The 55766-nt window shown below is 70.9% G+C and carries 45 protein-coding genes (1 of these 45 only partly in view); 24 read left to right on the forward strand and 21 right to left on the reverse strand.

Annotated features, from left to right (window positions below; all coding sequences use genetic code 11):
* Positions 1-465, reverse strand: partial view of a cell division protein ZapE gene (zapE, locus tag ABZ532_RS20000; protein ID WP_361285025.1) — the start only. The gene continues 645 nt to the left of window position 1, outside the view; only the first 465 of its 1110 coding nucleotides appear in the window; the start codon lies at positions 463-465; its stop codon lies beyond the left edge, outside the window.
* On the opposite strand from zapE, the gene ABZ532_RS20005 reads away from it, so the two are divergent.
* From ABZ532_RS20005 to msrB, 4 genes are all read left to right on the forward strand, one after another.
* Positions 464-1252: a pyrimidine reductase family protein gene (locus ABZ532_RS20005; protein ID WP_361285028.1), complete on the forward strand. Its 789-nt coding sequence runs from the start codon at positions 464-466 to the stop codon at positions 1250-1252. The genes zapE and ABZ532_RS20005 overlap by 2 nt on opposite strands.
* A 131-nt stretch (positions 1253-1383) precedes the next feature.
* Entirely contained in the window at positions 1384-1854 is a 471-nt protein-coding gene (locus ABZ532_RS20010; protein ID WP_361285032.1) for an indole-3-glycerol phosphate synthase, read from the forward strand.
* A 52-nt stretch (positions 1855-1906) separates the two neighbouring features.
* On the forward strand, positions 1907-3328 hold the full coding sequence (murC, locus tag ABZ532_RS20015) for a UDP-N-acetylmuramate--L-alanine ligase (RefSeq protein ID WP_361285035.1): 1422 nt from the start codon (positions 1907-1909) through the stop codon (positions 3326-3328).
* A 34-nt stretch (positions 3329-3362) separates the two neighbouring features.
* Positions 3363-3770, forward strand: a complete 408-nt coding sequence (msrB, locus tag ABZ532_RS20020) for a peptide-methionine (R)-S-oxide reductase MsrB (RefSeq protein ID WP_361285038.1) — start codon at positions 3363-3365, stop codon at positions 3768-3770.
* Between the two features lie 100 nt (positions 3771-3870).
* Here msrB and ABZ532_RS20025 read toward each other — a convergent pair whose 3' ends face one another.
* The 3 genes from ABZ532_RS20025 to ABZ532_RS20035 form a co-directional block, all read right to left on the reverse strand.
* The gene (locus tag ABZ532_RS20025) at positions 3871-5634 is read right to left on the reverse strand and encodes an MFS transporter (protein ID WP_361285041.1); all 1764 of its coding nucleotides are present in this window, start codon (positions 5632-5634) and stop codon (positions 3871-3873) included.
* A gap of 92 nt (positions 5635-5726) precedes the next feature.
* Positions 5727-7379, reverse strand: a complete 1653-nt coding sequence (locus ABZ532_RS20030) for an alpha/beta fold hydrolase (protein WP_361285044.1) — start codon at positions 7377-7379, stop codon at positions 5727-5729.
* Between the two features lie 206 nt (positions 7380-7585).
* Positions 7586-7984 carry a VOC family protein gene (locus tag ABZ532_RS20035; RefSeq protein WP_361285047.1) on the reverse strand — a complete coding sequence of 133 codons (399 nt, stop codon included), beginning with the start codon at positions 7982-7984 and terminating at the stop codon, positions 7586-7588.
* Positions 7985-8074: 90 nt separating this feature from the next.
* Here ABZ532_RS20035 and ABZ532_RS20040 point away from each other — a divergent pair, with 90 nt between their 5' ends.
* The 4 genes from ABZ532_RS20040 (at position 8075) to ABZ532_RS20055 (ending at position 12745) form a co-directional block, all read left to right on the forward strand.
* Positions 8075-8698, forward strand: a complete 624-nt coding sequence (locus ABZ532_RS20040; RefSeq protein WP_361285050.1) for a nucleoside/nucleotide kinase family protein — start codon at positions 8075-8077, stop codon at positions 8696-8698.
* A gap of 122 nt (positions 8699-8820) precedes the next feature.
* Positions 8821-9780: a hypothetical protein gene (locus tag ABZ532_RS20045; RefSeq protein ID WP_361285053.1), complete on the forward strand. Its 960-nt coding sequence runs from the start codon at positions 8821-8823 to the stop codon at positions 9778-9780.
* Positions 9781-9992: 212 nt separating this feature from the next.
* Positions 9993-11405, forward strand: coding sequence for an MmgE/PrpD family protein (locus ABZ532_RS20050; protein WP_361285056.1), 1413 nt, complete (start codon positions 9993-9995; stop codon positions 11403-11405).
* A gap of 200 nt (positions 11406-11605) precedes the next feature.
* Positions 11606-12745, forward strand: a complete 1140-nt coding sequence (locus ABZ532_RS20055) for an aminopeptidase P family protein (protein WP_361285059.1) — start codon at positions 11606-11608, stop codon at positions 12743-12745.
* A 10-nt stretch (positions 12746-12755) separates the two neighbouring features.
* Here the strand turns inward: ABZ532_RS20055 and treZ are convergent, their stop codons facing one another.
* The gene (gene treZ, locus ABZ532_RS20060; RefSeq protein ID WP_361285062.1) at positions 12756-14507 is read right to left on the reverse strand and encodes a malto-oligosyltrehalose trehalohydrolase; all 1752 of its coding nucleotides are present in this window, start codon (positions 14505-14507) and stop codon (positions 12756-12758) included.
* Between the two features lie 138 nt (positions 14508-14645).
* Here treZ and ABZ532_RS20065 point away from each other — a divergent pair, with 138 nt between their 5' ends.
* The 9 genes from ABZ532_RS20065 (at position 14646) to ABZ532_RS20105 (ending at position 27418) form a co-directional block, all read left to right on the forward strand.
* On the forward strand, positions 14646-16037 hold the full coding sequence (locus ABZ532_RS20065; protein ID WP_361285065.1) for a GH1 family beta-glucosidase: 1392 nt from the start codon (positions 14646-14648) through the stop codon (positions 16035-16037).
* Between the two features lie 101 nt (positions 16038-16138).
* A complete protein-coding gene (locus tag ABZ532_RS20070) occupies positions 16139-16687 on the forward strand; it encodes a DUF1707 and FHA domain-containing protein (protein WP_361285068.1) in 549 nt (182 codons plus the stop codon).
* A gap of 176 nt (positions 16688-16863) precedes the next feature.
* Complete coding sequence (locus tag ABZ532_RS20075; RefSeq protein ID WP_361285071.1) at positions 16864-17709, forward strand: universal stress protein; 846 nt, start codon at positions 16864-16866, stop codon at positions 17707-17709.
* Positions 17710-17928: 219 nt separating this feature from the next.
* Positions 17929-20007 carry a transketolase gene (gene tkt / locus ABZ532_RS20080; protein WP_361285074.1) on the forward strand — a complete coding sequence of 693 codons (2079 nt, stop codon included), beginning with the start codon at positions 17929-17931 and terminating at the stop codon, positions 20005-20007.
* On the forward strand, positions 20004-21683 hold the full coding sequence (gene pgi / locus ABZ532_RS20085; RefSeq protein ID WP_361285077.1) for a glucose-6-phosphate isomerase: 1680 nt from the start codon (positions 20004-20006) through the stop codon (positions 21681-21683). The genes tkt and pgi overlap by 4 nt, the downstream gene beginning before the upstream one ends.
* Positions 21684-21690: 7 nt before the next feature.
* Positions 21691-22704 carry a phosphogluconate dehydrogenase (NAD(+)-dependent, decarboxylating) gene (gene gnd, locus ABZ532_RS20090; protein WP_361285173.1) on the forward strand — a complete coding sequence of 338 codons (1014 nt, stop codon included), beginning with the start codon at positions 21691-21693 and terminating at the stop codon, positions 22702-22704.
* Between the two features lie 3 nt (positions 22705-22707).
* Entirely contained in the window at positions 22708-24219 is a 1512-nt protein-coding gene (zwf, locus tag ABZ532_RS20095) for a glucose-6-phosphate dehydrogenase (protein ID WP_361285080.1), read from the forward strand.
* 56 nt (positions 24220-24275) lie between these two features.
* Positions 24276-25019 (forward strand): beta-phosphoglucomutase family hydrolase, encoded by a 744-nt coding sequence (locus ABZ532_RS20100; RefSeq protein ID WP_361285083.1) that lies wholly within the window; start codon positions 24276-24278, stop codon positions 25017-25019.
* Positions 25016-27418 carry a glycosyl hydrolase family 65 protein gene (locus ABZ532_RS20105; RefSeq protein ID WP_361285086.1) on the forward strand — a complete coding sequence of 801 codons (2403 nt, stop codon included), beginning with the start codon at positions 25016-25018 and terminating at the stop codon, positions 27416-27418. Before ABZ532_RS20100 ends, ABZ532_RS20105 begins: the two co-directional genes overlap by 4 nt.
* A 40-nt stretch (positions 27419-27458) precedes the next feature.
* Here ABZ532_RS20105 and treY read toward each other — a convergent pair whose 3' ends face one another.
* Complete coding sequence (gene treY / locus ABZ532_RS20110; RefSeq protein ID WP_361285089.1) at positions 27459-29792, reverse strand: malto-oligosyltrehalose synthase; 2334 nt, start codon at positions 29790-29792, stop codon at positions 27459-27461.
* A gap of 108 nt (positions 29793-29900) precedes the next feature.
* Complete coding sequence (glgX, locus tag ABZ532_RS20115; RefSeq protein ID WP_361285092.1) at positions 29901-32021, reverse strand: glycogen debranching protein GlgX; 2121 nt, start codon at positions 32019-32021, stop codon at positions 29901-29903.
* Positions 32022-32454: 433 nt separating this feature from the next.
* Between glgX and ABZ532_RS20120 the strand changes: the two genes are divergently transcribed.
* Together ABZ532_RS20120 and ABZ532_RS20125 are read left to right on the forward strand one after the other, a co-directional pair.
* Positions 32455-33699: an SAV2148 family HEPN domain-containing protein gene (locus ABZ532_RS20120; RefSeq protein ID WP_361285095.1), complete on the forward strand. Its 1245-nt coding sequence runs from the start codon at positions 32455-32457 to the stop codon at positions 33697-33699.
* Positions 33700-33753: 54 nt separating this feature from the next.
* Positions 33754-34488, forward strand: a complete 735-nt coding sequence (locus tag ABZ532_RS20125) for a 3'-5' exonuclease (protein WP_361285098.1) — start codon at positions 33754-33756, stop codon at positions 34486-34488.
* 103 nt (positions 34489-34591) lie between these two features.
* On the opposite strand, the gene ABZ532_RS20130 is transcribed toward ABZ532_RS20125, so the two are convergent.
* The 7 genes from ABZ532_RS20130 to ABZ532_RS20160 form a co-directional block, all read right to left on the reverse strand.
* Positions 34592-34882 (reverse strand): barstar family protein, encoded by a 291-nt coding sequence (locus tag ABZ532_RS20130; protein WP_361285101.1) that lies wholly within the window; start codon positions 34880-34882, stop codon positions 34592-34594.
* Between the two features lie 5 nt (positions 34883-34887).
* Positions 34888-39195: a polymorphic toxin-type HINT domain-containing protein gene (locus ABZ532_RS20135; RefSeq protein ID WP_361285104.1), complete on the reverse strand. Its 4308-nt coding sequence runs from the start codon at positions 39193-39195 to the stop codon at positions 34888-34890.
* 261 nt (positions 39196-39456) lie between these two features.
* A complete protein-coding gene (locus ABZ532_RS20140; protein WP_361285107.1) occupies positions 39457-40593 on the reverse strand; it encodes a hypothetical protein in 1137 nt (378 codons plus the stop codon).
* A gap of 119 nt (positions 40594-40712) precedes the next feature.
* Positions 40713-41390, reverse strand: a complete 678-nt coding sequence (locus tag ABZ532_RS20145; protein ID WP_361285110.1) for an RICIN domain-containing protein — start codon at positions 41388-41390, stop codon at positions 40713-40715.
* A 34-nt stretch (positions 41391-41424) separates the two neighbouring features.
* Positions 41425-42006: an RICIN domain-containing protein gene (locus ABZ532_RS20150; protein WP_361285113.1), complete on the reverse strand. Its 582-nt coding sequence runs from the start codon at positions 42004-42006 to the stop codon at positions 41425-41427.
* Positions 42007-42093: 87 nt separating this feature from the next.
* A complete protein-coding gene (locus ABZ532_RS20155) occupies positions 42094-43617 on the reverse strand; it encodes an AbfB domain-containing protein (RefSeq protein ID WP_361285116.1) in 1524 nt (507 codons plus the stop codon).
* A gap of 568 nt (positions 43618-44185) precedes the next feature.
* A complete protein-coding gene (locus ABZ532_RS20160) occupies positions 44186-45037 on the reverse strand; it encodes an aminoglycoside phosphotransferase family protein (RefSeq protein ID WP_361285119.1) in 852 nt (283 codons plus the stop codon).
* 594 nt (positions 45038-45631) lie between these two features.
* Between ABZ532_RS20160 and ABZ532_RS20165 the strand changes: the two genes are divergently transcribed.
* Both ABZ532_RS20165 and ABZ532_RS20170 read left to right on the forward strand, forming a co-directional pair.
* Entirely contained in the window at positions 45632-46858 is a 1227-nt protein-coding gene (locus ABZ532_RS20165; RefSeq protein ID WP_361285122.1) for a S8 family peptidase, read from the forward strand.
* An 89-nt stretch (positions 46859-46947) separates the two neighbouring features.
* Positions 46948-47511: a DUF1697 domain-containing protein gene (locus ABZ532_RS20170; RefSeq protein WP_361285125.1), complete on the forward strand. Its 564-nt coding sequence runs from the start codon at positions 46948-46950 to the stop codon at positions 47509-47511.
* Positions 47512-47518: 7 nt separating this feature from the next.
* Here ABZ532_RS20170 and ABZ532_RS20175 read toward each other — a convergent pair whose 3' ends face one another.
* On the reverse strand, positions 47519-48355 hold the full coding sequence (locus ABZ532_RS20175) for a hypothetical protein (RefSeq protein ID WP_361285128.1): 837 nt from the start codon (positions 48353-48355) through the stop codon (positions 47519-47521).
* 55 nt (positions 48356-48410) lie between these two features.
* The gene (locus tag ABZ532_RS20180) at positions 48411-48785 is read right to left on the reverse strand and encodes a DUF4236 domain-containing protein (RefSeq protein ID WP_361285131.1); all 375 of its coding nucleotides are present in this window, start codon (positions 48783-48785) and stop codon (positions 48411-48413) included.
* Here ABZ532_RS20180 and ABZ532_RS20185 point away from each other — a divergent pair.
* The 3 genes from ABZ532_RS20185 to ABZ532_RS20195 all read left to right on the forward strand — a co-directional run bounded on the left by ABZ532_RS20185 (position 48784) and on the right by ABZ532_RS20195 (position 50836).
* Positions 48784-49257, forward strand: coding sequence for a hypothetical protein (locus ABZ532_RS20185; protein ID WP_361285134.1), 474 nt, complete (start codon positions 48784-48786; stop codon positions 49255-49257). The two genes, ABZ532_RS20180 and ABZ532_RS20185, sit on opposite strands and share 2 nt — an antisense overlap.
* A gap of 269 nt (positions 49258-49526) precedes the next feature.
* Positions 49527-50144: a DsbA family protein gene (locus ABZ532_RS20190; protein WP_361285137.1), complete on the forward strand. Its 618-nt coding sequence runs from the start codon at positions 49527-49529 to the stop codon at positions 50142-50144.
* A 335-nt stretch (positions 50145-50479) separates the two neighbouring features.
* Positions 50480-50836 carry a hypothetical protein gene (locus tag ABZ532_RS20195; RefSeq protein ID WP_361285140.1) on the forward strand — a complete coding sequence of 119 codons (357 nt, stop codon included), beginning with the start codon at positions 50480-50482 and terminating at the stop codon, positions 50834-50836.
* Positions 50837-50854: 18 nt separating this feature from the next.
* Here ABZ532_RS20195 and ABZ532_RS20200 read toward each other — a convergent pair whose 3' ends face one another.
* From ABZ532_RS20200 to ABZ532_RS20220, 5 genes are all read right to left on the reverse strand, one after another.
* Complete coding sequence (locus ABZ532_RS20200) at positions 50855-51655, reverse strand: sirohydrochlorin chelatase (RefSeq protein WP_361285142.1); 801 nt, start codon at positions 51653-51655, stop codon at positions 50855-50857.
* 5 nt (positions 51656-51660) lie between these two features.
* A complete protein-coding gene (locus ABZ532_RS20205) occupies positions 51661-52587 on the reverse strand; it encodes an ABC transporter permease (protein ID WP_361285146.1) in 927 nt (308 codons plus the stop codon).
* Positions 52574-53371 (reverse strand): ABC transporter ATP-binding protein, encoded by a 798-nt coding sequence (locus ABZ532_RS20210; RefSeq protein ID WP_361285149.1) that lies wholly within the window; start codon positions 53369-53371, stop codon positions 52574-52576. The genes ABZ532_RS20205 and ABZ532_RS20210 overlap by 14 nt, the downstream gene beginning before the upstream one ends.
* Positions 53372-53432: 61 nt before the next feature.
* Positions 53433-54554 carry an aliphatic sulfonate ABC transporter substrate-binding protein gene (locus ABZ532_RS20215; RefSeq protein WP_361285152.1) on the reverse strand — a complete coding sequence of 374 codons (1122 nt, stop codon included), beginning with the start codon at positions 54552-54554 and terminating at the stop codon, positions 53433-53435.
* Positions 54555-54779: 225 nt separating this feature from the next.
* The coding region (locus ABZ532_RS20220; RefSeq protein ID WP_361285155.1) for a GTP-binding protein at positions 54780-55766 on the reverse strand (987 nt) is incomplete at its 5' end.

Consider the following 55766-nt stretch of genomic DNA (forward strand, 5'->3'; position numbering starts at 1 on the left):
CGTCTGCTGGAAGCCGAGCGCGCCGACCAGATTGGTCAGCTCGACGAAGGTGCCGAAGGCCTTGAACGCCGGTTCGGCGGGCGTCGCGTGCCACAGCGAGGCGAGCAGATGGGTCTTGCCGACCCCGTAGCCGCCGTCCAGATAGACCCCGCGCGGTGCGGCCGGGGCGGCGGGCTTCTTCGCGAACCAGCGCCGTTTGCCCGCTCCGGAGGCGTGCGCCCCGCCCAGACCTGCGGCGAACGTGCTCAGGACCGTGACCGCCTCGCTCTGGCTGGCTTGGCGGGGGTCGGGCACATAGGTGTCGAAGCGGACCGCGTCGAAGCGCGGCGGCGGCACCATCTCCGCGACCAGGCGGTCGGCGGGGACACGGGGCTCGCGGGCGCACAGGGAAACAGGGGCCGCTTCGGTTATGGGGCTGGTGGACACAGCTACCCACTCTACGGGCCGTGCCAGACTGCACGGCATGCGACGTCTGTTCCCTGTGACCGACCCGACAGCCGCGGCCGCCGACATGGCCGACCGTGAATGGAGCCTCGACGAGCTCGCCGACGCGTACGCGTACCCCGGTGAGTGTTCCCGCGGGGACGGTGTGTGGCTGCGGGGCAACATGGTCGCGTCCCTGGACGGCGCAGCCCAGCACGAGGGGCGCTCGCAGCCGCTGTCCTCGGCGATGGACATGCGGATCTTCGGCACCCTGAGGGCGCTGGCCGATGCGGTGGTCGTCGGCGCGGAAACGGTACGCCAGGAGGGTTACCGCCCCGCCCGGGCCCGGGATGCCTTCGCCGAGCGCAGGGCCGCCGCCGGGCAGGGGCCCGCCCCGGCGGTGGCCGTGGTCAGCGCCAGCCTCGATCTGGATTTCAGCCTGCCCCTCTACGCCTCGCCGCTGGTGCCGACCCTGGTGCTGACCGGGGCCGCGGCGTCGCCCGAGCGGATCGAGAGGGCCCGTGCGGCGGGCGCGGAGGTGGTGGTCGCGGGGGACGGCCCGGGTGTCGACCCCGCCCGTGCCGTACGGGCACTGGCGGACCGAGGGCTGCGGCGGCTGCTCACCGAGGGCGGCCCGCGGCTGCTGGGTCAGTTCATCGCGTCCGGTGCGCTGGACGAGCTGTGCCTGACCGTGTCCCCGATGCTGACGGCGGGGGACGCCCAGCGGATCGCGGGCGGGCCTTCGGTGCCGGTGCCGCGGCGCTTCGGTCTGGCGTCGCTGCTGGAGGAGGACGGGTTCCTGTTCAGCAGCTACCGCCGGATCGGATAGGCGGTCGGCGTTTTTCGTTCCGGTTTGCCCCGGGCGGGCACTATTACTCACGGACCCCGTGCGAGCACGGGGAAGGATGGTTTCCGCGGAAGGCCGAAGGCGGCAACACAGAACGCAGAAGGGCGCCCGACGTGTTCACAAGCGTATTGATGATCGAGAAGCCCCTCACGTCCACCGACGTGGATTTCGTCACCACTCTGCACGGGGACGAGGCCGTCTCGTTCATCGTGCTCATGCAGCCCCGCGGCGACCAGGCGGACTTTCTGCTGCGCGCCATCGACGACGTCGCGATGGGGGAGCTGAAGGAAGCCGTCAGAGAAGGGGACGAACCCGAGGGCAAGGAGGCGAGAAAGCCCGCCGAGCGCGCCCTCGAACACTCGCTCGCGGTGCTGCGGGCGGCAGGGAGCGAGGCCGTCGGCCAGATCGTCGAGGACCACCCGCTGGACAAGCTCAAGGCCGTCGTGGACGAGTCCGGGGCCGACGAGGTGATCGTGCTGACCGCGCCGCACTACGTGGAGGAGTTCTTCCACCGCGACTGGGCGTCCCGGGCCCGTCACAAGGTCGGTGTACCGGTGCTCAAGCTCTTCGCACACAGCGAATAGGCTGGGCTCTCGTACGACACCGCACTCTGACCGCACTCTGGGAGACACACAGATGGCACCCGGCATCCCCCACGCCATGGAACGGCCGCACTTCATCGGCATCGGCGGCGCCGGAATGTCCGGGATCGCCAAGATCCTCGCCCAGCGTGGTGCCAAGGTCGCGGGCAGTGACGCCAGGGAGTCGGCCACCGCCGAAGCCCTGCGCGCGCTCGGAGTGACCGTGCACATCGGGCACGCCGCCGAGCACCTCGCCGACGACGCCTCCTGTGTGGTGGTCTCCAGCGCCATCCGCGCCGACAACCCCGAGCTCGCCCGCGCCGCCGAGCTCGGCGTCCCCGTCGTGCACCGCTCCGACGCCCTCGCCTCCCTGATGCACGGCGCCGGCACCATCGCCGTGGCCGGTACCCACGGCAAGACCACCACGACCTCCATGCTGGCGGTGGCCCTCAGCGAGCTGGGCCTCGACCCCTCGTACGCGATCGGCGGCGACCTGGCGGGGCCCGGCACGAACGCCCGGCACGGTGCGGGCGAGATCTTCGTCGCCGAGGCCGACGAGAGCGACCGCAGCTTTCAGAAGTACGACCCCGATGTCGCGATCGTCCTCAACGTCGAGCTCGACCACCATGCCAACTACGCCTCCATGGACGAGATCTACGAGTCCTTCGAGGCGTTCGTCGCCAAGATCCCGCAGGGCGGCACCCTGGTCGTCGGGGAGCACTCCGGAGCCCGGGAGCTGGCCGCACGGGTCGCCGCGCGCGAGGACCTGGCCATCGTGCGGGTGGGTGAGGACGAGGCCGCCGATGTGCGGATCCTCGCGATCCGGCCGAACGGCATGACCAGTGAGGTCACCGTCTCCCTGGCGGAAGGCACCGCTACGGGCGGCGGAGCGGACGGCGGCGAGATCACCTTCACCGTCTCCGTCCCCGGCCGCCACTACGCCCACAACGCGGCGGCCGCCCTCGCCGCCGGCGCACGGATGGGGATCGCCCCCGCCGAACTGGCCGCCGCCCTCACCGCGTACACCGGTGTGGGCCGCCGCCTCCAGCTCAAGGGCGAGGCGGCGGGTGTCCAGGTCATCGATTCATACGCCCATCACCCCACCGAGATGACCGCCGACCTCGAGGCCATGCGCGCCGCCGCGGGCGAACGCAGGCTGCTCGTGGTCTTCCAGCCCCACCTCTTCTCCCGTACCCAGGAGCTCGGCAGCGAGATGGGCCAGGCGCTCGCCCTCGCCGACGCCTCCCTGGTCCTCGACATCTACCCGGCCCGCGAGGACCCGATCCCGGGCATCACCAGCGCGCTGATCACCGATGCCGCGACCGCGGCGGGCGCCCGGGTGACCTCCGTGTCCGACAAGAACGCCGTTCCCGGCCTGATCGCGGGAATGGCCGCACCCGGTGATCTCGTTCTCACCATGGGCGCCGGAGACGTCACGGACCTCGGTCCGCGGATCCTGGCCCACCTGTCTGACTGAGGCCGTCCACGGTCCCAAGCGAGGGAGAGCGAGCATGGCGTACGACGTCGAGAAGCCGGACGAGCAGTGGCGCGCGGAGCTGACCCCGGCGGAGTACGCGGTGCTCCGCGAGGGCGGGACCGAGCCCGCGTTCCGCGGGGAGTACACGGACACCAAGACCAACGGTGTCTACTCCTGCCGGGCGTGCGGTGCCGATCTCTTCACCTCCGGCACCAAGTTCGAGTCGCACTGCGGCTGGCCGTCCTTCTACGACCCGAAGGACTCGGACGCGGTGGAGCTGATTGAGGACCGCTCCCACGGCATGGTGCGCACCGAGGTGCGCTGCGGGCGCTGCGGCTCGCACCTCGGGCACGTTTTCGAGGGCGAGGGCTACGCCACCCCGACGGACCAGCGGTACTGCATCAACTCGATCTCGCTGCGGTTGGAGCCGGCTGGCGACTAAGCCCGAGTCTGTGGCTCTGGCCAGGGAACTTCCCTGGTCAGAGTCCTTGGCAGGCGAGGCGGCCGAGGCCGGGTCGTCCCGGCCGTCATCCGATCGGTCGTCACTGCGGGCAGCGCGTGCCACGTGCCACGCCGTAGGGCGCGGCGATCCGGTAGACGCCCGCCCGCGGAGCCGTCAGGCGGGTCCAGCCGTCCGCCTCGGCCAGGCAGCCCTCGTGCCGCGCGTCTCCCTCCAGACGCCTGCCGTCCGCGTCCACCAGCGACAGCCAGGGCGACCACGGAATCCGGACCAGCACCTGGCCGGGCGAGTCCACGGTCAGGGCCGTCCCGCTCTCGCCGGCGTGTACGACGGTCGCGGAGGGCCCGGCGAGAGGTGTGGGATCCGTCACCCGGAACAGCCGCCACCCCGCGTCCGACCACACCTCGGTCAGATAGGGCAGGCCTGCCGAGACCAGCTCCGTCTCCTGCTCGGCTCCGATGTCCGGTCGGCCACCCGTCGGGAGCACCACGTAGCGCACCGCCCACCGCTCCAGCCAGGCACGGTAGTTGGTGGCGTCGAGTGTGCCGTCGTAGAAGAGCGCGTTGCGCTGCATGTCCGCCTGGCGGTTCCAGCCGCGTGCCAGGTTCACATACGGGGTGAGCGCCGACGCCTCCCGGTGGCTGCGTTGCGGGACGACCTCGACCCGGCCGCGTACGGCGTCGACGCTCCGCAGCTGTTCGACCAGCGGCGTGAGCCCGCTCGCCCAGGCCGTGGCGGGAGTGGTGAGCCTGATGTCCGACACCGTCTTGTTGACCGTCCAGGTGAGCAGCCCGGCGAACGCCAGCCCCGCCACCAGGAGCCGTGGCAGACGCAGCGACCGCCGGACGGCAGTGCGCTCGCCGGCCGCGGCCAGCAGCGCCGTACCGGCGAAGAGCAGCGCCAGCCGTTCCACATTGCTGCCCACCTGCGAGGGAACCAGCCAGGTCAGGGTGATCCCGATGGCGTAGACCGCCGCCCCGGTCCGTACGGTGCGCCACCGCGGAGGCGCCGTCAGCAGCACGGCCAGCGTGTACAGGAGGGGCTGCACCACCGTGCCGAACGCCAGGGGCTGTATCCCCTCGAACGGGAACAGCAGGGCCGACGCACCGACCACGGCTATCGGCGGCAGTGCCGCCGCACAGCCCGCTGCCCGCCGCCCGCGCAGGAACAGCGCGGCACCGAGGACCCCCAGGAACAGCCCCGCCACCGGACTGGAGGCCGTCGCGAGCAGCGAGAACAGCACCACGGCGGCGCCCCGCAGGCGCCTTCGCCGCACGGGAGGGGCCGCCCGGCCGTCGTTTCCACCCCGGAACAGCACGCCCACCACGGCGAGCCCGAACAGGAGCCCCAGCCCGAACGTGGCCCGGCCGGACGCGGCATTGCAGACGAGCGCCACCGCACCCCACAGGGCCGGCGGCAGCGGACGGCGCACTCCGCCGCAGCGGGTGAGGACGAACGCCAGCAGCCCCGCGCACAGCGTCCCGGAGACCACGATCGTCGTCCGCACGCCGGCTGCCGCCATCAGATAGGACGAGACGACGCTGTACGACATCGGGTGCATCCCGCCGTACCAGGCGAAGTTGTACGCGGACCCGGGATGCCGTCCGACGAACCCGGCCCATGCGTCCTGGGCCGCTATGTCACCCCCGCTGTTGGCGACGAACCGGAACCACAGCAGATGCAGCAGACCCGCGGTGATCACGGTGATGGTCACCGGGTCGCGCAGCAGCCGCCAGGTGCCGACGAGTGCGTCCTTGGTGCGCGTGCTCCGGTGCCCGTACGCGACGGAGGGCAGGCTTGCCCGGGTACCGGCCGTCGTCGGGCTGTCCGGTTCCACGGTGGTCACGATGGCTCTCCCCCCAGGCCCGGCCGTGCTCCCCAGGTGCGGCCGGTCGTTGCCCGGGGACGCTAGCACGCACGGGAGGCGGGCTTGAGGGGCTACGAAGCCGGTGGTCTCGAGTCCGCTCCGGCGAGTCCGCCGCCGCCCGTGTCGATGCCGCCCTCGGGCTCGACGGGGGTGAAAGGGGGGAAGTCCTGTGCGCAGAGGGTGCCGGGCGGGGGCAGGACACCGTCGACGAGGTAGCGGCTCTCGTACTCGTCCGCGCAGATGCTGGGGTTCGCGAGCGCGGTGTGCCCGTAGCCCTTGATGGTGAGCAGACGGGCGTTGGCCAGTTCGCGTGTCATGGCCAGGGCCCCCTGGTGCGGGGTGACCGGGTCGAAGGTGGAGTTGACCACCAGGAGCGGTGGGGTGGGACGGTTCCACGGACCCGTGTACGGGTCGGCAGCCGTCGTGGGCCACACGGCGCAGGCCGAGGTCGACCAGGGGATGAGGCGTCCCAGGTCCCCGGCGCGGGCATGGCCGAAGTCCGCGAGGGACCGGTAGCGCAGCGGGTCCTTGGGATTGGGGCTCTCGGAGCACCGTATCGCCTCTATCTGTTCGAAGCCGGGGTACGGCAACGGGGCGGGCGCGGCCGGGGACTCCTCCGGGATGCGCCCCTGCCAGAGCTCCTCGAGGGTGTCCGCGAGCTCGGCCCACTGGGGGTGGACGGTGTAGAGGTGTTCGAACGTGGTGCCGACGGCGGCGGCATAGGTCCAGCCGTCCTGGGGCCGCCGTTCGAGACGCCGCAGCAGATGTTCGTACTTGACGCGGGTCGCGTCCGGGCCGCCAGCGGAGAAGGCGCAGCGCTCGGTGTCCGTACGCCCGCAGAGGTCGAGGAACTGCCGCAGGGTCGCGGCGGCGCCCAGATCGGATTCCGTGCGCTGGAAGGTGGTCAGCAGGGGGTCGCTCTTCGCGCCGTGGTTGAACCAGGCCTCGGGGTCGAGGTTGGCGTCCAGGACCATGGCGCGGACCCGGTCGGGGAACAGGTTGGCGTACGTGGCGCCCAGCAGCGTCCCGTAGGACACCCCGAGGAAGCTGAGCCGCACCTCGCCCACGGCCTCCCGCAGCCGGTCGAGGTCGCGGGCCGTGTCGGCGGTGGAGACATGCCGCAGCAGCTCGGGGTCCCGCTTCTCACAACGCCTGGCCAGCTCGGCGTACCCGTCGAACCAGACTTCGCGTTCCTTCGCGTCGACCGGGAAGCCGCCGGGGCTCCCGGCTGCCCACTCATAGGCTTCCTGAGGGGTGTCGAAGCACCGCACGGCGGTGCTCGATCCGACACCGCGCGGGTCCCAGCTCACGATGTCGAAGCGGCGGCGCACTTCCTCGGGGAAGGCCTCGTAGGACAGCGGCAGATCCTCCGTCCCCGGGCCACCGGGGCCTCCGGGGTTGTAGAAGAGCGTGCCGACACGCCGCCCGGGACCCGTCGCCTGCCGCTTGATGACGGCCAGTTCGATCGTGCGCCCGCCCGGAGCGCGGTGGTCGAGCGGCACACGGGCGGTGGCGCACTCGAAACCGGGGGCTTCGGCGCAGGGGGTCCATTCCAGAGCGGACGCGTCGGCAGCGGGAGGAGGGACCGGTCCTCCGGCCAGGGAGCGTGCCGGCGGGGTGCGCATCGGGGCGTGGGCCGGGGTGTGCATCGCCGTGCAGAGCACCGCCGCGAGGGTGACCACGGCACAACGCCCGCGGCCGGAAATCGCTCCGGGTATGTGCATGCACCCGATCCCATGTCAGGTCTGACACACCCGCAACCAGCCTGCCGCCGAATGGCCGCAGAGCGCGGCGGACGTGAGATCCGGAGCCTGGCGCGCCGGAGTTCGCGACGTGACGAGCGGTCGAACGTACGTCCGTGACCGGCAGGCGCTGAGACGTCTCGTCAGCTCGCCTCCCACGCCTCCCACACCTCACGCGCTCGGGCGGCTCACGCGGGCTGGAGCAGATCCCACCGGTTGCCGTAGAGGTCCTCGAACACGGCCACCGAGCCGTACGGCTCATGTCGGGGCTCCTCCAGGAAGCGCACCCCTGCGGCTGCCATCCGGGCGTGGTCGCGGGCGAAGTCGTCTGTGTACAGGAAGAAGCCGACCCGGCCACCGGTCTGGGCGCCGACGGCAGCGAGCTGTGCCTCGCCGGCGGCCTTTGCGAGCAGCAGATCGGTGCCGCCGCCGTCCCCGGGGCGGACGACCACCCAGCGCGAGCCGCCGCCCCGGTCCGTGTCCTCGACGAGGGCGAAACCGAGGGCGTCGCGGTAGAAGGCGATGGCCTCGTCGTAGTCGCGGACGACCAGTGCGGCCAGGGCGATACGGCGCTGCGGGGTGGGCATGAGCGGCACTCCTTGCCGGGGGAAGCCGGGGACGCCCGGGGCGGGCGCCGGGGGCGCCCAGTATCCCCGGACACCCGCACAATGCCTGCCATGGACCCCTCGATCGAGCAGCTCACCGCCCGGGCAGGCCGACTCGCAAGGCCGGGTGCGCGCCGGATCCTCGGGATCGCCGGGCCGCCTGGGGCCGGTAAGTCGACCCTCGCCGGGGAGCTCGTGGCGCGGCTGGACGGGCTCGCCGTGCTCGTACCCATGGACGGGTTCCATCTGGCGCAGGCGGAGCTGGAACGGCTGGGGCGGGCGGCCCGCAAGGGCGCGCCCGACACCTTCGACGCCGCCGGGTACACCGCGCTGCTGGCCCGGCTGCGGGGCGCCGAGGAGGGCAGCACGGTGTACGCGCCCGCATTCGCACGCGAGATCGAGGAGCCCGTGGCGGGCAGCATCCCGGTCGGCCCGGGCGTCCCGCTCGTCATCACGGAGGGCAACTACCTGCTCCACGACGAGGGTGCCTGGGCCCGGATCCGCAGTCTCCTGGACGAGGTCTGGTACCTGGAGCTCGACGAGCGGCTGCGGGTGCCCAGGCTTGTCGACCGCCATGTGCGTTTCGGCAAGGAACGCCCGTACGCCGAGCGCTGGGTGGCGGACTCCGACGAGGCCAACGCCCGGCTGGTCGCGCACGGCAGGCACCGGGCCCATCTGACCGTACGGATGGACTGAACGGGGCTGATCAGGGGCGGCGGGCGCGGGCACCCGGAGAGCGCTCCCGGCAGGGTGGTCGGTAGGCTCGAAACCAGAGCACACGCGGGAAACCGAGGACCACAGGATGAGCGGGGGCTGATGTGGGGCTGTTCCGGCGAGGACCGAAGCGGGACGGGGACGACGTGCCCCGCGACGAGGAGTTCACCTTCCTCTCGGTCGGAGAGGCCGCGCGCTTCCGCAGCCAGGTCCGGGAGGCGTTCGCCGAACAGGGCCTCGAGGTCACCGTCTACTCCGATGTGGTGACCGACAGCTCCGGACGCCAGTTCGGGCTCGGCAACCTCGCGGCCGTCTGCCACAACGACGAGCGCGGCCCTCGGGTGTGGCCCGAAGTGATCCGCGGGCATGTCGCCCTGGTGCTGCGCACCATGGACGCGCCGTCGGCCCTGGACACGCTGCCGCCGGAGCAGATCCGCGCCCAGCTCTACCCGAGGGTGATCGGCTCGGACGGCCTCGATCCCAAGACCTTCGGATATGCCCGCCACCTCGCCCCCGGGCTGTGCGAGGTGCTCGCCCTCGATCTCCCCGAGAGCGTCATGATGCTCACCGACGAGGCCCTGGCGCCGCTCGGGAAGGTCGAGGAGCTCAGGCAACGCGCGATGGAGAACCTCCGGGGCCTCCCGGTGGAGGGCCACGAACTCGTCGAGGACGCCGGTGGCCTGCGCTTCGACGTGGTGGTCGGCGACTCGTTCTACACCGCCAGCCGTGTCCTGGCGCTCGACACGCTCGTCCAACAGGTCACCGGACAGCACATCACCCCCGACGGCGCGCTGGTCGCGCTGCCCTTCCGGCACCAGGTCGCGTTCCACGTCATCCGTGACGCCGGCATCATCCCGTCGCTCAACGGCATGGCGGCCTTCGCCGCTTCCGGGTATGCCGACACGCCCGGTGCCATCACCCCGTACGTCTACTGGTGGCGCCACGGCACGCTCACCCAGCTCAGTGATCGCACCGAGGACGGCGAAGGGCTGCGGATCGTCGTGGACGGCGACTTCCAGGAGCTGCTGGAAAGGCTCGTCGGCCGGCGGCCGGGCGAGGACTGAGCGCCGCACGTCGTGCTGCGCCATGCGAGTGGCGTGGCACGACGGGCGGATCGGAAGCACCGTTCCCGGCGGGCGGTGACGCAAGAATGCGGGGACATCATGCCGTTCGGCGCGCTCGACGGCTGTCGGACTCCCGTTCGTCCCGGTATTCGGCCGCAGCGGCGTGCTCGAACGCGCACCGCCCTGACTGTCCGAGTCCGCGAGGAGATTCCATGGCCGCCCCCGCCAGCGCAGTCGACACGAAGCCCACCGTGGTGGAAGAGATCGCCGCCTACGCGCACCGCGCGCGTTACGAGGACCTCTCGAAGACCTCCGTCGAGCAGCTGCCGACCCATGTTCTCGACTGTGTCGCCTGCTCCCTCGCCGCTCTCGGCGCCCCACCGGTCAACGCCTGCCGCGCACAGGTGCGTGACTTCGCCGACGGCGGGGCCTGCCGGCTCATCGCGGGTGGGACATCGAACCCGGTGTACGCGTCGTTCTGGCACACGGCGCTGGTGCGTTACGTCGACATCATGGAGAACTTCCTCGCACCGACGGAGACCTGCCACACCGCCGACAACTTCGGCGGTGTGCTCACCGCAGCGGATCTCGCCGACGCGAGCGGCCGGGAGTTCATGCTGGGGCTCGCCGTCAGCTACACCATCCAGTCCAGGCTCGTCGACCACGCCAACTTCATGACGAGAGGGTTCGACCACACCGCGCAGCTCGCCTTCTCGGTCCCCGCCGCGGCAGGTCGGCTCCTCGGTATGGAAGCGGAACAGCTCGCCCACGCGATGGCCATGGCCGGTGCCAGTGGAGCGTCGTTCGCCAACATCCGGGCGAAGCCCCTGTCCCAGTGGAAGGGGCTCGCCTCGGCTCAGTCCGCGTTCGCCGCGATGAACGCGCTGTTCCTCGCCCGTCGTGGGGTCGAGGGCCCGCTCGCCATCATCGAGGGCCCGAACGGCATCGACAATCTGCTGCACCGGCCCATCGAGGTCGACTGGGCGAACGAGAAGTACGAAGGCATCGCCACGAGTGCCATCAAGCGGTACAACGCCGAGATCCACACGCAGTCGGCGATCCACTGCATGGTCGAACTGCGCGGGCGGCAGCCGCTCGACCCCGCGCAGATCGTCTCCATCGAGGCGGTCGTACCCCAGATCACCTTCGATTTCACCGGCGGGGGGCTGTACGGGGGTGCGGCCACGACCATCACGACGAAGGAACAGGCCGACCACAGCCTCCCCTACCTGCTCGCCGTAGCGCTCCTCGACGGGGACGTGATGCCCGCACAGTTCCTCCCGGAGCGCATCGGGCGGGACGACGTACAGCACCTGCTGACCAAGGTCGTCGTCAAACCGGGTCAGGACTTCACGCGTGCCTACCCCGAGCTGATGCCGGCACACCTCACCGTCCGTCTCCAGGACGGCAGCGTCCTCACGCACGGTGTCGACGACTATCCCGGGCTGCCGTGCCGCCCCTTCACCTGGGACGACGCGGTCAGCAAGTACGACCGTCTCGTGGAAGGCAAGGTCGCCCCCGGCCTCGCCGGAGAGATCAAGGACGTCGTCAAGAACATCGCCGGGTCCACCACACGCGACCTCACCGGGCTCCTCGCACGCGTGCCGTACCCCACGGCGAACTGACGGCCGGCCGGGCCTGCCCGGATGCCGTGACACCTGTGCGGCCGGCCGAGCGACGTGTGCGGGCCGGCCGTACTGCAACGCATCTCAGGGCGCCGGAAGTTCGGGTGGCCGAGCCGCGGCGCTCTTGAAAATCACCGCGGGGGCCCTCAGGTTGATCAAGGGCCGTCCGGCCCGACAGCCCAGCCGCCGATGAGGAGCCCATGCCCGCCGTGCCCGCCATGAACACTCCGCCCGAGCCCTTCACCGCCGAGGACTACCGGGCCCGGATGGCCCGCGCCGCGCGCTCCGCCGCCGAGGCCGGACTTGACGGGCTGCTCGTGGCCCCGGGACCCGACCTGGTCCATCTGACCGGCTACCAGCCGGTGTCCACCGAACGGCTCACCCTCCTCCACCTCGCCGACGGCCGGGATCCCGTGCTGGTGGTGCCGACCCTTGAGGCTCCCGACGCCGAACACGCGGCCGGCGCCGCCGCGCTCACCCTGCGGGACTGGACGGACGGCCAGGACTCGCACGCCGTCGCCGGGGCACTGCTGGAGAGCGAGGGGCGCTACGGGGTCAGCGACAACACCTGGGCCATGCATCTGCTCGGACTGCAACGGCGGCTCCCGGGCAGCTCCTTCGTGGCGCTCACCGAAGCCCTGCCCATGCTGCGGGCGGTCAAGGACGCCGCTGAACTGGCCCGGCTGGAGGCCGCGGGAGCCGCCGCCGACGAGGCGTACGGGGAGATCCTCGAGGTCCGCTTCTCCGGACGCCGGGAAAGCGAGGTGGCCGCCGACCTCGCCGCGCTGCTACTGCGGTTCGGGCACTCCCAGGTGGACTTCACCGTCGTCGGTTCCGGCCCCAACGGCGCCAATCCCCACCACGAAGCGGGCGAGCGTGTCATCGGGCAGGGCGACATGGTCGTACTGGACTTCGGAGGTCTGAAGCACGGCTACGGCTCCGACACCACCCGCACCGTCCACGTCGGTGAACCGACCGCCGAGGAACTGCGGGTCCACGAGGTGGTGCGCGCCGCGCAGCAGGCCGGGTTCGACGCCGTTCGTCCCGGGGCGCTGTGCCAGGACGTCGACCGGGCCGCCCGCGCGGTCATCGAGGCGGCCGGATACGGCGCGTACTTCATCCACCGCACCGGTCACGGCATCGGCGTCACCACCCACGAGCCGCCTTACCTGATCGAGGGCGAGGAGCAACCGCTGGTGCCCGGCATGTGCTTCTCGATCGAGCCGGGGATCTATCTGCCGGGGCGCTTCGGTGTGCGGATCGAGGACATCGTCACCGTCACGGAGAGCGGCGGACGGCGTTTCAACAACACCCCGCGCGAGCTGGCGATCGTCGCATAGGCCTCGCTGCTCACTCGTCCGCGAGCACCACACATGACTCGCCCGGCAGTTCCAGCGTTCCGTCAGGCCCCGGTGCCCGCACCCCGTTCCACACCGCGAGCACCCGGGCCGGGCCGCCGCCCAGCGGGATCACGGCCGGGGTCTCGCCGAGATTGACCGCGACCCTGAGGTCACCGCGGCGGAACACGAACCACCGCGCCTCCTCGTCGTAGGCGATCCGTACCGCCGCCAGATCGGGGTCGGAGAGGTCCGGCTGGGATCGGCGCAGGGCGATCAGCTCGCGGTACCAGGCCAGCAGCCGGGCGTGCGGCTCGCGCTCCCGCTCGGTGCGGTCCAGGCAGGAGCGCTCCCGGGTCGCCGGGTCCTGCGGGTCCGGGATGTCGTCCGCCGACCAGCCGTGCCCGGCGAACTCCCGCCGCCGGCCCTGCCGCACGGCCTCCGCCAGCTCGGGGTCGGTGTGGTCGGTGAAGTACTGCCAGGGCGTGGAGGCCCCCCACTCCTCACCCATGAACAGCATGGGAGTGAACGGCGCCGTCAGAACCAGCGCCGCCGCGCACGCCAGCAGACCGGGGGAGAGCCGCGCGGACAGCCGGTCGCCCATCGCGCGGTTGCCGATCTGGTCATGGGTCTGGGCATAGCCCAGGAAGCGGTGCGCCGGGGTGCGGCTCAGCTCGACCGGACGCCCGTGGGTCCGGCCCCGGAAGGCCGAGTAGGTCCCGTCGTGGAAGAAGACGTGTCCGAACGTCTTGGCGAGCGCGGCCAGCGGGGCGCGGGCGAAGTCCGCGTAGTATCCGCGGGAATCGCCGGTCAGGGCGGTGTGCAGGGAATGGTGGAAGTCGTCGTTCCACTGGGCGTGCAGCCCGAGCCCGCCCTCCTCGCGCGGTGTGGTCGTACGGGGATCGCACAGGTCCGACTCGGCGATGAGGAACACCGGGCGGTGTACATCGGCGCCGAAGGCGTCCACCGCGGCAGACAACTCCTCCAGGAACGTCAGCGCACGGTTGTCGACGAGGGCGTGGACCGCGTCCAGCCGCAGCCCGTCCATCCGGTAGTCACGCAGCCAGGCCACCGCGCTGCCCACCAGATAGGCGCGCACCTCGTCCGAGCCGGGGGCGTCCAGGTTGATCGCCGAGCCCCACGGGGTGTGATGGGTGTCCGTGAGATACGGGCCGAAGGAGGGCAGATGGTTGCCCGAGGGCCCCAGATGGTTGTGGACCACGTCCAGGACCACCCCGAGCCCCAGACCGTGCGCAGTGTCGACGAAGCGCTTGAGGGCGGCGGGCCCGCCGTACGGCTCGTGTACGGCCCAGGGTGCTACCCCGTCGTACCCCCAACCGTGCACCCCGGGGAAGGGGCACACCGGCATCAGCTCCACATGGGTGATGCCGAGGTCCACCAGCTCGGGCAGCCGCTCCGCCGCGGCGTCCAGCGTGCCCTCCCGCGTGCAGGTGCCCACATGCAGCTCGTACAGCACCGCACCCGTGAGTCCGCGCCCCGGCCAGTCGTCGCTGCTCCAGACGTACGCGTCCGGGGCGACCACCGCGCTCGGCGCATCAGGTCCGTCGGGCTGGCGACGTGACCGCGGGTCCGGCAGCAGCGGGCCGTCATCCAGCAGGAAGCCGTAGCGCGTGCCGTCGACCGCGTCGGCCTCCGCTGTCCACCAGCCCTTTCGCTCGGGATCGCGTCGCATCGGTTGCCGCGCGTCGTCCAGCCACAGCACGACCCGGTCCTGGGCGCGCGGCGCCCACACCTCGAACAGCACTGGCGTTTCCCCTGTCGTGTCGGTCCGTCAGTACGGTGATCCGTTGGTCCGTCAGCTCCGTATCGGTGGGACTCGCAGCCATCCTGGCAAGTCCCGGGGTCTGGAGGAGGGCTACTCGCCGGTACTAGGGTCCCGGCCATGACATCGCAGCCCGTACCGCCGCCCGCGACTGCGCCGCTCGCCACCGCGCTGCCCGCCTTCCCACCGGGATTCCTCTGGGGAGCGTCCGCCTCCGCCTTCCAGACCGAGGGCGCCACCGACACCGACGGCAAGGGCCCGTCCGGCTGGGACGCCTTCGCCGCACAGCCCGGCCGTATCAAGGACGGCGCCGACGCCGCCCGGGGCACCGGCTTCCGTGAGCGCTACCGCGAGGATGTCGCCCTGCTCGCCGGGCTCGGCGCGGGCGCCTTCCGCTTCTCCGTCAGCTGGCCCCGGGTGATCCCCGGCGGCAGCGGTCCGGTCAACCCGGCCGGGCTGGGCTTCTACGACCGCCTCGTCGACGAACTGTGCGCCCACGGCATCACCCCCGCGCCGACCCTCTACCACTGGGACACCCCGCTGCCCCTCGACGAGGCGGGCGGCTGGCTGAACCGGGACACCGCCGCCCGCTTCGCCGACTACGCCGCCGTCGTCGCCGAACGCCTCGCCGACCGCGTCCCCATGTGGATCACCATCAACGAACCGGCCGAAGTCACCCTGCTCGGCTATGCGCTCGGGGAGCACGCGCCCGGGAAGCAGCTCCTTTTCGACGCCCTGCCCGCCGCCCACCACCAGCTGCTCGCTCACGGCCTCGCCGTTCAGGCCCTGCGCGCGGCGGGCGCGGGCGCCATAGGCCTCGCGGTCTCCCACTCGCCCGTACGGGCCGCGAGCGACAGCGAGGAGGACCGCGCCGGCGCCGAGATCTACGACACCCTCACCAACTGGCTCTTCGCCGACCCGCTGCTGACGGGCCGCTACCCCGAGGGCTTCGACGGCCTGATGCCCGGTCCGGTCGCCGACGACCTCGCCCTGATCTCCCAGCCCCTGGACTGGTACGGCATCAACTACTACAGCCCCATGCTGGTCGGAGGCCCGGCACCGGAGGCCCTGGGCTCGTACGCCGGTCTCGGCATGCCCGAAGGGCTCCCCTTCGGGCTCCGCGAGATCGAAGGGGCGCAACGCACCCACTTCGGCTGGCCCGTGGTCCCCGACGGGCTGCGTGAACTCCTCCTCATGCTGAAGGAGCGCTACGGGGACCGGCTGCCGCCCGTGCACATCACCGAGAACGGCTGTTCGTACGACGGGCTCGACGACGGCCGTCGCATCGCCTTTCTGGACGGCCATCTGCGCGCACTGCACGGTGCGATCGAGGAGGGTGTGGACGTACGCGGCTACTTCGTCTGGTCGCTGACCGACAACATCGAGTGGGTCGAGGGCGCTTCACAGCGCTTCGGACTGGTCCACGTCGACTACGAGACCCTCGAACGCACCCCGAAGGCGTCCTACACGTGGTACCGGGACATGATCCGCGCCCAGCGATCCCGGCACTGACCGGGCCTGCCATACGGCCGCGACATCCCGCCGGGCACCCGGTCGGCCGCCCGGCCGGTGCTTCTGGACACCTCGGGGCATCCGGCCCGACAATCACCTGTGTGACGTCCTCCTTCGAGTTCCAGACATATCCTGCCCGCGTCTCGGACGCGGACCGGGACCGTGCGCTGGTCAGACTCCGGGAGGGCGCGGTCCAGGGCAGGCTCTCGCACGACACGTTCGTACGGCGGGTGGAGCTGGCCCTCGCTGCGAGCAGCCCCGATGAACTGCGGGCGCTCACCGCCGATCTGCGCAGCGAAGGGCGGCTGGCGAAGAAGCTGTTCGGCGCGGTCGGCAGGGTCTCCGCCTTCTCCGTGCGGCTCGGCCGCGCCTGGCAGGCGGAGAAGCTGCCCCCGCTGCTCCTGCCCGAGCCCGGACCGTATCCCCTGCGAATCGGCCGGGACCCGTCCAACGGGCTGCGGCTGAGCCATGAGTCGGTCTCCCGGCTGCACGCCGAACTGACGCAGCGCGGCGGGCTGTGGGTGCTGCGCGACCTCGGCTCCACCAACGGCACCACGGTCAATGACCGCAGGGTCACCGGCACGGTCGTGGTCCAGGCCGGGGATGTGGTGGGTTTCGGGCGGATGAGCTTCCGCCTCGCCGCCCGCTGAGCCGCCTGCACCCGCTGCTCCCTGCCCGGGTCGGGGGCCGGGCGGCCCTCACTCACTGTACGTGACGCTCTGAATCGCGGCACCCGGCACTCCTCGGTAGCTTCGTTCTGAGGCGTCCTCGTGCGCGGTGGTCCGTGACGGCTCTGCGCACGTGCCCCGAGGCAAGGAGGACCACCATGTCCCTACCCATCGCTGTGGGAGTGGACGGTTCCGGCGAGAGCATGGCGGCCATCGACTGGGCGGCCGACGAGGCCGCGCTGCGGGGCACTGGCCTTCGCCTGGTGTACGCGTCGCGCTGGCAGGAGCACCGCCTCCAGGCCGTGAAGCCGACGCGCGAGGCACAGGGCGAGGAGGACCGCGGCCTGCTGGCCGCGGCCGAGCAGCGGGCCCATACCCGCAGGCCGGGGATCAGCACGTCCCCGGAGGAGACCGAGGACGCTCCCGCCAGGCTGCTGGTGGATGTGGGCTCCGACTCGGAACTGCTGGTGCTCGGGTCGTCCGCGCTCGGCAGCGCCTCCGGTTTCATCGTGGGCTCGGTCGGACAGGAGGTCGTGGCGGACGCCAAGCGCCCCGTGGTGCTGGTGCGTCCGGGCTACGGCAAGGAAGGCCGCGCCGAGCACGGCGAGATCGTCGTGGGTCTCGACGTCGGACACGGCGACGACGGTGGTGAGCTGCTGGAGTTCGCCTTCGACTTCGCGGCGAAGCACAGTGCCCCGCTTCACGTCCTGCACACCTGGCACGCCCCCGCCTTCCACCACCGTGAAGCCGAGGTACGCGGTGAGCGGGAGACCGAGCTGGCGGCACTCGTACGCCCCTACCGGGACAAGTTCCCGCAGGTCGAGGTGACCGAGGACGCCGCCCCCGGCGGCCGTCCCGCCGACCGGCTCGTGGATTCGGCGGCGGACGCCGCCCTGGTGGTCGTGGGCCGGCGCCGGGCCGCCAAAGGGTCCCACACCGGTTCCATCGCGCACGCCGTGCTCCACCACGCCGCCTGCCCGGTGGCCGTCGTACCGCACGCCTGACACCCACCTGAGGAGGGCCTACGCCCGCAGCCCCGTTCACCCCTCGCGGGTGAGCACCGAATCGGACTTTCCGGCCAGGCTGGCATGAGGATCGTCCGTGGCATGCGGCGGGCGGGGAGCGCCCGGACGTGGGTCGCCGGGCGTCCCGACCGCCCACCGGCCCCGCACCAGTCCGCCGAGCCCGGGTACCCGCCGTACCTGCCGGAAACGGGAGCGCATATGACCACGCTGGACATCGACCTGGACACGCTGTCGGTGAACACCATCCGCGGCCTGTGCATGGACGCCGTGGAGAAGGCCGCATCCGGGCACCCGGGCACGCCGATGGGCATCGCGCCCGTCGCGTACACGCTCTGGCAGCGGTATCTGAGGTTCGACCCCGCGAACCCGGTCTGGCCGAACCGGGACCGCTTCGTGCTCTCCGAAGGCCATGCCTCCACACTGCTCTGGTCCCTGCTGCACCTGACCGGGGTACGGGCGGTCGACCCCGACTACGAGGTGCTCGGGCGCCCCGCGGTCACCCTCGACGACCTGAAGTCTTTCCGGCAGCTCGGCTCACGCTGCCCCGGACACCCCGAGTACCGGTGGACCAGCGGCGTGGAGACCACGACCGGGCCGCTGGGCCAGGGCGTAGCCACCTCCGTCGGCATGGCGATGGCGGGGCGCTGGCTGGCCGCCCGCTACAACCGCGACGACTTGCCGCTCTTCGACTTCGACGTGTACGCGCTCGCCGGTGACGGCTGCATGATGGAGGGCATCGCCTCCGAAGCCGCCTCCCTCGCCGGACACCAGCAACTGGCGAACCTGTGCTGGATCTACGACTCCAACCGGGTGACCATCGAGGGACACACCGGTATCGCCTTCACCGAGGACGTGGCCGCCCGCTTCCTCGCGTACGGCTGGAACGTGACCACCGTCGCCGACGCCAACGACCTGGACGCCGTGGACCGCGCCTTCCACACCTTCCGGACCGAGTCCGAGCGCCCCACGTTGATCCTGGTGCACAGTCACATCGGCTACGGCTCGCCCGTGGAGGACTCGCCGAAGGCCCATGGATCGCCTCTGGGACCCGAGGGCGTACGCACGGCCAAGCGTTTCCTCGGACTGCCCGAGGACCGCGAGTTCTGGGTCCCCGACGAGGTCCGTACCCGCTTCGAGCAGGGCATCGGCGCCCGCGGCGCCGAGCTGCGCGGTATCTGGGAGAAGCGGTTCGAGGCCTATCGCGCGGCCTGGCCCGGGCTCGCCGACGAGATCCAGCGCATGCAGCGCCGCGAACTGCCGAACGGCTGGGACAGCAAGCTCCCCGACTTCCCCGCCGACCCCAAGGGTCTGGCCACCCGGGAGTCGTCCGGCCAGGTGCTCAACGCCCTCGCCGAGCGGGTGCCCTGGATCGTCGGCGGGTCCGCGGACCTGGCCCCGTCCACCAAGACCCGGCTCACCTTCGAGGGAGCGGGGGACTCCGAGCCGGACGAGCCGTACGGACGCAATCTCCACCTGGGCGTACGGGAGCACGCCTCGGCAGCCGTGGCCAACGGGATGGCCCTGACCAAACTGCGGTCGTACTGGTCCGGGTTCCTGATCTTCTCCGACTACGCCAAGGCCGCCATCCGGCTGTCCGCGCTGATGGAGATCCCGGTCGTGCACATCTTCACCCATGACTCCATCGGCGTCGGCGAGGACGGCCCCACCCACCAGCCGGTCGAGCAGATCGCCGGACTGAGGGCGATGCCGGGACTCCTGGTGTTCCGGCCCTGCGACGCCGGCGAGGTCACCGAGACCTGGCGGCTGGTCGCCGGACTGCGCCATGAGCCCGCGGCGCTGGTGCTCTCCCGCCAGGCGCTCCCCACTCTCGACCGGTCCCGGCTCGCCGCCGCGTCCGGAGTGGCCCTGGGCGCCTACGTACTGGCCGACGCGCCGTCGGGCGAGCCCGACGTGATCCTGCTGGCCACCGGCTCGGAGGTGCACCTCGCACTGTCGGCGCGGGAAGAGCTGGCGGCCGAGGGCATCCAGGCCCGCGTGGTCAGCATGCCCTGCTGGGAGCTGTTCGACCGTCAGCCCAGGGAGTACCGCGACCAGGTGCTGCCGCCGCACGTCACCGCACGGGTCGGCATCGAGCAGGCGTCGACTTTCGGCTGGGACCGCTATGTCGGCGACGGCGGCGCGCTCATCGGTATGCACACCTTCGGCGCCTCCGCACCCCTCAAACAACTGCTGACCAAGTTCGGCTTCACTCCCGAGCGGGTGGCCGAGGCAGCGCGTGAAGTACTCGCACGTCCGCAGGAGGCGATGACCCGATGACGGCCACTCTGCTCCGCAAGCGCCCCGCATGGCAGGCGCTGGAACGGCACCACGAGCAGGTCGCCGCGCACGATCTGCGGTCGCTGTTCGCCGATGACCCCGGACGCGGCGAGCGGCTGTGCGCCGAGGCCGCCGGGCTGTATCTCGACTACTCCAAGCACCTGGTGACCGACGAGACCATGGGTCTGCTGCTGGACCTCGCACGGGAGTCCCGGCTTGAGCACCACCGGGACGAGATGTTCCGCGGGGACCGCATCAACGTGTCGGAGAACCGGCGCGTGCTGCACATCGCCCTGCGCATGCCCCGGGGCAGCTCGCTGGTCGTCGACGGCACCGACGTCGTACCCGGGGTCCACGGCGTGCTCGACCGGATGGCCGCGTTCACCGAGCGGGTGCGCTCGGGGCAGTGGCGGGGCGCGACCGGGAAGCCGATCCGCAATGTCGTCAACATCGGTATCGGCGGCTCCGACCTGGGCCCGGTGATGGCCTACGAGGCGCTGCGCCACTACACCAGCCGCGACATGACGTTCCGCTTCGTCTCCAACGTCGACTCCACCGATCTCGTGGAGGCGCTGCGCGACCTGTCAGCCGACGAGACCCTGTTCATCGTCTCGTCCAAGACGTTCGGCACGCTGGAGACCCTCACCAACGCCCACTCGGCACGGGACTGGCTGGTGGGCCGGCTCGGTGAGGAGGCCGTCGCCCGGCACTTCGCCGCCGTGTCCACCAACGCCGAACGGGTCGCCGCCTTCGGTATCGACACCGACAACATGTTCGGCTTCTGGGACTGGGTCGGCGGACGCTACTCGATGGACTCGGCCATCGGCCTGTCGACCATGCTGGCCATCGGGCCCGAGCTGTTCCGCGAGCTGCTCGCCGGTTTCCACGACATGGACGAGCACTTCCGGACCGCCCCGCTGGAGCGGAACCTGCCGGTGCTGATGGGCCTGCTCGCGGTCTGGTACGCGGACTTCTTCGGCGCCCAGACGGTCGGCGTGATGCCGTACGAGCAGTATCTGAGCCGCTTCCCCGCGTATCTCCAGCAGCTCACCATGGAGTCCAACGGCAAGCACGTGACCCTCGGTGGCGACCGGGTGGACTACGACACCGGCCCCGTCTACTGGGGCGAGCCGGGCACCAACGGGCAGCACAGCTTCTACCAGCTGATGCACCAGGGCACCCGGCTGATCCCTGTCGACCTGATCGGCTTCGGCAAGAGCCTCAACCCGCTGGGCGACCACCACGACATCCTGTCGTCCAACATCTTCGCCCAGGCCCAGGCGCTCGCCTTCGGCCGCACCGAGGAGGAGGTACGCGCGGAGGGCACCGCCCCCGAGGTCGTGCCCCACCGGGTGATGGAGGGCAACCGGCCCTCCACCGTGCTGCTGGCGGAGAAGCTCACGCCGCGGGTTCTGGGCCGGCTGGTCGCGCTCTACGAGCACAACGTGTTCACGCAGGGCACCGTCTGGAACATCGACTCCTTCGACCAGTGGGGCGTCGAGCTCGGCAAGGTCCTGGCAGCCGAGATCATCCCGGAGCTCACCGCCGACCGGGAGCCGGAGCTGCGACACGACTCGTCCACCAACGCACTCATCCGCCACTACCGCGCCCTCAAGAACGGGCACGGAAACGGTCACCAGAGCGGTCACGAGAACGGGGTCGGCCATGACCACTGACACACCCATGCAGCTCGGCATGATCGGCCTCGGCCGGATGGGCGCCAATCTGGTGCGCCGGCTGATGCGCGACGGCCATCACTGCGTCGTCTTCGACCTGGACACCAAGGCCGTCAAGGAGCTCGAGAAGGAAGGCGCCACGGCGGCCTCGTCCCTCCAGGACTTCGTCGGCAAGCTGGAGCAGCCGCGCAACGTCTGGCTGATGCTGCCCGCCGGCGTGGTGCAGAAGACCCTGGACGAGCTCGCCGGGCTGCTCGACACCGACGACACCGTGATCGACGGCGGCAACTCGTACTACCGGGACGACATGACCCGGGCGCAGGAGCTGGCCCCTCGCGGTATCCACTACGTCGACTGCGGGACCTCGGGCGGTGTCTGGGGCCTGGAACGCGGCTACTGCCTGATGATCGGCGGCGACGACGAAGCCGTGGCCCGGCTCGACCCGGTCTTCCGCACCATCGCCCCCGGCAAGGGCCTCGCCGAGCCCACGCCCGGCAGGACCCGGACCGACGGCACGGCGCCCGAGGGCTATCTGCACTGCGGACCCAACGGGGCGGGCCACTTCGTGAAGATGGTCCACAACGGGGTCGAGTACGGAATGATGGCCGCCATCGCCGAGGGCCTCAGCATCATCAAGCACGCGGACGCGGGACTCACCAACCGCACCGTCGACGCCGAGACCGCCCCCCTGCGCGAGCCCGAGGCCTACCCGTACACGATCGACGTGGGCGAGGTCGCCGAGGTGTGGCGGCGCGGCTCGGTGGTCGGCTCCTGGCTGGTCGATCTGATCGCCGACGCACTTGCCCGCTCTCCGGGCCTCGACGAGTTCACCGGGCGGGTCTCCGACTCCGGCGAGGGCCGCTGGACGGTGCTGGCCGCGGTGGACGAGAGCGTGCCGGCGCCGGTGATCACCGCGGCGCTGATCCAGCGGTTCGAGTCCCGCAGGCTCGGCGAGTTCACCGACCAGGTGCTCTCGGCGATGCGCGGCGAGTTCGGCGGTCACGCCGAGAAGGCGGGGTGAGTGATGTCCGGTCCCGCACACGTCCAGGAAACGGACCAGGAAGCGAGCGAGGCGGCCAGCCGGAGGGTGCACCAGTCGGGCAACGGCGTCCCGGTCCCCGACGACCATGTCATCGTGTTGTTCGGCGCGACCGGCGACCTCGCCCGGCGCAAGCTCCTGCCGGGCCTGTTCCACCTCGCCAAGGCCGGTCTGATGCCGGCCCGCTACCGGATCGTCGGCTCCGCCCCGTCCCAGGCGGCACTCAGCGATGACGAGTTCCGCAAAAGGGCCCGCGAGGCGGTCGCCGAGTTCGGCCGCTCGAAGCCCGAGGGTGAGGACTGGCAGCGGTTCGAGGACGCCCTGAGCTTCGGGGCGGAGGACCCCGATGACCCCGGCCCGCTGCTCGCGGCCGTCAGGGAGGCCGAGGAGGCCGTCGGCGGCTCCCCGCGGCGCCTGTTCCACCTCGCCGTGCCGCCGAAGGCCTTCCCCTCCGTCATCGAGATGCTGGGCGCGACCGGTCTCGCCGAGAACGGACGGGTCATCGTGGAGAAACCGTTCGGCACGGACCTGGCATCGGCCGAGGCCCTCAACGCCACCATCCACTCGGTCTTCGCCGAATCACGGGTGTTCCGCATCGACCACTTCCTCGGCAAGGAGTCCGTCGACAACATCCTCGCGCTGCGGTTCGCCAACGGCTTCCTCGAGCCCGTCTGGAACCGGGACCACATCAGCCATGTGCAGATCGACGTACCCGAGAAGCTCAGCATCGAGGGCCGCGCGCAGTTCTTCGAAGGGACCGGGACCTTCCGGGACATGATCGTCACCCATCTCTTCCAGCTGCTCGGGTTCGTGGCGATGGAGCCCCCCACCAGCCTCAACGCCAAGTGCCTGCGCGACGAGAAGACCAAGGTCTTCGAGACCATGCGGCCGCTGGACCCGGAGCATGTCGTCCGCGGCCAGTACGAGGGCTACCGCGACGAGCCCGGGGTCGACCCGCACTCGGACACCGAGACCTTCGTGGCGCTGCGCGTGGAACTCGACAACTGGCGGTGGGCCGGAGTGCCGTTCTATCTGCGCTCGGGCAAGTCGCTCGCCGAGGGCCGGCACGTGGTGACCCTCGGATTCCGGGAACCGGCCCTGAGGATGTTCCCGCGTACCGCGCGTGACTCAGGGGAGCCCCGCAACAACGAGCTGGTGATCGACTTCAACGACCCCGGCAGGGTCGCCATCCGCTTCCTGGTGAAGGAGCCGGGCCCCGCGATGCGCCTGGACGAGGCCGAGATGGTGTTCAACTACGCCGACTCCTTCAACGCGATGTACGCCCTCGAAGGCTATGAGCGCCTCATCCTGGACGCGATGCTCGGCGACCAGTCGCTGTTCACCCGCGCCGACGGGATCGAACGCCTGTGGGCGGCGTCCGCCCCGCTCCTCGAGCACCCGCGCCCGGTGGAGTCGTACGCCCCGGGCTCCTGGGGTCCGGAGAGCATCAACCGGCTGATCGCCCCGTACCACTGGAGTCTGCCGGACCATCAGTGACGCCATCCGCGCGCTGATCCGCCTGGGCCGCCCCGTCAGCCCTTAGCCTCGGATCCATGCTCGGTCTTCCTGATCACGTACGAACCTGCCTGTTCGACCTCGACGGCGTGCTCACCCGCACCGCGAAGGTGCACGCCGCCGCGTGGAAGGAGATGTTCGACGGCTATCTGCGCACCCGCGCCGAGCGGGAGGGCGCACCCTTCGTGCCGTTCGACGCCGTCCGCGACTACGACCAGTACGTGGACGGCCTGCCCCGCGAGGACGGGGTCCGTACTTTCCTCGCCTCACGCGGAGTCGAACTGCCGGAGGGCACGTCCGACGACGGGCCCGACCAGGAGACCGTGAACGGCCTGGGCACCCGCAAGAACGAGATGGTGCTGCGCAGGATCCGCGAACAGGGGGTCGAGGCGTACGAGGGTTCGGTGGCCTATGTACGGGCCGCCCGGGACGCCGGTCTGCACCGTGCGGTGGTCTCGTCCAGTGCCAACTGCCGCGATGTGCTGATCGCCGCAGGTATCGAGGAACTCTTCGAGGAACGCATCGACGGGATCACCGTCCGGGAGCACCGCCTTCGCGGCAAACCCGCACCGGACACCTACCTGGCCGCGGCCCGCGCCCTCGGTGTCGAGCCGGAGACGGCCGCGGTCTTCGAGGACGCGCTCGCCGGAGTGGAGGCCGGGCGCGCCGGCGGCTTCGGACTCGTGGTGGGCGTCGACCGGACCGGGCAGGCCGAGGAGTTGCGCCGGCACGGCGCGGGCGTCGTCGTCGACGACCTCTCCGAGCTGCTGGAGGCGCGATGATCAACCACTCCGCGTTCGCCGTCGAACCCTGGTGCCTGCGCGAGACCGAGCTGAACCTCGACGTACTCGCCCAGAGCGAATCGGTGTTCGCCCTGTCCAACGGCCATGTCGGATGGCGCGGCAACCTGGACGAAGGGGAGCCGCACGGGCTGCCGGGCTCGTATCTCAACGGGGTGCACGAGCTCCATCCGCTTCCCTACGCGGAGGCCGGATACGGCTATCCCGAGTCCGGCCAGACGCTGATCAACGTCACGGACGGAAAGATCATCCGGCTGCTGGTGGACGACCACCCCTGCGATCTGCGCTACGGCGAACTGACCGCCCACGAACGCGTGCTGGACTTCCGCACCGGAGTCCTGCGCCGTACCGCAGAGTGGACCACGCCCGCCGGGCGCGCCGTCCGTTTCACCTCGCACCGGATGGTGTCCCTCACCCAGCGGGCCATCGCCGCGGTCGCCTACGAGGTGGAGGTGCTGAACGGCGAGTCCACCGTCGCCGTCCAGTCGGAACTCATCGCCAACGAGGCGGTCCCGCACGACACCGGCGACCCCCGGGTCGCCGCCGCGATCGACGCCCCGCTGGAGTCCGAGGAGGACTTCGCCCGGGACACCCGGCTGCGGCTGGTGCACCGGATCAGGAACAGCGGCCAGCGGGTGGCCGTCGGCGCCGACCACATCATCGAGGGCCCCAAGGGGACGAGCTGGTCGGCCGACAGCGAACCGGACGTCAGCAGGGTCACGGTGACCGCCACACTGGCCCCCGGCAAGCGGCTGCGGCTGGTGAAGTTCGTGGGCTACGGCTGGTCGGCGGAGCGCTCGCTGACCGCACTCCAGGACCAGGTCCACGCGGCCGTGGCCGCCGCCCGCAGCACCGGCTGGGAGGGGCTGCTCGCCGAGCAGCGCGCCTATCTGGACCACTTCTGGTCCTGCGCGGACGTCGAGGTGGACGGTGACGCGCAGATCCAGCAGGCGGTGCGCTTCGCCCTCTTCCATGTGCTCCAGGCCGCCGCGCGGGGTGAGGAGCGGGCCATCCCCGCCAAGGGCCTGACCGGCACCGGATACGACGGACACTCCTTCTGGGACGTGGAGTCCTTCGTGCTGCCGATGCTCACCTACACGGCACCCCAGGCCGTCGCCCCCGTACTGCGCTGGCGCCACGCCACCCTGCCAGCGGCCCGCGACCGGGCCCATCAGCTCGGGTTCGCGGGCGCCGCGTTTCCCTGGCGCACCATCACCGGTGCGGAGTGCTCCGCCTACTGGCCCGCCGGCACGGCGGCCTTCCATGTCAACGCCGATATCGCGTACGCCGTGGCGCGCTATGTGAACGCCACGGGCGACGAGGAGTTCGAGCGCGGTCCGGGCCTGGAACTGCTGGTGCACACCGCTCGGCTGTGGCGCTCGCTGGGCCACCATGACGCGGAGGGTGTCTTCCACATCGACGGTGTCACCGGCCCCGACGAGTACAGCGCCATCGCCCGCGACAACCTGTACACCAACGTGATGGCACGGCGGAATCTGCGGGTCGCGGCCGAGATGGCGACCCGCCATCCCGAGCGGGCCGAGGAACTGGGCGTCGACGAGGAGGAGACGGCCGCCTGGCGCGACGCCGCCGCCCGGATGGCCGTGCCGTACAACGACACGCTCGGGGTGCACGAGCAGTCGGCCGGGTTCACCGGCTTCCAGCGCTGGGACTTCGATGCCACGACCGCCGAGCAGTATCCGCTGCTGCTGCACTTCCCGTACTTCGACCTCTACCGCAAGCAGGTGGTCAAGCAGGCGGACCTGGTGTTCGCCATGGCGACCTGCGGGGACGACTTCACGGCGGAGGAGAAGGCGCGCAACTTCGCCTACTACGAGGCGCTGACCGTGCGGGACTCCTCGCTCTCGGCATGCTGCCAGGCCGTGCTCGCGGCGGAGACCGGGCACCTGAGGCTGGCCTACGACTATCTGGGCGAGGCCGCCCTGATGGACCTGGAGAACCTGGAGCACAACACCCGCGACGGGCTGCACATCGCCTCCCTGGCGGGGACCTGGATGGCCCTGGTGATGGGCTTCGGCGGGCTGCGTCACCACCACACCTCGGGGGAGGGGAAGCCGGGCTGCCTCGGGTTCTCCCCGCGGCTGCCGGAGGCGCTGACCGGTGTGAAGTTCACCCTGCTCATCCGGGGACGCGCACTGCGGGTGGACATCCGGCACTCCGGGGCCCACTACACCCTGGTCGAGGGGGAGCCGCTCACGCTGCTCCACCACGGTGAGCTGTTCACCGTGACGGCCGGTAAGCCGATGCGGCTTCCGCTGCCGCCGGCTCCGGTCCTGCCGGAGCCGCAGCAGCCCAGGGGGCGCCGCCCGGCCGACCGGATGGGAGGAACGGAACCGGTCGCCGGAGAAGCGGCAGGCTGAGCGGGGCGGGTCGCGGACCGCTCCGGGCGACCGGCCCGGCTCAGCTCCCCGCGACCCGCTCCAGCAGCGCCACCGGACGCTCGGCGAACAGCTCCGCCAGCGGTACGCCGCCCCGGTCGCCGTCCCCGCGCGTGAACTCCCGCCCAGGGCACAGCAGATCGGCCCAGCGCCCCTCCGGAAGAGGCAGCGAGGTCCCGCCCCAGCCACCCCCCGCCTCAAGCCGCAGCGAGAGCCGGGTCACCGCCACCACCACTTCCCCCGCCCGGCTGAACGCCAGACAGTGGGCTGCCGCCGGCCCCGTGGCCGCCAGCGGCGCATACCCGCCCGGCGCGCCGAACACCTCGCGGCGACGGCGCCGCAGCCCCAGCGCCGTACGGGTGAGAGCCGCCTTCTCGTCCGGTGGGCGCTCCCGGAACGGCTCCCGGTTGTCCGGGTCGACCAGGGCCAGATACCGGTGCTCGGTGCCCTGGTACAGCTCTGGCACCCCCGGCATGGTGAGCTGGACCAGTGCGGAGCCCAGGGCGTTCGCCCGTACGTGCCCGTCGAGTCCTCGGGTGAACGCCGCCAGGGTGTACAGCGGCGGCCCCGTGGGCCCCGCCGCCACGAACTCCTCCACCGCACGCTCGTACCCCGGATCGGGCTCGGTCCAGCTGGTGTGCAGGCCCGCCTCCCGCACGGACTTCAGCAGCGCGGGCCCGATCCGGTCCGCACGGGGGATCCCGAGGCCGAACGCCGTCTGCCAGGCCACCCAGGCCAGATGAGGATCGGGCGCGGCCACCGGTGACAACTCGGCCAGCAACTGCCGCCAGCGTTCCGGGCACTGGGACAGCACCGCGATCCTGGCCCGGACATCCGCGCTGCGCTTGGTGTCATGCGTGGACAGCACCGTGCCCGTGGCGGGCCAGTCCCGGGCGATCCGGGCACAGTAGGCGTGGAAGTCCGCGGGGCTCACCGCCGGGTGCCCGGGATCCCCGCCCACCTCGTTGGCGGACAGCAGCGGCGCATACCGGTAGAAGGCGGTGTCCTCGACGGACTTGGCCCGCAGCGCGGATGAGGTCTGGGCGAAGCGGGCGCGGAACGCGGACTGCGCGGGGCCGTGACCGGTCTCCCCGAGGCCCAGCGCCAGGTCCCGGACCACATCCACCGCGTCCGCTTCCTCGGGGACCGCGAACGCCCCCTTGGCACGCAGCGCGAGGTCCGCCGTGAGCACCGCCTCCCCGCCCGTGCGGTAGGCGCGGTAGACCGGCATCCGCACCAGCAGCTCCCGGATCGCCGTGCGCAGCGCCCAGGGCGCGTGGTCGCGCAGGGCGGGGTCCGCCGCGCACACCCGCTGCGCCAGCCGCGCGAGGGCCTCGGTCTCCGCCACGAGTTCGTGGGTCACCACCTTGTACGCGGCGCGGCGCGCCGTGGCGCCCCAGTAGCCGCCCCGGTCGCCGGCGGGAGCCGTGAAGTCCCGGTAGACGCCCACCAGTTCCCCGAACCCGTCAGCGTCGGTGAAGACCCCGTCGATCCGGTGCAGCGCGTCATAGCCGGTCGTCCCGGCGACCGGCCACGACGGCGGAAGCCGTTCGCTGCCGGTGAGGATCTTCTCCACCACCGTCCAGCAGCCGCTGCTCGCCTCGTCCAGCCGGTGCAGATACTCCTCGGGGTCGGCGAGACCGTCCGGATGGTCGATCCGCAGCCCGTCGACGACCTCGTCCCGCACCAGTTCGAGGATCTTGACATGGGTGGCGGCGAACACTTCCGGGTCCTCGACCCGGACCGCGATCAGCTCGGCGATGGTGAAGAAGCGCCGGTAGTTGAGCTCGGTGCGGGCCAGCCGCCACCAGCCGAGCCGGTACCACTGCGCATCCAGCAGCTCCGGCAGCGGCAGCCTTTCGGTTCCCTCGCGCAGCGGGAAGCGGTGGTCCCCGTAGTGCAGCTCCCGTCCCTCGACGCGCAGCTCGTCCAGCTCGTCCCCGAGACGTCCGGCGAGCACCGGCATCAGCACCTTGCCGCCGCCCGCGTCCCAGTCGATGTCGAACCAGCGTGCGTACGGTGAGCCGGGCCCTTGGCGCAGGACCTCCCACAGGGGCCGGTTGTGCCGGGGCGATGCCGCCATGTGGTTGGGCACGATGTCGAGCACGAGACCCAGACCGTGCTCACGTGCCGTGGCGGCCAGCGACCGCAGTCCCTCCTCGCCCCCGAGCTCCTCCCGTACGCGGGAGTGGTCCACGACGTCATAGCCGTGCTCCGAGCCCGGCACCGCCTCCAGTACCGGGGACAGATGCAGATGGGAGACCCCGAGTCGGGCGAGATACGGCACTGCTTCCTCGGCGGCCCGGAAGGGGAAGGCCGGCTGTAGCTGGAGCCGGTAGGTGGCGGTGGGCGTCATGCGAACGTACGTACCCGCATCGGCGCCATCTGTGTCATCCCGCAGGTCCGGGTGTGCCCGGAGCCGGACACGTTCACCTGATACGACCAAGCATCCGTACCCGCCCGGCTATGCCGGACGGCGCAGCACCACCAGGCTCCGCCCGATCATCCGGACCCGCTCACCGGCCGCCACTTTGGGTCCCTGCCCCGGTGGTACGCCGTCCGGCCGGGCGGTGTCCACCAGCACCTGCCACTGCCTGCCGTGGTTGACCGGCACCGCGAAGTCCAGATCGTCGGCGCTCGCGTTGAACATCAGCAGGAAAGAGTCGTCCGAGATCCGCTCACCCCTCGGTCCGGGCTCCGAGATCGCATGTCCGTTCAGGAACACCGTCAGGGCCCGGGCATGGGCCGCCTGCCAGTCCCGCTGGGTCATCTCCACCCCCTCAGGGGTGAACCAGGCGATGTCGGAGAGCTCGTCGTGCGTGCCCTCCACGGGCCGCCCGTGGAAGAAGCGCCGGCGCCGGAACACCTGGTGGTCGCGGCGCAGCCACACCATCGCCCGGGTGAAGGCCAGCAGCGAGCCCGGCTCCTCCTCGGTCGACGAGGGCCAGTGCACCCAGGACAGCTCGGAGTCCTGGCAGTAGGCGTTGTTGTTGCCGCGCTGGGTGCGTCCGAACTCGTCGCCGTGGCTGAGCATGGGCACGCCCTGGGACAGCATCAGGGTGGCGATGAAGTTCCGCATCTGGCGTCCCCGCAGCTCCACCACGCCCGGATCCTCGGTGTCGCCCTCAGCGCCGCAGTTCCACGACCTGTTGTGGCTTTCGCCGTCCCTGTTGCCCTCGCCGTTCGCCTCGTTGTGCTTCTCGTTGTACGAGACCAGGTCCCGCAGGGTGAACCCGTCGTGGCAGGTCACGAAGTTGACGGAGGCCAGGGGGCGCCGGCCGTCGCCCTGGTAGAGGTCGGACGATCCGGTCAGCCGGGAGGCGAACTCGGCCAGTGTGCGCGGCTGTCCGCGCCACAGGTCCCGGACCGTGTCCCGGTACATGCCGTTCCATTCGGTCCACAGCGGCGGGAAGTTGCCCACCTGGTAGCCGCCCTCACCGACGTCCCACGGCTCGGCGATCAGCTTCACCTGGCTGACCACCGGATCCTGCTGGACCAGGTCGAAGAACGAGGAAAGCCGGTCCACCTCGTGGAACTGCCGGGCCAGGGTGGCCGCGAGGTCGAACCGGAAGCCGTCCACATGCATCTCGGTGACCCAGTAGCGCAGCGAGTCCATGATCAGCTGGAGCACATGGGGGGAGCGCATCAGCAGGGAGTTGCCGGTACCTGTGGTGTCCGTGTGGTAGCGCTTGTCCTCGGACAGCCGGTAGTACGAGGCGTTGTCGAGGCCCCGGAAGGACAGCGTGGGACCCAGGTGGTTGCCCTCGGCCGTGTGGTTGTAGACCACGTCGAGGATCACCTCGATGCCCGCCTGGTGCAGGGCCCTGACCGCCGACTTGAACTCCAGCACCTGCTGCCCGCGGTCGCCCCAGGAGGCGTAGCTGTTGTGCGGGGCGAAGAATCCGATGGTGTTGTAACCCCAGTAGTTGCTCAGCCCCGCGTCCGCCAGCCGGTTGTCGTTGACGAACTGGTGCACCGGCATCAACTCCAGTGCCGTGACACCCAGTTCCGTGAGGTGGGAGATCACCGCGGGATGGGCCAGCCCCGCGTAGGTGCCGCGCAGCTCGGGCGGCAGCGCCGGGTGCAGCATCGTCAGGCCCTTCACATGGGCCTCGTAGATGACCGTGCGGTGGTAGTCCGTGCGCGGCGGGCGGTCGTCACCCCAGTCGAAGTACGGGTTGACGACGACGGAGGCCATCGTGTGCGGGGCGGAGTCGAGGTCGTTGCGCGAGTCCGGCCGGCCGAAGTGGTAGCCGTACACCGCCTCGCCCCAGTCGATCCGCCCGCTCATCGCGCGTGCGTAGGGGTCGAGGAGCAGCTTGGCCGAGTTGCATCGCTGCCCGCGCTCCGGCGCGTACGGTCCGTGTACCCGGAAGCCGTACCGCTGGCCGGGCATCACGCCCGGCAGATAGGCGTGGCGCACAAAGGCGTCGGTCTCGCGGAGCTCCACCGCCGTCTCCGAGCCGTCGTCGTGCAGCAGACACAGCTCTATGCGCTGCGCGGCCTCTGAGTAGACCGCGAAGTTGGTGCCGGCGCCGTCGTAGGTGGCACCGAGGGGATACGCCTGTCCCGGCCAGACCTGCATAGATAAGACTCTTCCACTTCTGATCCGGGTGCGGGGGACCACTTCGGCCAGATCCTCCCCGAAAGTAGGGCCAGCTCCTAGGACTTACCGTCGTTCTACCGGGTGACCACGCCAAAGAGCGGGTAAACGGCGGAAAGCACTCGTAAAGCCGTACGCCGCCAAACCGGTGACCCGGTCAACATGGGGTTCCCCCGTGTCGCCCGTGCCGGGGAGCCGGGGCGAGCGGGCCCGCGGGCGGGGAAACCACGCGGACACAGGGCGGCGCCAGGGGTGCAATAGCGGTGAATCCCCCCACTCCGGACGATCTCGCCATCGTGAACGGGCTGCCCTTTGCGGCGAGTTGGGAAAGAGCCCGGGGTTCCGGATGCGCCTCGTCCCGTGGGCGGAGTACCCTTCCTTGATCGTTGGAGGGGGAGCGGAAGGCGGTGCGCGGGTGAGCTCGGGAGGGCTGGAGCTACCCCCCGGTGACGCAGGTCATGAGGGGGACTCGGCCGATGTCCCGCCCGGCGCGGTATCGCTCGCCAGGCCGGTCGAGACGGCATCTCACATTGGACCCGAACTGGACTGGAGCGCGGAGGCCTGGAGTGAGGTGCGCACCCGCGCCCAGCGGGCCGGGCGTGCCTATATCTGGCTGAATCTGGTCGAGCAGCGGCTGCGCGCGGTCGTGGCCGCCGTGCTGAGGCCCGTCTACGAGCATGTGCACGGCGACGACTGGGTCGTGGCCGCCGCGGGGCCGGCAGGCCAGGAGTGGGTGCAGCGGGCCGTGGCCGTACGGGAGGTCTCGCGCCGCAAGGGCTATCTGCTCGACCCGGCCGACGACAACGTGCTCAGCTTCCTCACCCTCCCGCAGCTGCGGGAGCTGATGGTCCAGCACTGGCCCTGCTTCGAGCCGTATTTCGACGACCGGCGCGAGGTCGAGCTGGCGCTGGACGAGCTCGAGGTGGCGCGGAACGTGGTCTCACGCAACCGGGCCCTGAACGAGGCCGTGCTGGCCCAGGCCGAACGGGCCTCGGCCCGGCTGCTCGAGATCCTCGGGAGCGGAGCCGGGGTGCCGTCCGCCGACCGGCTGCCGGTCGACGCGGTCGAGGACCTGGTGGGCGACCGCTACGCGGACGTGGTCTCCGTGCACCCGGACCGGGTCAGGCTCCAGCGCCAGCTCCCCGCGGAGGACCTCTTCGGCGGTGCCCGGCGGCTCGACGCCGTCGGCATAGGCCTGAATCTGCTCGTGCAGAACTTCTCGGGGCGGCGGCTTGTCCGGCTCGCGGAGGCGGGCGCCCGGGTGCGGCTGCTGTTCCTCAACCCCGCAAGCAGCGCGATCAAGCGGCGCGAGCGCGAGCTGGGCATCAGGAAGGGCGAACTGGGCCGCGCGGTCGAGATGAACATCCTGCACATGCGGCGGGTGCGGTCGAGGCTGCGCGACCCCGGGGCCTTCGAGATCCACGTGTTCGACGAGACGCCTCGTTTCACGGCTTACCTGGTCGACGGCGACGGCCCCGACGGGCTCGCGGTCGTGCAGTCGTATCTGCGCCGGGCCCGGGGCATGGAGGCCCCCGTGCTGGTGCTGCGGGGGCGTAGGCCTTCCGTGGTGAGGTCGGGTCAGGAGAGCGAGCACGGTCTGTTCCAGACCTACCGGGAGGAATTCGAGTCCGTGTGGAGCGACTCCCGACCGGTGTCCTGACTGTCAGTGCCACGTGCGAGAGTTTCGTCCGTACCACAGACGAGGGGGCAGTGCATGGCCTGGCAGCATGAGCCGCTGGTCGGCTTCGACCTGGAAACGACGGGCACCGATCCGCTGGACGCGCGCATCGTGACCGCGGCGGTCGTCGCCGTGGAGGACGGCCGGCCGGTCCGGCGGCGCACCTGGCTCGCGGACCCGGGGATCCGTATCCCGGCACAGGCATCGGCGATCCACGGCATCAGCAGCGCGCGGGCGGCGGCCGACGGGCGTCCGGCGAGCGAGGTGGCGGAGCAGATCGCCGAAACGCTGACGGGCTACTGGCAGGCAGGCGCCCCGGTCGTGGCGTACAACGCGGCATTCGACCTGACACTGCTCTCCGCCGAGCTGGCCCGGCACGGTCTGCCCTCGCTCTCCGAGCGGCTGGGGCTGGGCCCGGACGCCTCCGCGATCGGCCCGGTCATCGACCCCTACACGATCGACCGCGCGGTCGACCGCTACCGCAGGGGCAAGCGCACCCTCGAGGCGGTCTGCGCCGAGTACGGGGTGGTGCTGGACGAGGCGCACGAAGCCTCCGCGGACGCGCTGGCCGCGGTCAGGGTGGCGTGTGCGATAGCGGAGCGGCACGCCTCGGTGGCGGAGGCGGCTCCCGCCGAGCTGCACTCCCGTCAGATCCGCTGGTACGCCGACTGGGCGGCGGACTTCCAGGACTTCCTGCGGCGCAAGGGCAACCCTGACGCGGTGGTGGACGGCACCTGGCCGGTCCGGGCGCTCGCCGGGGTCGGTGGTTGAGAGCGCGAGGGTCCCCCGTACATCGGCGACGGGAAAGCCCCGCCGATCGGCGGGGCTTCCTTCGTGATCTCTTGTGCAGTCGGCGCTGGTTCCCCAACACGCCCTAGTCGAACGTCACCGAGAAGCGCTTGGACTCCTCGTTCGCCAGGTCCCGCTCCTGCACCCGCAGGAGGAGGTCGCGGATCTGGTCGAACGTCGCCTCGCCCAGCGCGGTTCTGCTGAGGTCCGCGTCCTTCCACACGAGCTCCACCGGCCGTTCGACGTCCGTCGTCAGCCGGTCCCACAAGGCGCTGAGGTTGGCCCCGTAGTAGGGGCCGAAGTCCAGGGCCCGGGAAAGGAACTCGTGGAGATCCGGCACGGTGCGGATGGCCGCGCCCTCGACAACGATCTTCATGACCCTCACTTCCAGGTGGGGAGCAGGACGAAGCTCTTGTAGTGGTCGAACGTCACATACGCGAGTCCGTCGTCCGACCAGACCAGGCGGGTACCCGGCTGCTTGGACCGCTTCATCGTATTGGTCAGGCCGATGTCCGCCTCGAACCACGTCCTGCCCGGGTAGTCGGGCAGCTTCCCGTCCTCGTTGCGGAAGACGTCACCGCCGATCTGGGCGTCCTTGAGGTGGTTGCCCAGGGCCTTGCCCTCCTCCCAGCCGGCTGCCTTGGCCTGGTCCTTGGTCACGTAGTGGCTGGGCAGCTTGCCCGTCTTCTGGAGGCTCTCGATCAGCTCGTTGGCCATCTCGGCGGTCTTGAGGGCCGCGCCGTAGAGCTTGCAGGTGGAGTTGTGCGACAGGACCGGAGCGGCCCCTGCCAGCACGTAGTACGTGTGAAGGTCGTCGACCGTCAGGTTGTGGACCCGTAGCGGCTGGTCCCAGGCGCGCACACCGACGAGTTCTCTCGTCGTGCCGTCGGGCGTACGCAGCAGGTCACCGGCCACGAGGTCGGCGGCGTCCACCCAGCCGTGGCGGTTGACGACCCAGAAGGGGTGCCCCTCCGTGGCCGTGAGGGTGCCGGTGGCTTCGCCGGCAGCGCCGTCGGTGTCGACGGTGAGCGCACGTAGGGACTTCCGCCCCTCGCCGGTGATCAGGCGGGTGACGGCGCGCCCACCGGTCTCACCGGTGGCGGGGTCGGTCGCCAGGACCCGCTCCCCGACGCGTATGTCCTTGATCTGCTTGTACGTGCCGTCGGCCATCAGCACCCGGGTGGCCGGCGTGAAGCTGTTGCCGGGATCCGGGCACGGAGGGTTCTTGCGGAACTTGTCGATCAGCTCCTGGCTCTTGGAGATGAGTTTCTTCGCCGCGGCGGACTTGTCGAGGAAGTCGTTGAGGCCGCCCACGATGCGGGTGAGGGCCTTGGCGATAGCCGGCGTCTCCTTGATGACCTTCAGCGCCTTGCCCCAGGGGAGGGCGCCGACCACGGCCCAGAAGCAGCTTTCGAAGTCACCATCGGCGAAGCACTTCTTGATGTCCTCGAAGAGGAGGTCGACGATGATCTGGCCGCCGTTCTCGACCAGGAAGTCGAGGATGTCCTTGTCAGCGAGGGCGCGGGCCAACTCGTAGTCCTCGGGCGAGATCCCGGCGGCTTTGAGCGCCTCGATCTCCCACGGGGTGAGCTTCGGGGTGCTGCCCTTCTTCTCGGCTTCCTTCGCCGCCGCCTCGCGGGCCTTGCGCTCCTGCTCGCGCTGGTACTCCTCGGCCTTCTTCGCCGCCTCGTCCGCCTCGCGGGCGTAGGTGTTGGCGTTCTTCGCGGCGGCCTCCGCCGACTTGGCGTGACCCTCGGCGGACTCCGCGAACTTGTTCGCGTCCGCGGCGTCCTTCTCGGCCTGGGCGGCGGCTCCCTGGGCGACGCTCGCCTCGTGCTCCGCCAGGTTCGCGGCACTGTTGGCGGCCACCGCGTGCTTGTCGGCCTCGGCTGCGGCGCCCCGCGCCCGGGCCGCCTCCGCTTCGGCCTGGTTGGCGGCGTTGCGGGCCGCGGTCGCGTCCGCGTAGGCCTGGGTGGCGGCCTGACGGGCGAGCGTCGCATCGGCCTGAGCCTGGGCGTCGGCCTGGTTGGCGCGCGCCGCCGCGGCGCGGGCCTTGGCGCCCTCCTCGGCGGCCTGGGCAGCCGACTTCATGGCGGCCGCAGCCGAGCGCGCGGCGTTCGCGGACGAACGCGCGGCGTCCGCGGCGGCCTTGAAGGCCGGAGCCACCTGGGCATTCGCCCGCTTGGCCGCGGCCTCGGCGGCCTCGGCGGCCTTCACGGCTTCCGCAGCCTTGGCCTCGGCCGAGGCGACCTGCTCCGCACCCATCTCCTGCGCCGCGGCGGCGACCGCGGCGGCGAAGTCGGCGTCGACGTCCGTGCCGGCGAACGGCGCGGTCAGCTCGATGGCCGTGTTGGCCGGCTCGGCGATCCCGGCGGCCGTGCTGCGTGCCGAGGCCGACGCCTTGACCGCGACGGTGGCCTGGACCCGTGCCATGGCCGCCTCGCGGACCGCGCCCTGGGCTTCCTCCTTGGTGCGGTTCGCGGCCTGGAGGGCGTTGTTCGCCTCCATGGCGGCGAGTCCGGCGAGACGGGCGGCCTCGTGCGCGGCGATGCCGGCGCGTGCCTCCTGGGCCGTGGCCTCCGCGGCCTTCTGGTTGGCGCGCTGGGCAGCGGCGCGGGTGAGTGCCGCCTCCGCCTCCGCGCGGTTCGCCGCGGCGTTGGCGGCGGCGGCAGCGGCCTCGGCCTTGTTCGCCGCGGCGTTCGCACGCGCGGCGTGTGCGGTGGCCTCGGCGGCCGCGGCCCGTGCCCGGGCGGCCGCTCCCGCGGCTTCCACCGCGGCTGAACGCGCCCGTACGGCCGCACCACTGGCGGTGTTGGCGGCGCCACGGGCCTGACCTGCCGCAGCGCCCGCCGTGTCGGCGTCGGCGCGCGCGGCGTCGGCGGCGGCGCGGGCCACGCCGGCGTCAATCGTGCCGCGGCCCGAGGCGGCGATCGCCTCCGTCGCCTTGGCGCGGGCCTCCTGCGCCTGATGCCGCTGCTCGGCCGCACGGGCGGCGTTGCGGGCCTCGCGGGCGTTGACCTCCTCGATCCCCGCCTTGCGGTCCGCCTCGGCGGCGATGCCGTCCTGGTGTGCGGCGTCCGCACGCGCGGCAGCCGCCGTGGCGGCAGCCGCCTGCGCCTGCGCACGGGCAGCGGTTGCCGTACGGGCCTCGGCCTCGGCGCGCGCACGCGCCGCCGCGGCGATGTCCCGCTCGCGCTCGGCGCGGGCCCGGGCCGCCGCGGCGAGGTCACGTTCACGCTCGGCGATCTTGCGTTGCTCGGCCGCGATCTGGGCCTGGCGCTGCGCCTCGACGCGCGCTTCCCGGGTCTTACGGGCGTGCTCCCACGCCTCGCGTTCGGCCTGCTCGGCCGCCAGGCGAGCCTCCTTGGCACGCGCCGCGGCGGTCGCGGCGATCTTCGCCTGCCTGTCCGCGGCCTCGGCCAGTCGAGCCGCGGCCCGGGCGTGCTCCTCGGCGTTCTCCCGCCACTTCTTGGCCTGCTGCTCATGCAACTCGGCCTGGTTCTTGGCGTTCAGACCGGCGGCGTCGGCTGCGGTGGCGTCCACCGCGTGCTGTGCCGTCCGGGCCGCCTTCTCCGCGGCGTCGGCGGCGGCGGCGATGCCCGTGGCGACCTCGGACCACTGGGTGCCGTGCTCAAGGCCGGTCTCCACCAGCACATCGGCCTGCACCCTGGCCTGCGCGGCGGCGACCTGTGCCGCCTTGGCGGCGTCCTCGGCGTACCCCACCTGACGTGCGACCTCGGCCTTGACCTGGGCGTAGTCGGACAGGCGCTTGCCGGCCCGGTCGGCCGACAGCATCCGGTCCGCTTGGCGCGCTGCCGATGCCGCAGCCGCCATGGCGTTGGAGGCGCCCTTCAGCGCACGCACGGCATTGCCGTGCGCGGCGATCAGCTTGGTGCGGGCCTCGGCGGCGACGGCCGCCTTGCGGGCCAGCTCACGGAGCTTCTCCGCGGCCTCCTGCGCCTCCTTCTGGGCCTTCTCGTGCGCGGCCCGGTCGTCGGCGTCCTGCTGCGCCGCGGTCTGGTAGCCCTTCTCCAGGAACTCCGCGATCACCGCGTCGTCCTTGGAGTCCAGCGCGGCCTGTGCCGCCCGCTTCACGGCGGGACCGCCGACCGACGCGAGCATCTCGACGCGCTTGCGGTTCTCCTCCGCGCGCTTGGCGGCGTTCTGCTTGTCCGCCTCGTCACGCTGCTTGGCGATGCCGGCGCCGAAGGCCAGGAAGTCGGCGCGGTCCTGCGCCGTGCCCTTGAGGACCCGCTCGACCTCGGCGTTGAAGTACGGGCCGCCGGTGCCGCGGAGCTTCTCGATCTGCTGCCGGTTCGCGACGTCGGTGCCGGCTCGCTTGTCCTTGGCCCGCTGGCGGGCTTCGGCCTCGCCGTGCTCCAGGAACTCCCGTATCGCGTTCGGGTTGTCGCTGGCGAGTGCCGCCTTGGCGGCCTCGCGGACCTCCTCCTCCTCGTCGAACTCCGCGAAGTCCTCGACCAGCTGCCGGTCCCGCTCCTCGCTGATGCGGTCGAGCTCGGACTTCGCGGCCGGCGCGGCACCACCGGGCTTCGGCTTCAGCGCCGCCGCGAGCTGGTCCAGTGACTTCAGCGTCTGCGTCAGCGACGCCTTCTGGTCGGGTACGGCGGTCGCGGCTGCGGCCTCACCGGTGGCGGTGCCCAGCACCGCCAGGACGACCGCTGTCGACACGGCCTTCCGTACGTTCCCGGCTGCGCTCGCACGCAGCCTTCCGGCTGTGGGCCGGAACCTTTCCCACACGGGAAACCCCCTAGACGAATGGATCAAGAAACCCCGGCCGCATCGGGCGGGGTGGTCATATGCCTCTCGGCCGGCCCCGGTCACGGGCCGGCCGAACTCCTCGGGATCAGCTCGGGAGAAGCCCCGGGGCCGCGGGGTCAGCCCGGAGGCGGTCTCGGGACAGAACCGGGATCAGCCTCGGGCGGTCCCGGGTCAGGCCCGCGTGCGGCTCTCGCCGTCCTGGGCGCGGTCGTACATGGCCTTCCAGAACGCGGCGGCGTCCTGCGCCCCGGCCAGTTCCCCGGCCCACGCGTTCTGACTGCTCCCGGCGGTGCCCGAGATCACCTTCCACAGCTGTTCCGCGGACTCCTGGGACAGCAGGGCGACGGCGCGCCAGTTGTCCGCCTGGGCGGCTGCGGCCGCCTGCTCGGCCAGCCATGCGCGGTGCGCCGCATCCGCGTGCTCGGACACCGCCCGCCAGGCCCGCTCCGCCTCGGCTCGTGCCGTGGCCGCGTCCGCCGCACCCTGCACCGCCGCCTCGGCGGCCGTGGCGTCACGGATCAGAAGGGTCAGCGTGTGGTGCCGCATCGTTTCCGCGTCGGCGACACGCGTCCGGTACGCCTCCAGGTCCAGCGCCGCGCCGGTCGCCCAGCCATAACCGAAGAAATCGGCCACGTCCGCGTCCGTGGCACCCGGTCGCAGCGTCCACCGCGCCGCGACCCGCACCTGCTCGCCCGGATCACGCTCACCCAGTCCGCGTACGAAGTCCCGGTCTCCGGCGCTGACTTCCAGGCCCTGCCGCTCACCGGCCTCACGCGCCGCGCGGTCGCGCCGCTGCGCCTCGGCGTACCCCGTCTTCACGAAGGCCGCCTGCTCGGCGACGCTCCCCTTGAGCGCCTTCGCTGCGGCCGCCCGCACTTCGGGGGAGAACCCCACTGCGTGCGTGGCGACCACCCGCTCGCAGAACGCCTTGTTCCGTGCGCGGGTGTCCCGCGCGCGCTGCTTCGCGTAGTCGAAGCCCCCGCCCGGCGCGAGCCACTCGACGAGTGCCTCCTCGCCCCGGGAGCTTCGCAGCGCGTTCCACGCCGACGTCCTCACCTCGGCGGCCGGGTGCGTCTTCGCCATCGACGTGATCCGTCGGCGCGCCTCCTCGACGGCCGCGGCCAGCTCGGGCGAGAGCGACCGCTCCGGCCCGTCGGCCGCGACGGCGGACACCGAGGCCGCCCGGGCGACCGGTGCGGCAGCCGCGGCACGGGCGCCCGCCCACGCCGGCCCCACACCCGTGGCCACGATCGCGCCGGCCAGCACACCGACCGCCGCCGTCCGCCCGCCCCACCACTGACGACTCAACTCAGACCCCCTTGGGAAGATGAAGAACGTTTTCACAACCGCGGAGGGGCAGAGCCATTGCGCCGGCCCTGCCCCTCCGGACACTCAACGGATGCGCTCGCGCGCCCCGTTCAGCAGGCTCACGCGACCTGCTGGACCCGCCACAGCTGGGCGTCGGTCCGGTTGCAGGTCCACAGGTGTGTGTTGATGCCGTTGTCCTTCTTGGCGCTGGGCACGTCCAGGCACATGCCGTCCGCGTGCACCGGCTGCAGCTCGTACAGCTTGCGGACCGGGTCGACGAGCAGCATCCGCCAGCGCTGGTGCTCCCCGGCCCCGCAGGCCCACTGCTGGACGACGGCACCGGGCTTCGTACCGTGGCTCTCCACTTCGAGGCACTTGCCGCTGAGGGCGGAGCGGAGCTCGAAGCTCCCGGCCGCGGCCGCGACGGCGTTCCACTTCTGGGCGGGGGTGCCGTTGCACGTGTACTGCTGCACGTCGATGCCGTTCGTGGCCTTGCCGCCTTCGACGTCCAGGCACTTGCCGCTGTGGGCGGCCGTCAGCTGCACGGCCGTCCGGGCCATGGCGACGCGGGACATGAGCTCCGACCGCGCGGCGACCGCGCCCGCGGCTGCCTCGCGGGCGGCGGTGGCGGGGTCGTCCCCCGCGGCGGCCTGGCGTGCCTTCTCGGCGGCGATACGGGCCGCCTCGGCCGCGGAGCGGGCGTCGGCGCCCTCGTCGGCTTGGACGACGGTCGCAGTTCCGGCCAGCACCGCGACGGTTGCGCCTACGGCCAGGGCGGCCCGGATGATCCGAGACATGATGGGATCGGTTTCCTCTCGCGTGTTCAGGTGCTCAGGCAGCCGTGACCGGCTGAATACGCCACTTCTGGGCGGCCGTGCCGTTGCACGCCCACAGTTGGGAGCGCGCGCCGTCGTCCTTGCTCGCGGACGCGATGTCCAGGCAGCGGTTCACGGTCTGCGTGACGTGTCCGGGCCGCAGTTCGTACAGCTCCTTGGCGATGTCGACCATGACCAGACGCCACGTCTGGTGCGATCCCTGCCCGCACCAGTACTGCTGGACGACCGAACCGGTCTTGGTGCCACTGCTCTGCACTTCGAGGCACTTGCCGGAGTGCTTGGCACGCAGCTCGAAGGAGCCCGCGCCGGTGGCCACCATGTCGAACTGCTGGTTCGCGGCGTCGTCGGCGCAGACCGACTGGACGGCGTCGGCGCCGTTGCGCAGGCTGGCCTTGGTGATCGTGAGGCACTGGCCGCTGTGCTCGGCCTTGAGCCGTACGGCCGAGGGGGGCACGGCCGCGGCGACGGACGGGGCGGGCGGGGTGGACGGCTCGTCGGCGACGGCGACGGTCACACCGCCGGCGAGTGCGGCGAAACTGGCCCCGAGGGCCAGGACGGATCGGGTGATCCGGGACATGGGTGCTTCCGTTCTTCTCAGGTCTGCGGGATCTGCGGATCTGCCGGTCTGCGGGATCTCCGGGAAAGGGACTCGACGGGCTCGCGGTCAGCGTGCGAGCGGAGCGACGATCTTCCAGGAGACGTCCTGGCCGAAGTCCTTCTCCGCGTCGAAGCTGTTCTTGGCGGTCTTGTTGGCCGCGTACAGGTCGCCCTGGCGCTGTCGCAGGAAGCGACCCGGCTGGCTCGCCGACTCGAAGGACGTACCAGAGCCGCTCAGCCCCTTCTTGGCACACCAGGTGGCGTCCTTGCGGAACTGCGTGCTGCCGTCGCTCGCGGTCATCCGGACCCGTAGGTCCTTCTGAGCCAGGTAGTGGCCGGGCTTGCGGGCGGACTCGAAGGAGTAGCAGCCCGGCTGGCCGCCCAGCGCGGGCACCACGACCCAGGTGGCGTCCTCCCGATCGGACTGCCGGGAGGTCGTGGACACGGGGGCGAGGAAGGCCTCGCCGGCGTCGACGTCGGACTGCCGGACGAAGAAGCCGGCCGGCTTGCCGCTCGCGGGCTGCAGCGACTGGCGCTTGGCCCGGTACTGGCTGTCCTCCTTGAGGAACTGCGAGACGTCCTCGTCGCTGCCGGCCAGCGCCTTCTTCGCGGCCGCGACCAGGTTCGGGTTCATCCCGGTCTTGTCCGCTGCGGCCTGGATCTGCAGCGCGAGCCGACGGTTGGCCTCGGCGATCTTCTTGCGGCGCGCCTCGTCGTCCTTCTTGTACGCCTCTTCGGCGCCGGTGTGGATGAACCTCTTCCACGCGGCCGGGTCCGCGTCGAGCACCGCGCGCTGGGCGGCCGCGTAGAGCTCGCTCTCCTTGGCGTCCGCCGGTGCGGCGCGCAGCAGCTCGCGGATGAAGTTGTCGTCGCTGAGCGCCAGGGTGGCCTCGGACGGAGTGATGCGGAACAGCGCTGCCGCGTTGGTGCGCGCGGCGAGCTCCCTGCGGCGCTCGGCCTCCGCGCGGTTCTTCTCCTCGAGCTCCTTGAGCTCGTTGGCCACGTCGCGCTGGTGGGCCTCGCGGGCACCGTTGGCGATGAACGCCTGCCACGCCGCGGCGTCGCCGGCCAGGGCCGTCGCTGCGGCGGCGCGGACCTCGGGACCTGCCGCCTCGTGCCGCATCACGGCGCGGATGAAGTTGTCGTCGCTCAGGTCGAGCAACTCGGGGCTGTTCGGGATGCCGACCGCGATCAGGGCCTGGGACCTGGCGAGCCGGGCCGCACGGGCGGCGTCTGCCTTGTCCTTCTCGCGCTGCTTGTCGACGGCGTACGCCTCGTGGATGCCGGTCACGATGAACTGGACGTGGTCCTCGGCCGTCTCGCTCATCATGGCGGCCTCGGCGGCGAGTCGCACCGCGTCGAAGGCATCCCCGCCGTCCCGGGCCTTCTGCCAGAGGGCGTGGATGAAGTCTTCGTCGCTGAGCAGCAGGACGTCCGGGCTCGGATCGAGGCGTACGACGGCAGCGGCGTCCACCCGCTGTGTGTCGGTGGTTCCGATCCCGGCGGCAGTGGCCGCGGAGCGCGACGGGGTGGCGACGGCGGTCATCGGCGCGGCGACTGCGCTGACAGAGGCCAGAGCGGTGGCGGTCACGAGTCCGCGTGTGACGGCCCTCCGCATACGAGCGGAGTTCGGGTGGCTCTTCTTCATTGTGCTTTCGGTTCCCCCTGCTAGGTCCCGCACGCAGTTCCCGAGGGTGCGGGGTGGTCGGAGGCGCAGTCTTGAAGATCACGAAAGGGCAGTCAAAGTGGAATTGGCCGTTCCTGTCCGATCACTCACCAATTTAGGCTTCTATTGAGCGATTTGAAGCCAATCTCTGCCTGAAAGGTGGCTTGCGAAGACTGATAGGAACCCGTGAGTAACAAGAGGGGGGTGCTGCGGAAGGGTGCGGGTATGCCTCGTGGCGGCAGCGTGTGAAGCCCCGCCCGTGCTTCGCGGCCCAGGCGGCGCACCGGTGACGAAGGCCGCCGCGTCGGCGGACGCGGCGTCACCGCTGCTGCTGTGTCGAAGATGTGAGGGGGGAATGTGGGCTGGTACACATCAAGATCACCGTGCTGTGAACCGGGTACCATGCGGTGCCATTTCGGGCAGGAAGCGCCCACGGGGACGCAGTCCGGGGGCAGGGCGCCCGACCGTGCCGGCGCACCTGTCCGTTCACGCCCTAGAGCGGATGCCAGCGGACCTCGGGGTCGTCCCGCCGCAGCGAGTCGATCCGCAGCCGGAACTCGTCCAGTGCCTTCGTGCTCGAGGGGGCGTGCTGGGCGACCCAGGCGCAGCTTGCCGTCTCCCGGGCACCCCGCAGTACGGGGCAGCCGGGCCAGTCGCGTACGTCCCAGCCGTAGGCGGCGGTGAAGGCCTCGTAGGCAACGGGGTCGAGACCGTAGCGGTCGCGGGCGAGGGCCAGGACGACGAGATCGTGTTCACGGAGGTCGGAGGAGAAGGTCTCCAGATCGGTCAGTACCGGACCGGCCGGGCCGACATGGACATTGCGGGGAAGCGCGTCGCCGTGGACGGGGCCGGGCGGCAGATGCGGCGTCAGCTGCGCTGCCGCGGCGGCGAAGCCGTCCCGGCGATCCCGCAGATAGTCCGCGTCCGCCCGGTCGATGGCCGTACCCGCCAGCCTCAGCCAGCGTTCGACCCCGTCGAGCAGCTCCCGGCGGGGCAGTGCGATCGGTGCCGCGGGCAGTGAGTGCACCAGTCGTAGCAGCGGCGCGAGATCACGCGGCTCGGCGGGCCGCACCGCCGGGGGGAGCCGGTGCCACAGCGTCACCGGATGCCCCTCCACCAGCAGGGCCCTCGGCTCAGCGGCCCGCACGGCGGGCACCCCCGCCTCCTCCAGCCACTGCGCCACGGACAGCTCGTGCTCGGCCCGATCCAGCAGCTCGGCACTCCGTCCGACCTTCGCCACCACATCACCGGACGCGAACACCGCGTTCTCCCCGAGCGCCAGCAGCTCCGCCCGCCCCGGCAGTCCCACGGCGGCCAGCACCGCCCGTGCGCGTGTCTCGTCCATGATCCGGATTCTCGCACTGCCGCAGTTGGCGCCAGGCTGCGTACACGCTGACCGTGACCGGCAACGGTGACGGAGCCACCGGCGGATGAACGGACAACCGGGTCCGCCCGGGCCGCCGGCCCGCGATGCTCCTTTGCTTCGCCAGTCCCCCTACGGCGGGATTGCCGGCGCGATGAATTCGGCCGCTGGTACCCCGAAAATCGTTTCAGAATCATCACACTCAGCGAATTGCGCCAGCGTGCCGCGCCTGTGCCGGTGAAATGAACCGCGCTCTTCTACCCGCTGCATGCGGGACAACACCCCCCAGTTTGCATGCAGTTGTGATGGCCTGCTGGCGCGTCCGACCAGCCACGATCGCCGCAGGGTGCTATGGCAACACCCAATCCCTGTAACACGTAAAGGATTTGAGTGGGTTCGCGTCCGACATGAGGGGGCATGGTGGATATCTCATTACGAAGACTTGTTGAGTAAGTCACAGCCGTATGAAGCTCTTGATCTGAGCCCGTCAATCGGTCAGTGTTTCGAAGCGACCTCCGGAGAACTTCCGTCCGGAGGTCAATCCCCCCACAAAAGCTGACGAGGAGATCCCTCTTCATGGCAACTCACAAGCGCGCGAGCAGGATCAAGCTGACCGCGGCCATCAGCGCCGTGGCAGCCGCCGCAGGAGTGACCGTATTCGGCGCGTCGTTCGCCGGAGCCGCCCCCGCGCCCGCGGAGGGCAAGATCTATGGCGCGAACGCCGAAGGCGCCGTCGGCGGAAGCTACATCGTCCTGCTGAAGCACGGTCAGCAGAGCGCGATGAGCGCCAAGGCCGACAAGCAGGGCCTGGCAAAGGAGTACGGCGGCAAGCTGGAGCGCAACTACTCCTCAGCCGTCAACGGCTTCTCGGCCAGCGGTCTTTCGGAGACCGAGGCCAAGCGTCTCGCCGCCGACCCCGCCGTGGACAAGGTGGTCCAGAACAAGAAGTTCTCGATCAACGCCACCCAGGAGAACCCGCCGTCCTGGGGCCTGGACCGCATCGACCAGGCCGACACCGCTGGCGACAGCAAGTACACGTACCCCGACGGTGGCGGTGAAGGCGTCACGGCGTACGTCATCGACACCGGGGTCCGTGTCACGCACAAGGACTTCGAAGGCCGCGCCAGCAGCGGCTTCGACGCCATCGACAACGACGACAACGCCGACGACGGCAACGGTCACGGCACGCACGTGGCGGGCACCATAGCCGGTACGTCGCATGGTGTGGCCAAGAAGGCGAAGATCGTCGCCGTGCGGGTGCTTGACGCCAACGGCTCCGGCACGACCGAGCAGGTCGTCGCGGGCATCGACTGGGTGACCAAGAACCACAAGGGTCCCTCTGTTGCCAACATGAGCCTCGGCGGCGGCGCTGACCCCGCACTCGACGAGGCCGTGCAGAAGGCCATCGCCGCCGGTGTCACCTTCGCCGTCGCCGCGGGCAACGAGTCCAGTGACGCCGGCCAGGGCTCTCCGTCGCGGGTGAAGGAGGCCATCACCGTCGCCTCGTCGACCAAGGACGACCAGCAGTCCGACTTCTCCAACTTCGGTTCCGTCGTGGACATCTACGCTCCGGGTTCGGACATCACCTCCTCCTGGAACGACAGTGACGAGGGCACCAAGACCATCTCCGGCACGTCGATGGCGACCCCGCACGTCGTCGGCGCCGCCGCGGTCTACCTCGCCGGGCACAAGGACGCCACTCCGGATCAGGTCGCCAAGGCCCTGACCGACGGTGCCACTCCCGACAAGATCAGCAACCCGAGCGAGGGCACGCCCAACAAGCTCCTGAAGGTCGTCGAGTAGTCGAATCACCGTCCGACCCGGTCCGCCCATGGACCGACGGCCGCCGTGCCCTCCCCCACGGGGCACGGCGGCCGCTTTATGGTGTGGCGATGGCGAACACACATGCGTATGCGCTCCTGCTCCGCGGGATCAACGTCGGCGGACACCGCAAGGTCCCTATGGCCGACCTCCGCGCACTGCTGACGGAGCTGGGCCACGGCGGCGTCCGCAGCTACCTCCAGAGCGGAAACGCCGTGTTCACCAGCCCGGAGCCGGACGAGGACCGGCTCGCGTCCGCCATCGAGCGGGCCGTCGAAGGGCACTTCGGCTTCACCGTCGACTGCCTGGTGCGCGGGACGCCGTACCTGCGCGCGATCGTGGACGACTGCCCCTTCCCGTCCGCCGAACTCGAAGGCAGACAGCTCCACGTCACCTACTTCTCCGAGCGGGTGGACCCGGAGCGCCTCGCGGGGGTCGACCCGGCGGCCCATCTGCCGGAGGAGTTCCGGCTCGGTGACCGCGCGCTCTATCTCTACGCCCCGGAAGGACTCGGCCGCTCCAAGCTCGCGGAGCAGCTCGCCCGGCCGAGCCTGTTCAAGGGGATCACCGCCACCACCCGCAACTGGAACACCGTCGGCAAACTGGCGGACATGGCCGCGGAGGCGGAGGCCTGAAGCCGTCTCAGGCGCGGGGCGCGCTGTCCAGGTAATGGTGGAGCGATGCCGCCATGGTGCTGACGAAGGCGTCCCGGGTCGGTTCGTCGACATGGTCCAGGGACAGATAGGGATTGAGGTCCTCGAGTTCCACCAGGAGGAGCTCGCCGTCCCGGGTCCGGCAGGCGTCCACGCGCTGGATGCCGTGCCGGAGTGTGTTCCAGTCGATGAAGCGGCGCGCGAAGCGGAGGTCGGCTTCGGTGGGCTGATAGGCCTCGAGCACCCAGCGCTGGTCGGGGTCGGGCGCGTGGAGGGCGTACTGGAAGGTGTCGTCGACGTAGTAGAACGACACCTCGTAGCGGAAGTCGATCCGGGGCTGGACCAGGATGTCGCCGTACGCGAGGCTGCCCAGTCGGTCCCGAGGGACGACGCTGAGGCCGATGGAGTCCGCTCCTGCCCTCGGTTTGACCACGTACTCTTCGGCCTCGGACAGCAAGCCGAGGTCCTCGGGCCGGTCGACGGTGGGGATGACGGGGTAGCCGGCTGCGGTGAGGTCCAGCAGGTACTGCTTGCCTGCCATGTCGGCCCGGCCGGACAGCGGGTTGTAGACGCGGGTTCCGCGTGCGGTGGCCCGGTCGCGGAACGCGTCGTATTCCTCGTGGTAGTGCAGCACGGGACCGCTGTTGCGGACCACGACGAGGTCGAAGCCGTCCATCAGTGCCGCGGCATCCAGAGGATGGCACAGAGCGATGTCGAATTCGCCGCGCAGCCGTGAGGACAGACGGATGTCCTCGTCGCAGTAGCGCCGTCCCCGGGCCTGGTAGGCGAGGTCGGTCACGAACAGCACGCTGGGGCGACTGGGCACGGTGAGTCTCCTGGGTCGGCGGCGGCCAACCTATCCCAGGCCGTGAGCCCCGGCCTCAGTGCCGGTGGGAGCTCTTGTGCCAGCTGAATCCTCCCGGCAGCCGCACCGACGCACTGCGGTGGCCGCCGCTGTGCCGCGTGACATGGGCCCGGCGGGTACCGAAGCTCATCGACCAGCCGCGGTCACTGAGGTTGAGGTGCAGCAGCTTGGGGATGATCGTGATGCGCTTGTGGTAATAGATCGACATATCGGCCTCCTTGCCGTCATGGTGCACGGGAAACCCGGCGCGGCTGTCACCGCACTGCCACGGCCTTGTCACCGCAAGGGCAGACATGTCCTGATCACGGGGCACGGTCCCGGGCACCGCCGGCTTCTCCTCCGGATGGGCCAGCGGGGGATTGTCACCGGCCCGGCCTATCGTCGGTCCCATGTACGAGGACGGTGACGGCCCACCGCGGCCGGTTGACGAGCGCGCGGTGCGGGCGCGGGCGGCCGAGGTGCGGGTCGCCTTCGAGGGGCTGCTCCAGATCCGGCGCCTCACCAACACCGGAGCCGCTGAACCGGAGGCGACCCCGGCGCCGTGGGAGCACGGCCGGATGGTGCGGTCCGTGGCGCTCGCCCTCGAAGCCGCCGGGATACCGCCGTCCGCGGTCGACGCGTCCGGACGGCGGACGGCCGCCGGATACCGGGTGCGGGCCGCGGACGAGGACCACGAGCAGCAGCCCGGGGCCGTCGCGGTCGAATGGCTGGGGCCACCGGGTGGTGGTGCCGCCTCCGATGAGCGCGGCGCCCTTGAGGAGTGCGCACGGATCCTGGACCGGCTCGGCTGGGACGCCCTGGTGTACAGGGGGCGGGGCGGCCGTCGCTTCGTGGAAGTGCGCCCGCCGCATCCTGGGCGCTGAAGGGCTGGTGGGGCGGCCGGATGGGCCGGGGCCCCGGGTGGAAGGGGTGCCTTCCACCCGGGGCCCGGTACGCGGGTGCCCAGGGTCAGTCGTCCCTCGGCGACCTCTTCCCCGTCGTCGGCGAGCTGGACGGTCGTTCTGCGACTGGTAGGCATTTTTCCGGTCATGGACCGCTGTTTCCAGCCGTAGTTACCCGGAGGTATTCCTGGCTCCGAAGGGCCGGGCGATGTCCGTGGTCCCGGGTCACTCCAGCCTCTAGGGTCATCTCCATGACCACCGACCACACAGCTCAGGTCGACTTCTACTTCGACCCCGCCTGCCCCTTCGCCTGGATCACCTCCCGCTGGATCCTGGAGGTGGAGCAGCACCGCGACATCCATGTCCGGTTCCGCCCGATGAGTCTGTACTTCCACAACATGGACAACGAACTCCCTGATGGCTACCGCGCGCTGATCGACCGGACCATAGGGCCGGTCAGGGTTTTGGTCGCCGCGGCGGAGCAGTATGGGGAGCAGGTGCTGAGCGGTCTCTACACCTCCCTCGGCACCCGGATTCACCAGCAGAAGAACGAGGACTTCGACGCGGTGATCGCCGACGCCCTGGCGGAGGCCGGACTGCCGGCCGGGCTTGCCGCCGCCGCGCACGACGAGTCCTACGACGACGCGGTGCGCCGCAGCCACGATGCCGGTCTGGACCCGGTGTCCGGGGAGTACATCGGTACACCGACCATCCATGTCGACGGAGCCGTCTGGTTCGGTCCCGTGCTCAACTCGATCCCTCGCGGTGAAGAGGCGGGCAAGCTCTTCGACAGCTTCCGGGTGCTCGCGGGCCACCCCGACTTCTTCGAGCTGAAGCGCACCCGGACCGGGAAGCTGAACCCGGCCTGACACCGCGTGCTCGTTTCGGCCTTTGTGATGGCCGGAACGGGGAATCAGTCAACCAGCGCATGTTCCCAACGTCTCACTGTGTGTACCTGTCACATATCCACGTCGGGAGTAGGTCATGGGACGTTCATGGACAGCGGGCGCGGCGCTGGCGCTCGCCACCGCAGGCCTTGCGAGTGCGGTGGGACCGGCGTCGGCCGTGTCCCACCGCGCAGAGGGCGCCGCCGTCGGTCGCGGCGTGCTCGACGCCCTGGGGAAGCGGCACCAAGACGGCCGCGGACGCGGACGGGAAGCCGCTGAAGAACATCACGACGAGCCGGGGCACGTGCTACGACCGCATGGTGTTCGACATCAGCGGCGCCAAGGCCAAGCTCGGCTATCACGTCGGCTATGTGGACGCGTTCCACCAGGACGGCTCCGGTGAGCCGATACCGGTCGGGGGAGGTGCCATCCTCCAGGTGTTCGTCTCCGCGCCCAGCTATGACCCGGAGAACATGCGCCCGACCTATCCGGGCAAGGCGGGAAAGCCCCTGCCGGGTGTCGACCTCACCGGGTACAGGACTTTCAAGGACACCAAGTTCGGCGCCAGCTTCGAGGGCCAGACCCAGATCGGCCTGGGCGTGCGGGCCAGGCTGCCGTTCCGGGTGCTCCAGTCCGGGGACAAGCTCATCGTGGACGTCGCCCACACCTGGTGACCCCCGCCGGCGGGGGCCTCAGGCCCCCGCCGCCCGTACGGCCGTCCGCGCGAGCCCCAGGGCCCGGAGCGGGAGCCGGGCCAGGAGGGCTGTCGCCCGGGACTCGTCATAGCGCTGGAGCAGCAGCCCGGCCAGCTCAGGGGCGGGGCCCAGTACGTCCGCGAGCACATCAGCGCCCGCGCACCCGGCGCCGTCGGCGATACGGTCCGGAAGCCGCCCCGGGGCGATCACATAGGGAGCGACCGCCACCCGGCGCACCCCATCGGCGCGCAGCGCGCGCACCGCGTCCTCGGTGCGTGGCAGAGCAGCGGAGGCGAACGCAGGCCGCACGGCGCACCAACCGGTGTGCCGCAGCTCCCGCGCCATTTCAGCGATCACTGCGATCGCCTCCGGGTCGGATGAGCCCGCCGAGGCCAGGACGACCCCGGTCGAGCGCTTGTCGGCCGGGGTCAGCCCGGCCTCGTAGAGCCGCCGCTCCAGCGCGTCCAGCAGCAGCGGCGACGGGCCGAGCACATCCGCCTGGACGATCCGCAGCCGCGGGTGCCGGGCCCGGGCGGCGTCGAGTACGGAGGGGATGTCGGTCTTGGCATGGAAAGCGCGGGTCAGCAGCAGCGGCAGTGCCACCACGTCCCGGACGCCGTCGTTCGCCATCCGCTCCAGCACCTGCGGCACGGCCGGGGCGTTGAAGTCCAGGAACGCGGTCGACACCCGCAACCGGGGCCGCAGGGCCCGTACCCGCCGCACCAGGGCGTGCACGGTCGCGGCATGCCGCGGATCGCGGCTGCCATGGGCGATGACGAGCAGTACGGGTTCGTGCATGGGGATCAGCTCCGGGCGAGCAGACCGCGGCTGCGCAGCACCCAGCGTTCCAGCGGGCTGAAGACCAGCAGGTCGATGGCGATGCCGACGATCAGGATGAGGATGATCGCGAGGAACACCCCGGGCATGTCGAAGTTGTTGCGTCCGTTCTCCAGCAACTGGCCGAGCCCCAGGCCCAGCTCGGGGGAGGAGGCGATGATCTCGGCGGCCATCAGGGAGCGCCAGGAGAAGGCCCAGCCCTGCTTCAGTCCCGCCAGGTAGCCCGGCAGCGCGGCGGGCATCACGATGTGCCAGGTGCCCTTCAGGCCGGTGGCGCCGAGGGTGCGTCCGGCCCGCAGGAACAGCGGCGGCACCTGGTCCACGCCCGACACGAGACCGTTGGCGATGGACGGCACGGCACCGAGCAGGATCACCGTGAACATCATCGAGTCGTTCAACCCCAGCCAGATCACCGCTGGCGGCACCCAGGCCACCGACGGCAGCGACTGGAGTCCGGACAGGATCGGGCCTATGGCGGCGCGGACGAACCTCACCCGGGCCACGAGCAGGCCGAGCGGTGTGCCGATGGCCAGAGCCAGCAGGAAGCCGAGCAGACCGCGCGACACACTGGTCCAGATCACCTCGAGCAGGGTGCCCTGGAGCCACATTCCGGACACGCTGTCCCATACAGCGGACGGCGGCGGCAGCTTGTAGTCATCGGTGACCTTCAGCGTCACCAGCAGCTGCCACACCACGAGCACCAGCGCCACCGCCACGGTGGGCGGCAGCACCTTGCCCACCAGCACCTGGCGGACCGGGGTGCGATGGGCCTGGACGGTGTCGAGCGCGTCGAGACCCGCTTCGAGTCCGGCGAAGTCGTCGGTCCGCTGGGACGCCGCCTCCCCGGTGGCCGTGGCCTTGGCGGGCTCGAGCTCGGTGTCAGTGCTGGCCATGGCGGCGGATCTCCCCACGGAGTTGTTCGGTGATCTCGACGGAGAGCTCGGCGACGGCGGAGTCCTCGATGCGGCGGGGTTGGGGGATGTCGACGGTCCATTGGTGGGCGACGCGGCCGGGGCGTGAGGAGAGCAGGACGACGCGTTGGGCGAGGCGTACGGCTTCGCGCACGTTGTGGGTGACGAAGAGGACGGAGACGTTTGTCTCGCGCCAGATGCGGGTGAGTTCCTCGTGGAGTACGTCGCGGGTGATCGCGTCGAGTGCGGCGAAGGGTTCGTCCATGAGCAGGAGGTCGCTGTCCTGGGCGAGTGCGCGGGCGAGTGCGACGCGCTGGCGCATGCCGCCGGAGAGTTCGTGGACGCGTTTGCGGTGGGCGCCTGAGAGTCGGACGAGTCCGAGCAGTCGTTCGGCTTCGTCGCGGCGTTGGGTTTTGGGTACCCCGCGCAGTCGCAGGGCGAGTTCGATGTTCTTGCCGGCGGTGAGCCAGGGGAAGAGGGCGTGTTCCTGGAACATCAGGGCGGGTCGGCCGCCGGGGGTCTCGATGGTTCCTGTGGTGGGGCGGTCGAGGCCGGCGACCAGGTTGAGCAGGGTGGACTTTCCGCACCCGGAGGCTCCCAGGAGGGTGACGAACTCGCCGGGTGCGACATCGAGGCTGATGTCGTCCAGGACGAGCTGTGGTCCGGCCGGTCCTGTGAAGGACTTCGAGACGTGCGCGATACGGGCGGCGTGCGGCACCACCGTGGCGGTGGCGTCGTCGGCGGCCTTGGCGAGCGTGGTGGCCATGGTCGTCACCTCCTGGGAGCGGAGTGGTTCGGTCGTACGGGCTGTCGGCTGCGTGGCGTCGCTACTTGGCGCCGAGTCCGGCGTCGGACACCCCGGGCCGTCCTTCGGCCTTCAGCACCTTGTTCAGCAGCGTCAGGTCGTAGATGCCACCCAGATCCGGCTCGTCCAGCAGACCGGCCTTGACCGCGTGGTCGGCCTGCGCCTGGAGCGTGGACGCGAGCGGGTCGTCGGTGATCTGGATGGACTTCCAGGCCGGGTCGATGACTTCGGGCTTCAGCTCCTTCCCGCTGAGCTCCTTCAGCGCGGCGTTGGCCGATGCCTTGGCCTGGTCCGGGTTGGCCTTGATCCAGGTGTTGGTCCTCACCGTGCCGCGCAGCACGGCCTCGACCACGTCCGGGTGCTCCTTGAGGAAGCTCTGCGACACGATGATGTTGGTGATCACGAACTTCCTGTCCGGCCACAGCGAGGTCTCGTCCAGCAGCACCTTGCCGCCCTCGGCGACCAGCTTGGACGCGGTCGGCTCCGGCACCCAGGCACCGTCGATGGAGCCGGACTTGTAGGCATCGGGCGTCACCTTGTTGTCCGTGCGGACCACCGACACATCGCCCTTGCCGCTCTGTGCGTCGACCTTCCAGCCCTTCCCGGAGACCCAGTTGAGGAACGCGACGTCCTGGGTGTTGCCGAGCTGCGGGGTGGCGATCTTCTTGCCCTTGACGTCGTCCAGGGTCTTGATCGTGTCCGGGTTGACCACCAGCTTCACCCCGCCCGACGCGGAACCGGAGATGATGCGCAGCGCCTGGCCCTTGGACTTGGCGTAGCCGTTGACCGCGGGGGAGGGCCCGATGAAGCCGATGTCGATCGAGCCGCCGTTCAGGGCCTCGATCTCGGAGGGGCCGGCGTTGAAGGTCTGGGTGGCGACCTTGGTACCGCCCAGCTCCTTCTGGATCAGGCCTTCCTGGATGCCGACCAGGGCGGTGGCATGCGTCAGGTTGGGGAAGTAGCCGATCTTCACGGTGTCCGCGGAGAGCTTCCTGCCCCCGGCCGCCACCTCGGACGTGCTGTCCTTCGTGTCATCGGCCTTCGAGCCGTAGCCGCAGGCAGTGAGGGCCACGGCCAGCAGCGGAAGGGCAGCGGCGGCGGCGACACCGCGGCGCAGGGCGGGGGTTCGGGTGGTGGCAGGCACGGGAGGCGTTTCCTCTCGGAGGCCCGGCGGTCACGCGGTCAGTCGGCGTGGCCGGGATGTCGGCGTCTTGGTCTTCGGTGGTGCGCGGTGCGGGGGGTGTGGGCGCGCAGGCAGTGCGCGTACGTCATCGCGCACATCGCGTCACCCCGCCCGTGCCCGCGCCGAGGGAGCCGCTGCCGACGCGGCCGCCTTCCTTGGCGAAGGTCGCGTAGAAACCGGACATGGTCAGAAGTCCCATCCGTCGTCGTCCGTGACGGGAGCCGCCTTGGCGGTGGCGAAGGATTCGCCTGCCATTCCGGCCGCGAGTGTGGTGCCGTCGGACGGGTCGATCAGCAGGAACGAGCCGGTGCGGCGGGAGTCGGCGTAGGAGTCGAGGGCGAGGGGTTCGGCGGTGCGGACCCGTACCCGGCCGATGTCGTTGGCCACCAGCTGCCCGGGCGCAGGGTGCTGGGACAGGTCGTCGAGTGTCAGTTTCGACGGGATGTCCTTGACGATGGCCTTGACCGTGCGGGTGGTGTGCTTGAGCAGCACCCGCTGGCCCACCGCCAGCGGCTGGTCGGCGACATGGCAGACGGTCGCTTCCACGTCCTGGGTGGTGGCGGGTGCGTCCGCGGTGGGGACGATGATGTCGCCGCGTGAGATGTCGATGTCGTCCTCCAGCAGGAGGGTCACCGACTGCGGGGTCCAGGCGACATCCACCGGGGTGCCGAGCAGGCTGATCCCGGAGACCTTCGAGGTCTGGCCGGAGGGGAGCACGGTCACGCTCTCACCGACCCGGAAGGTCCCGGCCGCGATCTGGCCCGCGTAGCCCCGGTAGTCGGGATGCTCGGCGGTCTGCGGCCGGATCACGTACTGCACCGGGAAACGGGCGTGGCAGGAGGTGAGGTCATGGCTGACCGGCACGGTCTCCAGGTGCTCGAGCACGGTGGGGCCGCCGTACCAGTCCATGTTCGCCGAGGCGTCCACGACGTTGTCACCGGTGAGCGCGGAGATCGGGATCGCGGTGATCTCGGGGACGCCGAGTTCGCTTGCGTAAGCCGTGAATTCCTTCGCGATGGTGGCGAAGACGGTCTCCTGGTAGTCGACGAGGTCCATCTTGTTGACGGCGAGCACGACATGGGGGACGCGCAGGAGTGCGGCGATCGCGGCGTGCCGGCGGGTCTGTTCGACCACGCCGTTGCGGGCGTCGACGAGGATCACGGTCAGCTCGGC

It is taken from the genome of Streptomyces sp. NPDC019396 (assembly GCF_040632375.1).
In the GTDB taxonomy this organism is placed as follows: Bacteria; Actinomycetota; Actinomycetes; order Streptomycetales; family Streptomycetaceae; genus Streptomyces.

What these genes read in the sequence shown, in the direction of transcription:
- ABZ532_RS20005 (WP_361285028.1), top strand. Translation starts at nt 464, where the DNA reads ATGCGACGTCTGTTCCCTGTGACCGACCCGACAGCCGCGGCCGCCGAC.
- murC (WP_361285035.1), top strand. Translation starts at nt 1,907, where the DNA reads ATGGCACCCGGCATCCCCCACGCCATGGAACGGCCGCACTTCATCGGC.
- msrB (WP_361285038.1), top strand. Translation starts at nt 3,363, where the DNA reads ATGGCGTACGACGTCGAGAAGCCGGACGAGCAGTGGCGCGCGGAGCTG.
- ABZ532_RS20030 (WP_361285044.1), bottom strand. Translation starts at nt 7,379, where the DNA reads ATGCACATACCCGGAGCGATTTCCGGCCGCGGGCGTTGTGCCGTGGTC.
- ABZ532_RS20035 (WP_361285047.1), bottom strand. Translation starts at nt 7,984, where the DNA reads ATGCCCACCCCGCAGCGCCGTATCGCCCTGGCCGCACTGGTCGTCCGC.
- ABZ532_RS20040 (WP_361285050.1), top strand. Translation starts at nt 8,075, where the DNA reads ATGGACCCCTCGATCGAGCAGCTCACCGCCCGGGCAGGCCGACTCGCA.
- ABZ532_RS20050 (WP_361285056.1), top strand. Translation starts at nt 9,993, where the DNA reads ATGGCCGCCCCCGCCAGCGCAGTCGACACGAAGCCCACCGTGGTGGAA.
- ABZ532_RS20055 (WP_361285059.1), top strand. Translation starts at nt 11,606, where the DNA reads ATGCCCGCCGTGCCCGCCATGAACACTCCGCCCGAGCCCTTCACCGCC.
- ABZ532_RS20065 (WP_361285065.1), top strand. Translation starts at nt 14,646, where the DNA reads ATGACATCGCAGCCCGTACCGCCGCCCGCGACTGCGCCGCTCGCCACC.
- ABZ532_RS20075 (WP_361285071.1), top strand. Translation starts at nt 16,864, where the DNA reads ATGTCCCTACCCATCGCTGTGGGAGTGGACGGTTCCGGCGAGAGCATG.
- tkt (WP_361285074.1), top strand. Translation starts at nt 17,929, where the DNA reads ATGACCACGCTGGACATCGACCTGGACACGCTGTCGGTGAACACCATC.
- pgi (WP_361285077.1), top strand. Translation starts at nt 20,004, where the DNA reads ATGACGGCCACTCTGCTCCGCAAGCGCCCCGCATGGCAGGCGCTGGAA.
- gnd (WP_361285173.1), top strand. Translation starts at nt 21,691, where the DNA reads ATGCAGCTCGGCATGATCGGCCTCGGCCGGATGGGCGCCAATCTGGTG.
- zwf (WP_361285080.1), top strand. Translation starts at nt 22,708, where the DNA reads ATGTCCGGTCCCGCACACGTCCAGGAAACGGACCAGGAAGCGAGCGAG.
- ABZ532_RS20100 (WP_361285083.1), top strand. Translation starts at nt 24,276, where the DNA reads ATGCTCGGTCTTCCTGATCACGTACGAACCTGCCTGTTCGACCTCGAC.
- ABZ532_RS20105 (WP_361285086.1), top strand. Translation starts at nt 25,016, where the DNA reads ATGATCAACCACTCCGCGTTCGCCGTCGAACCCTGGTGCCTGCGCGAG.
- treY (WP_361285089.1), bottom strand. Translation starts at nt 29,792, where the DNA reads ATGACGCCCACCGCCACCTACCGGCTCCAGCTACAGCCGGCCTTCCCC.
- glgX (WP_361285092.1), bottom strand. Translation starts at nt 32,021, where the DNA reads ATGCAGGTCTGGCCGGGACAGGCGTATCCCCTCGGTGCCACCTACGAC.
- ABZ532_RS20125 (WP_361285098.1), top strand. Translation starts at nt 33,754, where the DNA reads ATGGCCTGGCAGCATGAGCCGCTGGTCGGCTTCGACCTGGAAACGACG.
- ABZ532_RS20130 (WP_361285101.1), bottom strand. Translation starts at nt 34,882, where the DNA reads ATGAAGATCGTTGTCGAGGGCGCGGCCATCCGCACCGTGCCGGATCTC.
- ABZ532_RS20145 (WP_361285110.1), bottom strand. Translation starts at nt 41,390, where the DNA reads ATGTCTCGGATCATCCGGGCCGCCCTGGCCGTAGGCGCAACCGTCGCG.
- ABZ532_RS20150 (WP_361285113.1), bottom strand. Translation starts at nt 42,006, where the DNA reads ATGTCCCGGATCACCCGATCCGTCCTGGCCCTCGGGGCCAGTTTCGCC.
- ABZ532_RS20160 (WP_361285119.1), bottom strand. Translation starts at nt 45,037, where the DNA reads ATGGACGAGACACGCGCACGGGCGGTGCTGGCCGCCGTGGGACTGCCG.
- ABZ532_RS20165 (WP_361285122.1), top strand. Translation starts at nt 45,632, where the DNA reads ATGGCAACTCACAAGCGCGCGAGCAGGATCAAGCTGACCGCGGCCATC.
- ABZ532_RS20170 (WP_361285125.1), top strand. Translation starts at nt 46,948, where the DNA reads ATGGCGAACACACATGCGTATGCGCTCCTGCTCCGCGGGATCAACGTC.
- ABZ532_RS20185 (WP_361285134.1), top strand. Translation starts at nt 48,784, where the DNA reads ATGTACGAGGACGGTGACGGCCCACCGCGGCCGGTTGACGAGCGCGCG.
- ABZ532_RS20180 (WP_361285131.1), bottom strand. Translation starts at nt 48,785, where the DNA reads ATGGGACCGACGATAGGCCGGGCCGGTGACAATCCCCCGCTGGCCCAT.
- ABZ532_RS20190 (WP_361285137.1), top strand. Translation starts at nt 49,527, where the DNA reads ATGACCACCGACCACACAGCTCAGGTCGACTTCTACTTCGACCCCGCC.
- ABZ532_RS20195 (WP_361285140.1), top strand. Translation starts at nt 50,480, where the DNA reads ATGGTGTTCGACATCAGCGGCGCCAAGGCCAAGCTCGGCTATCACGTC.
- ABZ532_RS20200 (WP_361285142.1), bottom strand. Translation starts at nt 51,655, where the DNA reads ATGCACGAACCCGTACTGCTCGTCATCGCCCATGGCAGCCGCGATCCG.
- ABZ532_RS20205 (WP_361285146.1), bottom strand. Translation starts at nt 52,587, where the DNA reads ATGGCCAGCACTGACACCGAGCTCGAGCCCGCCAAGGCCACGGCCACC.
- ABZ532_RS20210 (WP_361285149.1), bottom strand. Translation starts at nt 53,371, where the DNA reads ATGGCCACCACGCTCGCCAAGGCCGCCGACGACGCCACCGCCACGGTG.